The 54,787-nt window shown below is 49.7% G+C and carries 53 protein-coding genes; 9 read left to right on the top strand and 44 right to left on the bottom strand.

What is annotated here, in order from left to right; genetic code table 11:
• Positions 1–120 precede the first annotated feature (120 nt).
• Complete coding sequence (locus U8U68_RS14875) at positions 121–627, top strand: radical SAM protein (RefSeq protein ID WP_367575834.1); 507 nt, start codon at positions 121–123, stop codon at positions 625–627.
• A 505-nt stretch (positions 628–1,132) separates the two neighbouring features.
• Here the strand turns inward: U8U68_RS14875 and U8U68_RS14880 are convergent.
• The 40 genes from U8U68_RS14880 to miaB form a co-directional block, all read right to left on the bottom strand.
• The gene (locus tag U8U68_RS14880; RefSeq protein ID WP_322202144.1) at positions 1,133–1,567 is read right to left on the bottom strand and encodes a hypothetical protein; all 435 of its coding nucleotides are present in this window, start codon (positions 1,565–1,567) and stop codon (positions 1,133–1,135) included.
• A gap of 164 nt (positions 1,568–1,731) precedes the next feature.
• The gene (locus U8U68_RS14885; RefSeq protein WP_322202146.1) at positions 1,732–2,082 is read right to left on the bottom strand and encodes a hypothetical protein; all 351 of its coding nucleotides are present in this window, start codon (positions 2,080–2,082) and stop codon (positions 1,732–1,734) included.
• Positions 2,082–3,557, bottom strand: coding sequence for a stage IV sporulation protein A (spoIVA, locus tag U8U68_RS14890; RefSeq protein WP_322202148.1), 1,476 nt, complete (start codon positions 3,555–3,557; stop codon positions 2,082–2,084). The genes U8U68_RS14885 and spoIVA overlap by 1 nt, the downstream gene beginning before the upstream one ends.
• 207 nt (positions 3,558–3,764) lie before the next feature.
• The gene (locus tag U8U68_RS14895; RefSeq protein WP_322202150.1) at positions 3,765–5,300 is read right to left on the bottom strand and encodes a DUF3794 domain-containing protein; all 1,536 of its coding nucleotides are present in this window, start codon (positions 5,298–5,300) and stop codon (positions 3,765–3,767) included.
• A 156-nt stretch (positions 5,301–5,456) separates the two neighbouring features.
• The gene (locus tag U8U68_RS14900; protein ID WP_322202151.1) at positions 5,457–5,840 is read right to left on the bottom strand and encodes a helix-turn-helix transcriptional regulator; all 384 of its coding nucleotides are present in this window, start codon (positions 5,838–5,840) and stop codon (positions 5,457–5,459) included.
• A gap of 304 nt (positions 5,841–6,144) precedes the next feature.
• Entirely contained in the window at positions 6,145–6,318 is a 174-nt protein-coding gene (locus U8U68_RS14905; RefSeq protein WP_322202153.1) for a hypothetical protein, read from the bottom strand.
• 199 nt (positions 6,319–6,517) lie between these two features.
• Positions 6,518–7,159 carry a thiamine diphosphokinase gene (locus U8U68_RS14910; protein WP_322202155.1) on the bottom strand — a complete coding sequence of 214 codons (642 nt, stop codon included), beginning with the start codon at positions 7,157–7,159 and terminating at the stop codon, positions 6,518–6,520.
• Complete coding sequence (rsgA, locus tag U8U68_RS14915) at positions 7,132–8,025, bottom strand: ribosome small subunit-dependent GTPase A (RefSeq protein WP_322202157.1); 894 nt, start codon at positions 8,023–8,025, stop codon at positions 7,132–7,134. The genes U8U68_RS14910 and rsgA overlap by 28 nt, the downstream gene beginning before the upstream one ends.
• An 11-nt stretch (positions 8,026–8,036) precedes the next feature.
• The gene (pknB, locus tag U8U68_RS14920) at positions 8,037–10,091 is read right to left on the bottom strand and encodes a Stk1 family PASTA domain-containing Ser/Thr kinase (RefSeq protein WP_322202159.1); all 2,055 of its coding nucleotides are present in this window, start codon (positions 10,089–10,091) and stop codon (positions 8,037–8,039) included.
• Between the two features lie 16 nt (positions 10,092–10,107).
• A complete protein-coding gene (locus U8U68_RS14925; RefSeq protein WP_322202161.1) occupies positions 10,108–10,845 on the bottom strand; it encodes a Stp1/IreP family PP2C-type Ser/Thr phosphatase in 738 nt (245 codons plus the stop codon).
• On the bottom strand, positions 10,835–11,878 hold the full coding sequence (rlmN, locus tag U8U68_RS14930; protein ID WP_496196385.1) for a dual-specificity RNA methyltransferase RlmN: 1,044 nt from the start codon (positions 11,876–11,878) through the stop codon (positions 10,835–10,837). Before rlmN ends, U8U68_RS14925 begins: the two co-directional genes overlap by 11 nt.
• 10 nt (positions 11,879–11,888) lie before the next feature.
• Entirely contained in the window at positions 11,889–13,220 is a 1,332-nt protein-coding gene (gene rsmB, locus U8U68_RS14935; protein WP_322202165.1) for a 16S rRNA (cytosine(967)-C(5))-methyltransferase RsmB, read from the bottom strand.
• Between the two features lie 63 nt (positions 13,221–13,283).
• Complete coding sequence (gene fmt, locus U8U68_RS14940; protein WP_322202167.1) at positions 13,284–14,204, bottom strand: methionyl-tRNA formyltransferase; 921 nt, start codon at positions 14,202–14,204, stop codon at positions 13,284–13,286.
• Positions 14,205–14,340: 136 nt separating this feature from the next.
• Positions 14,341–14,820: a peptide deformylase gene (def, locus tag U8U68_RS14945; RefSeq protein WP_322202169.1), complete on the bottom strand. Its 480-nt coding sequence runs from the start codon at positions 14,818–14,820 to the stop codon at positions 14,341–14,343.
• Between the two features lie 25 nt (positions 14,821–14,845).
• On the bottom strand, positions 14,846–17,287 hold the full coding sequence (priA, locus tag U8U68_RS14950; RefSeq protein ID WP_322202172.1) for a replication restart helicase PriA: 2,442 nt from the start codon (positions 17,285–17,287) through the stop codon (positions 14,846–14,848).
• Positions 17,284–17,493, bottom strand: coding sequence for a DNA-directed RNA polymerase subunit omega (locus U8U68_RS14955; RefSeq protein ID WP_322202174.1), 210 nt, complete (start codon positions 17,491–17,493; stop codon positions 17,284–17,286). Before U8U68_RS14955 ends, priA begins: the two co-directional genes overlap by 4 nt.
• Positions 17,494–17,539: 46 nt before the next feature.
• Entirely contained in the window at positions 17,540–18,145 is a 606-nt protein-coding gene (gene gmk / locus U8U68_RS14960) for a guanylate kinase (RefSeq protein ID WP_322202176.1), read from the bottom strand.
• A complete protein-coding gene (locus tag U8U68_RS14965) occupies positions 18,138–18,392 on the bottom strand; it encodes a DUF370 domain-containing protein (RefSeq protein ID WP_322202178.1) in 255 nt (84 codons plus the stop codon). The genes gmk and U8U68_RS14965 overlap by 8 nt, the downstream gene beginning before the upstream one ends.
• A 27-nt stretch (positions 18,393–18,419) precedes the next feature.
• Positions 18,420–19,298 (bottom strand): YicC/YloC family endoribonuclease, encoded by an 879-nt coding sequence (locus U8U68_RS14970; RefSeq protein WP_322202180.1) that lies wholly within the window; start codon positions 19,296–19,298, stop codon positions 18,420–18,422.
• Between the two features lie 243 nt (positions 19,299–19,541).
• Positions 19,542–19,934 (bottom strand): hypothetical protein, encoded by a 393-nt coding sequence (locus U8U68_RS14975; RefSeq protein ID WP_322202182.1) that lies wholly within the window; start codon positions 19,932–19,934, stop codon positions 19,542–19,544.
• Positions 19,931–20,863 carry an RluA family pseudouridine synthase gene (locus U8U68_RS14980; RefSeq protein WP_322202184.1) on the bottom strand — a complete coding sequence of 311 codons (933 nt, stop codon included), beginning with the start codon at positions 20,861–20,863 and terminating at the stop codon, positions 19,931–19,933. The genes U8U68_RS14975 and U8U68_RS14980 overlap by 4 nt, the downstream gene beginning before the upstream one ends.
• A gap of 46 nt (positions 20,864–20,909) precedes the next feature.
• Positions 20,910–21,410: a signal peptidase II gene (gene lspA / locus U8U68_RS14985; RefSeq protein ID WP_322202186.1), complete on the bottom strand. Its 501-nt coding sequence runs from the start codon at positions 21,408–21,410 to the stop codon at positions 20,910–20,912.
• 23 nt (positions 21,411–21,433) lie between these two features.
• On the bottom strand, positions 21,434–22,531 hold the full coding sequence (locus U8U68_RS14990; RefSeq protein ID WP_322202188.1) for a DivIVA domain-containing protein: 1,098 nt from the start codon (positions 22,529–22,531) through the stop codon (positions 21,434–21,436).
• Positions 22,532–22,547: 16 nt separating this feature from the next.
• Positions 22,548–23,144 (bottom strand): YlmH/Sll1252 family protein, encoded by a 597-nt coding sequence (locus U8U68_RS14995; RefSeq protein ID WP_322202190.1) that lies wholly within the window; start codon positions 23,142–23,144, stop codon positions 22,548–22,550.
• 146 nt (positions 23,145–23,290) lie between these two features.
• Positions 23,291–23,818, bottom strand: coding sequence for a cell division protein SepF (locus U8U68_RS15000; protein WP_322202192.1), 528 nt, complete (start codon positions 23,816–23,818; stop codon positions 23,291–23,293).
• A gap of 23 nt (positions 23,819–23,841) precedes the next feature.
• Complete coding sequence (locus U8U68_RS15005) at positions 23,842–24,564, bottom strand: YggS family pyridoxal phosphate-dependent enzyme (protein WP_322202194.1); 723 nt, start codon at positions 24,562–24,564, stop codon at positions 23,842–23,844.
• Entirely contained in the window at positions 24,542–25,861 is a 1,320-nt protein-coding gene (locus U8U68_RS15010) for a biotin/lipoyl attachment domain-containing protein (RefSeq protein WP_322202196.1), read from the bottom strand. Before U8U68_RS15010 ends, U8U68_RS15005 begins: the two co-directional genes overlap by 23 nt.
• On the bottom strand, positions 25,851–26,834 hold the full coding sequence (gene miaA, locus U8U68_RS15015) for a tRNA (adenosine(37)-N6)-dimethylallyltransferase MiaA (RefSeq protein WP_322202198.1): 984 nt from the start codon (positions 26,832–26,834) through the stop codon (positions 25,851–25,853). Before miaA ends, U8U68_RS15010 begins: the two co-directional genes overlap by 11 nt.
• Positions 26,831–28,753, bottom strand: coding sequence for a DNA mismatch repair endonuclease MutL (gene mutL / locus U8U68_RS15020; protein WP_322202199.1), 1,923 nt, complete (start codon positions 28,751–28,753; stop codon positions 26,831–26,833). The genes miaA and mutL overlap by 4 nt, the downstream gene beginning before the upstream one ends.
• Before the next feature lie 116 nt (positions 28,754–28,869).
• Entirely contained in the window at positions 28,870–29,133 is a 264-nt protein-coding gene (locus U8U68_RS22435) for a GNAT family N-acetyltransferase (RefSeq protein WP_367575835.1), read from the bottom strand.
• The gene (locus U8U68_RS15025; RefSeq protein ID WP_322202201.1) at positions 29,134–29,274 is read right to left on the bottom strand and encodes a hypothetical protein; all 141 of its coding nucleotides are present in this window, start codon (positions 29,272–29,274) and stop codon (positions 29,134–29,136) included.
• On the bottom strand, positions 29,271–29,891 hold the full coding sequence (locus U8U68_RS15030; protein ID WP_322202203.1) for a ParB N-terminal domain-containing protein: 621 nt from the start codon (positions 29,889–29,891) through the stop codon (positions 29,271–29,273). The genes U8U68_RS15025 and U8U68_RS15030 overlap by 4 nt, the downstream gene beginning before the upstream one ends.
• A 4-nt stretch (positions 29,892–29,895) precedes the next feature.
• Positions 29,896–30,654 (bottom strand): class I SAM-dependent methyltransferase, encoded by a 759-nt coding sequence (locus U8U68_RS15035; protein ID WP_322202205.1) that lies wholly within the window; start codon positions 30,652–30,654, stop codon positions 29,896–29,898.
• Positions 30,655–30,679: 25 nt separating this feature from the next.
• Entirely contained in the window at positions 30,680–33,295 is a 2,616-nt protein-coding gene (gene mutS, locus U8U68_RS15040) for a DNA mismatch repair protein MutS (RefSeq protein ID WP_322202207.1), read from the bottom strand.
• A 44-nt stretch (positions 33,296–33,339) separates the two neighbouring features.
• Positions 33,340–33,747, bottom strand: coding sequence for a YlbF/YmcA family competence regulator (locus tag U8U68_RS15045; protein WP_322202209.1), 408 nt, complete (start codon positions 33,745–33,747; stop codon positions 33,340–33,342).
• 100 nt (positions 33,748–33,847) lie between these two features.
• Positions 33,848–33,994: a hypothetical protein gene (locus U8U68_RS15050; RefSeq protein WP_322202211.1), complete on the bottom strand. Its 147-nt coding sequence runs from the start codon at positions 33,992–33,994 to the stop codon at positions 33,848–33,850.
• A 186-nt stretch (positions 33,995–34,180) separates the two neighbouring features.
• The gene (locus U8U68_RS15055; protein ID WP_322202213.1) at positions 34,181–34,513 is read right to left on the bottom strand and encodes a hypothetical protein; all 333 of its coding nucleotides are present in this window, start codon (positions 34,511–34,513) and stop codon (positions 34,181–34,183) included.
• A gap of 53 nt (positions 34,514–34,566) precedes the next feature.
• Positions 34,567–35,019 (bottom strand): DUF5301 domain-containing protein, encoded by a 453-nt coding sequence (locus tag U8U68_RS15060; protein ID WP_322202215.1) that lies wholly within the window; start codon positions 35,017–35,019, stop codon positions 34,567–34,569.
• Positions 35,020–35,066: 47 nt separating this feature from the next.
• Positions 35,067–35,627: a flavodoxin family protein gene (locus U8U68_RS15065; protein WP_322202217.1), complete on the bottom strand. Its 561-nt coding sequence runs from the start codon at positions 35,625–35,627 to the stop codon at positions 35,067–35,069.
• Complete coding sequence (miaB, locus tag U8U68_RS15070; protein ID WP_322202219.1) at positions 35,596–37,014, bottom strand: tRNA (N6-isopentenyl adenosine(37)-C2)-methylthiotransferase MiaB; 1,419 nt, start codon at positions 37,012–37,014, stop codon at positions 35,596–35,598. Before miaB ends, U8U68_RS15065 begins: the two co-directional genes overlap by 32 nt.
• A 535-nt stretch (positions 37,015–37,549) precedes the next feature.
• Here miaB and U8U68_RS15075 point away from each other — a divergent pair.
• The gene (locus U8U68_RS15075) at positions 37,550–38,920 is read left to right on the top strand and encodes a hemerythrin domain-containing protein (protein WP_322202221.1); all 1,371 of its coding nucleotides are present in this window, start codon (positions 37,550–37,552) and stop codon (positions 38,918–38,920) included.
• Between the two features lie 259 nt (positions 38,921–39,179).
• On the opposite strand, the gene U8U68_RS15080 is transcribed toward U8U68_RS15075, so the two are convergent.
• A complete protein-coding gene (locus tag U8U68_RS15080) occupies positions 39,180–40,703 on the bottom strand; it encodes a Na+/H+ antiporter NhaC family protein (protein WP_322202223.1) in 1,524 nt (507 codons plus the stop codon).
• Between the two features lie 367 nt (positions 40,704–41,070).
• Between U8U68_RS15080 and U8U68_RS15085 the strand changes: the two genes are divergently transcribed.
• The 4 genes from U8U68_RS15085 (at position 41,071) to U8U68_RS15100 (ending at position 48,348) form a co-directional block, all read left to right on the top strand.
• Entirely contained in the window at positions 41,071–42,033 is a 963-nt protein-coding gene (locus U8U68_RS15085; protein WP_322202225.1) for a uroporphyrinogen decarboxylase family protein, read from the top strand.
• Positions 42,034–42,075: 42 nt separating this feature from the next.
• A complete protein-coding gene (locus U8U68_RS15090; RefSeq protein ID WP_322202228.1) occupies positions 42,076–42,996 on the top strand; it encodes an aldo/keto reductase in 921 nt (306 codons plus the stop codon).
• Between the two features lie 671 nt (positions 42,997–43,667).
• A complete protein-coding gene (locus U8U68_RS15095; RefSeq protein ID WP_322202230.1) occupies positions 43,668–46,250 on the top strand; it encodes an FAD-dependent oxidoreductase in 2,583 nt (860 codons plus the stop codon).
• A 244-nt stretch (positions 46,251–46,494) separates the two neighbouring features.
• Entirely contained in the window at positions 46,495–48,348 is a 1,854-nt protein-coding gene (locus tag U8U68_RS15100; protein WP_322202232.1) for an amylosucrase, read from the top strand.
• A gap of 58 nt (positions 48,349–48,406) precedes the next feature.
• Here the strand turns inward: U8U68_RS15100 and U8U68_RS15105 are convergent, their stop codons facing one another.
• Positions 48,407–49,729 carry an alpha-glucosidase/alpha-galactosidase gene (locus U8U68_RS15105; RefSeq protein WP_322202234.1) on the bottom strand — a complete coding sequence of 441 codons (1,323 nt, stop codon included), beginning with the start codon at positions 49,727–49,729 and terminating at the stop codon, positions 48,407–48,409.
• Positions 49,730–50,089: 360 nt separating this feature from the next.
• Here U8U68_RS15105 and U8U68_RS15110 point away from each other — a divergent pair, with 360 nt between their 5' ends.
• Genes U8U68_RS15110 through U8U68_RS15120 form a run of 3 tightly spaced genes read left to right on the top strand, consistent with a single transcriptional unit; the run spans position 50,090 to position 52,901 of the window.
• Entirely contained in the window at positions 50,090–51,211 is a 1,122-nt protein-coding gene (locus tag U8U68_RS15110) for a helix-turn-helix domain-containing protein (RefSeq protein ID WP_322202236.1), read from the top strand.
• The gene (locus U8U68_RS15115) at positions 51,208–52,119 is read left to right on the top strand and encodes an ABC transporter ATP-binding protein (RefSeq protein WP_322202238.1); all 912 of its coding nucleotides are present in this window, start codon (positions 51,208–51,210) and stop codon (positions 52,117–52,119) included. The genes U8U68_RS15110 and U8U68_RS15115 overlap by 4 nt, the downstream gene beginning before the upstream one ends.
• Entirely contained in the window at positions 52,116–52,901 is a 786-nt protein-coding gene (locus U8U68_RS15120; protein ID WP_322202240.1) for an ABC transporter permease subunit, read from the top strand. Before U8U68_RS15115 ends, U8U68_RS15120 begins: the two co-directional genes overlap by 4 nt.
• Before the next feature lie 88 nt (positions 52,902–52,989).
• On the opposite strand, the gene U8U68_RS15125 is transcribed toward U8U68_RS15120, so the two are convergent.
• Positions 52,990–53,898: an AEC family transporter gene (locus U8U68_RS15125; RefSeq protein WP_322202242.1), complete on the bottom strand. Its 909-nt coding sequence runs from the start codon at positions 53,896–53,898 to the stop codon at positions 52,990–52,992.
• Between the two features lie 412 nt (positions 53,899–54,310).
• Entirely contained in the window at positions 54,311–54,664 is a 354-nt protein-coding gene (locus tag U8U68_RS15130; protein WP_322202244.1) for a VOC family protein, read from the bottom strand.
• Positions 54,665–54,787: the final 123 nt, after the last annotated feature.

Below are 54,787 nucleotides of genomic sequence, written 5' to 3' on the forward strand. Positions count from 1 at the left end.
GCAGGATATCTCTCATAACATTCATTCATTTATGCGTCGGCTCCAGCATAATCCCTCTCGGGTTATTCGTTTTTTCCTCCATCCGCTTCTTTCCTATCTTTCGGCGGAGGAGTAATATATTTGATTGTGACCAAATCTCATCTAATAACAGAGCCAGAATACCTAGAAATCCTGGACAAAGACCTTGCACATATACAGATATCAGTAACGTGCTTAGATGATGATAGGGCATTCAGCTATGAAAAGGCAAGCCCACCATCCAAACGAATCCAATCTATTCTAAAACTACAAGACTTGGGTTTTGACGTATCTATCCGGCTAAGCCCTTTAATTCCGGACTTCTTTGATTTTGATAAATTGGCCAGCTTGAAAATCGAAAAAGGTATTATAGAGTTTTTGCGGATCAACGCATGGATAAAGAAATGGTTATTTAATGTGGATTTTTCAAAGTACACTCTCCGCCAAGGAGGATATTCACATCTTCCTTTAGATGAAAAAATGCGTATCCATAGTAAAATCAAAATTCCGTGTATTACTGTATGCGAAGACGTTACTGAGCATTACCTGTATTGGCGCGATCATTTCAATCCAAATCCACTTGACTGTTGTAATTTGCGAGTTTTATAACCCTTCACTCTATTTCAACTTTAATAAGTCAGTTGGTACAGGAAGAGCAGATTCAAAGTGATCTGCTCTTTTTTCTTATATTAAAAAGGAGGATTGCAAATACAATCCTCCTAGTCTATAAACGCTTCTGATTGCCAATCTCCCTGAACGTAAATTACACGAATTCCGCCACAACACCACTAACGGCCACAAAAGTAAAACCGTAATTTTGGTCCCTGTTGGTATTAATTGAACACTATATATTGTGTTTTCATCGCGCAACACACACTAAATAAGATGAAATGGTACGACTCAAACTTCCTATACATACAGATCCGGAAAACAGAAAGCAAAACGCACTTCCACATCTTTTTTTCTTTTATAACCGACTGTGCCTCATCACCCACATAACGGCCAGGCTTTTGGACCTTCAGCAGTAGCTTTTCAACCTCTTTTGGGTACATCATTCATCCCTTTTTCTCTGTTTTTGCTCATTATACCCTGTTTTCTGTTTTTTTGCAAGAGGTCAGGGCAATGAGTAATCTTTTCCCAAAACCATATATAGCATTAAATAGACACTCAGTGCCAGCAGAGAATAATTATATCTGGTATTTAGCAAAACCAAAAATCCCAATACTGATAGAGGCAGCAAAAGCGCTAAGGAAACAATCCGGCTGACTCTCTCCGCCGTTCCCTCTTCCAGCTGGCTTTGTAGAAAATACCGCAGGGCCAACCCGCCGTCCAGCGGCTCTATGGGTAGACTATGGGCGATCCCCAAGGCAAGGTTGACTCCTGTAAAGTCACCGTTCTTTCCGGCCAGGGCGGTCATCCCAAAACATAGCAAATTGATGGCTGGCCCTGCCAGAGAAATTATCATTTGTTGATAGTCCGTGGTTCCCCAGCCGCTTTGCCGCACCACCCGGCAGCCCAAAGCGGATACTTCTACTCGGTCTGGTGGCACATGAAAAGCCCACATAACTGCCAAATGCGCACATTCATGTAAAAAAACTGCCAACAAACAGACTGCGCTGCTCTCCATTCCTGTGAACAAGCAGCAGGCGGACAACAGCGCAAAGCAGGAAAAACCTATGCCTATCTGGCAGCGACCCACACAGAATTCCAACTTCACAGTATATGTGCCGCCGTACTCTCTAGTCCTGAGGGTGGTGGTGTTTCAGCGGGTGTTGGCTCTGGAGAAGGAAAAGGAGTGGCAGCAGGCCCAGATCCTTTAATCTGCGGCAGTTCTATTTCTTGGGCCATCTCTTGCCGGTACCACTGGGCAATCTGTTCATATTGCTCTTTGCCGGCAACTTTTAAATACACCATTCCTACAATTAGTAGCGCACAAAGCGCTGCCTGTAAAAGAGGTACGCCACCCCAGGCCGGTTTTTCAGGTAAGTCCTCTTCCCATTGTCCCTGAAAATCCTCCTCCTCTCCCAGGTTGTCTATTTCCCGCAGCTCATCCCGGTCCTGCATTACAGTATAATACAGATCAGGCCGCTGCATCCATCATTGATAATTCTTTCAATGGTCTCGCGCACCTTTTCTCGAGCATCGTTAGGCATACGGTATAATTTGTTGTGCATTCCCTCATTAACCAGGGAATGCAGGGACTTTCCAAAGATATTGGACTCCCATATCTTCACCGGGTTTTCCTCGAACTCCTTAAGCAGATATAGTACCAGTTCCTCCGACTGCTGCTCGGACCCCACAATAGGCGTGATTTCTGTGTTGATCTGAGTACGCAGCATATGAATAGACGGCGCAGTTGCCTTTAGTCGGATGCCGTATTTGCCGCTTTGCTTTAAAATCTGCGGCTCTTCCAGGGTAAGCTCTTCTACATCGGGCATGACAATGCCGTAGCCGGTTTCCAGGACGTCATCATAGGCTTGGCGCAGCTTTTGAAAAGTCTTTTTGATCTGGGTCATTTCGATAAGCTGGGCTAGCAGTTCTGACTCATCTTGGATTTCCAGTTCTGTTTTTTCACTGAGGATTTTATAGAACAAGGATTGGTCAAAGATTAGCTCCGCACTGGCCCGGCCGCTGCCCAGGTCAATCTTCCGGACGTTCACACTCTCCACTGGCTCACAAGTGCGCATGTTCTCTAGCATGAACTTTACTTCCCGCATACGCTGAATGCCACAGCAGTCCTTGATCGTCCCAAATACAGATGAGTACAGCCAGTGGTCTGCCCCCAGGCCTGCCACCCATCCGGGCACTGCCAGCTCGACCTCCCGTACAGGGAACTGGTACAGCAGGCTGGCAATGATTTCCTTAATCCCCTGCTCTGTAATGTCAATACAATTCACAGGAAGAACGGGCACGCTATATTTTTCCGAGAGCCTTCCGGCCAGCTCTTTGGACACCGGATCCCCTGGGTCAACACAGTTCAACAGCATTACAAAAGGACGGTTGGTCTGGTTTAGCTCGTCAATTACCCGTTCCTCTGCCTCTTCATACTCATCCCTGGGAATATCGCTAATACTGCCGTCTGTGGTAATCACCAAGCCGATGGTGGAATGCTCGGTAATCACTTTTTTGGTTCCGATCTCTGCCGCCATATTAAATGGGATTGGCTCTTCAAACCAAGGCGTGCGTACCATGCGGGGCTGGTCCTCTTCTATGTAGCCAATGGCACTGGGCACAATATATCCCACACAATCGATCATCCGCACACTGAACATTGCGTCACTGTCGATCTGCACCGAAACCGCCTGCTCTGGGATAAACTTTGGCTCTGTAGTCATAATGGTACGTCCGGCCGAGGACTGAGGCAGTTCATCCACTGCCCGCTCCCGCTGAAGCCCGTCTGGAATATTGGGAATTACCACTGTGTCCATAAACTTTTTGATAAATGTAGACTTTCCAGTACGGACCGGTCCCACCACACCAATATAGATTTCGCCATTAGTACGGTCCTGGATGTCCTTATATACGTTAAAATCTTCCATCAAATTCATTCCTTTCCGTGGGTATTGGAACTTGTACCGATAGGATACTAGGCATATCTTTCAGGCACCCGGCAGCTGTTCATCGCATTGCAAATCATTACCGGTTACAGGGTTTGCAAACATTTTTATACTTTTACGTCTTGTTACCGACTGAATATGTGCCAAAGGCCAATTCCTTTCGGTTCAAGTTCATAGCTCCCCTCTTTTTCAACGGTTACAAATAATGATTGGCCTAGACTCCGGCACGGTGTCCTCAAATAGCTCATTTTGGTTTCTTAGATCCGTGAGCAGCGCTCGGTGATTTTTAGCGATGTCCCACAGCTTTTCCCCCTGAGAGGCGTAGTACACCAGAAACCGTGGACGCACATCAAAATCTTTGGCGTTCTCTTCCATGCCCGCCGAGGTCAGATATTTCACATTATCCATACTCATCAGTAGCGAGGTCACAGAGGTTTCAGCAGAAATCTCTACTGTGTTCCGGTCTAGGATTCGATACTCCCACAGTTCCGTGTGCCATACGGTATCGCAGCGCTTGGCTAGCTGGTTCTCTAACTCCACCGTAAAATTGTGATCAAACTGCTTTTCCGCGTAGAGAATCCTTCCTTGGGCATTTACATATAGCATACAGATCGTATACTTAACCCGGTAGTTTATCTTGGTCTTTTCACAAGTGGACTGTACATTGTCCTGTTCACACCAAACATCCAATACTCGCTGGATCTCGTCATCAGAAACCGTTAGGCTACACTTTTTTTTCAACACTTCAGAAGATACCCCATGGATTTGGGTAAAAGAGCTTTGGGCGTAACGCAGTTCCAGCGGCGCTTTCACCGAGTATGCGTCATTGATGATCTCCACCTCGCAGGCCTTGTACAAAAAGGCCATCAAAAACACCTTTACCACCACGCTGACCCCTGTGTATTCCCCCACGTCGTCCTCTCGGGGCTGGATGCTGCTTTCCCCTGTTACAATCCGCAGGTCGCAAATACAGTCCTCTGAAGCTCCCGAGCATTCAATAATCTGGCTGAAATCAATTGAGGCGGAAAGCTTTTCCACATTGGTACTATCGACCGCCGAAGTATAGAGAAAAGAAATATCCGCTGTACCGTTCACAGTCAGTCGTTCCTCTGAAAGGCGGCTCTCAATCACCCGGCAAGAAACATCCCGACGCAGGATAGCCTCTATGGGCGGCTTGCCGTTCTTTACCGGCAAGGTATCTTCAATGGTAAATTGATGGCATACCGCGTTCACCGCCTGATGGGCCTGGAAGGAATCTCCCCGTTTTTCAATGGACTCGTCTTCTAAACTACAGGTGATCAGTTCTTTTCTTTGTACAACAGCCAGCACATGCAGGGACACTGCTGCGTGTAGATCGACTCTTCTGGCACTGACCGCCCGGCAGGTTAAATGTGAAATGGATGCCTGCACACAGGCTATGGCCTTTTCCTCAGAAGCTTTTAGCTTGATAGAAGCGGAGAATTCCTTTGTAAACTCACAGCAGCGGACACAGTCACCCTTACTGTCCAGATACATCACCCGAATATCGCATACCCCATCACAGGTTAGGGTATCTCCCGTAATGATGTAAGATGATACCTCTGGAACTACCCGGCATTTCAGTATCTTTTGAATGTCCGCGCAGTAATCCGGCAGATTGTATTCGGTGTCAACCGGCGTTTCGTAACGGCCGTCAAATACGGGGTCAAAGTATTCATAGGGCGCGGTCTTTATTTGGGCCTGCATACAGCATCCTCTCCTTTGGCTTTCTTTTGCTTAATATGTATGCGTCCCAAAGAAAATTATGCGGACAAAAGCGCCCCCTGCTGATTTTAAGCGGCAGCGCTCCTGCTCTTTACGCAAAAAAGAACAGCGCCGCTGGCTCACGCTGTCCTTTTCTTCTTATGACTCCCCGGTTTTTTCCATATTGCCAGGGCCGCATACTCCTTTTAGCAGTTCTTCCGCCGAAACGCCAAAGAGCTTGGCCAGGGCGAACAAGTTTGAGGTGCTGGGGTCCGAGGCCCCGCTTTCCCACTTAGAGACCGCCTGACGGCTGACACCCAGGCTCTCGGCCACAAACTCCTGGGTCATTTTGCAGCGGCTGCGGTACTCTCGAATGGTCTCGCCCAAGGACCTTTGCGCCTGGGACACCTCTTTTTTTACCTGGGCAGACCGCAGGTATTTGCGCAACGCCCGGATAATCAGCACCAGCACATAGATTGCCAGGCCAAAAAACAGCAGGCCGATCAGTATGGCGGGGATTGCCACGAAAAAATTCAAACCCATCCTTTTGCCTCCTTTCTTTATTTTGTCCTCATAGTAGCATAAACCCGCTGGTTTCCTCCACCAACTATCGCGCAACCTGGGAAAAATCGGGCATTTTTGCGGCTTACAAGGGACCAAAAAACGCGAAAAAGCGGCGTTTGGGACCAGGCCCGCACACCGCCTCTTCCGCTCGGATCAAAACAACCCTCTTAAGTACTTTTTAGGCCTCTTCTACCTTTCTGATCCCATACAGCTTCCGCAGAAAAAAGCCCCAAAAACCTTTTCTCTTCTCTAAAATGACCACTTTCATCGCGTTATCTCTCCTTTACTGCCGTAATAGCGAGAACCCCAGGGCCACCAATATAACAGCGGAAAGAAAGAGCGTGAACCCTACGGGGCAAAAGCAGGAAATGGTCATTCCCAAGCCAAAACAGACCGTACACATATTCCGGCAATGGCAGTCTTTCAAGCAGGTACAGTTGAGCTTTCGTTTTGACATGGTATCCGGCCTCCCCCGGGCAATTTACTCGCTAGGCGGTTGTCTACATGCGTCAGACAAGCAGTTTTATCTGTTCTAAAAGAGCAGCAGACCGAGGGGAATTTCATTAACCCAAAACAAACTAAACCGGTCAAAACACCTGCTTGCAGCTCCCATGTAAGTGCCGCCTAGTTCAGTATATACACTCAAGAAAAAAGTGTTACTGTACCACGACCACGAGAGCGGTGCCGTTATGCACCCGCACCTCTGCTGGGTCTCCCGCCACCTGATTACTTACTCCCATGGGGAAACCACCGCAGCTCAATTGTTCCCGGTTCAGCGGATATTTCAGCCCTGAATAGCTTACCGTACAGGCAGAACCATTATAGGGGAACACAGACACTGTCGCACCGCTCATACCAGTCATCTTCAGCCGTTCGTCATGAAGCAGGAATATTTTTGTACTGGCATCGGCAATAATCCCGTGTCCGCCGTGTTCCCGAATATATTGCAACACCTCTAGGTTGGCCAGGCTATGGTCTACCCGCCGGCCCCCCAAGCATCCCAGCAGCAAAAAACTGCGAAACCCATAGCTAAATCCCTTCAGCACTGCGAACATGGTATCTGTCACATCCTTCTCCACCGGTAAAGCCATACATTTAATGCTCTCCGGAGGAGGCTGTTTAGCTGAGTCAAAGTCGCCTACAATTAGGTCCGGCTTGATTCCAGCCCGAATGGCCGTCTCATACCCAGCATCCGCGCAGATCACATAATAATGCCTAGGATCAAATTCTTTAAAGATCCGGCCGCTGTCCAAAGGCGCAGCGCCGATGATCATACACGCTTGCTTTTCAGCTCCCATTGTTTAACACCCTTTATTTCTTGATACATTTCCACATAGCTTTCAAATCTCGACCGGGCGATCTTCCCTTGCTGTAGAGCCTGTAGGACCGCGCATCCTTTTTCACAGGTATGGGAACAGGAAGTAAACTGGCAATCTTGGGCAAAGGCGGCGATCTCTCGAAAACCAAGGACCAGCCGCTCCTTATCTGTCAGCTGATACCGCTCCAAATCGAAAGTGGAAAAACCCGGCGTGTCTGCCACATAGCCGCTTTCCAACTTATAGAACTCTACCTGCCGGGTGGTATGCCGACCCCGCCCCAACTTTTGGCTGATCTCTCCCGTAGTTAACTTTAACCCAGGAAAAACCGCGTTAAGCAGGGTGGATTTTCCCACACCGGAATTTCCGATAAAGGCGGAGACCTTCCCCTGTAGCAGGACTCGGACCCGTTCTACCCCAACGCCAGTCTTGGAAGAAGCAACACAGCAGTCGATGCCCGCCATGTGATAAGCCTCTTCTAACGGCTCCGCACCGCCCAAGTCGGCCTTGGTAAGAACTACTACAGGACAGATACCTTTCAGCTCGGCGGCGGCAATCGTCTTATCAATAAGAAAGGTATTAGCCCCAGGTTCTTGTACTGATGCCACAATAAACAGCTGGTCCAAATTAGCTACCGGAGGACGAATCAAGTGGTTTCTTCGAGGTAGAATCTTCGCCAGCGCACCCGCGCCATTCTCTTCTACCAAAACCACTACCCGGTCACCAGCGCAGGGAGAAATCTTCTCTTTGCGAAATCTCCCCCGGGCCGTGCAGGTATACAGCCCTAAATCCGTCTCCACTGTATAAAAGCCGCCCACACATTTGCGCACAAATCCTTCTATTTCCATTTGCCCCACGATTATTCCTCAGAGGTGGAGTTATCAGAGCTGCCTCCATCCTCGCTGCTGGAAGGGTCAGGGTTATTGTCAGGGGGCGCAAATTCATTGGTCCGTTCTATAATGACCTCTTGGGTATCGAAATTAAAGGTAAGGTACATATAGTCCTCGCCGTTCAAATTTACTACCACCGTATCCTGGCCCGAGGTTCCACTGAAGCTTAAGGTATAAGTCCCCGCATAGGTGGGATTAATCGGCTCGTTGATAACTACAACGCCGTTGCGGTACACCTTGAGGTCAAGATCCTGGTCCACATTGGGCAGGGTAATGTCTTTAGTAAGGCTCTTGGTTGCACCTTTACCAGAACTGATTACAATATCCACCGTAGCCCCCTCAGAAACCTCGGAACCCGGGGTTGGGTTGGTACTGATCACTGTATCTGCCGGCTCAATACTCGTATCGTCTGTCTTGACACTGCCTATCTCCAACTTCTTTTCCCGCAATAAGGCTTCCACCTCGTGGCGGCTCTTACCCACTAGGTCCTCTGGTACATGAACCTTCTTTGTAGCAGGCCCTTTGCTGACCTTTACAGTGATAGTAGAGCCCACATCTACCATCGTATCTTTTTGAGGGTCGGTAGCCACCACATTGCCAATCTTCACCTCGTCGTCCGCCACATTCTCTGTCTTGAACTTCAAGTCCATCTCTTTTAACAGCGCAATGGCGTCCGCCTGGGAATAGTTGATGATATCCGGTACTCGCACCTGTTCGATTTTTCCGTTAACCAACAGCTCGATCTCGTATCCCTTTTTCACCGAAATACCCGCCTCGGGGGTCTGTTTCATCACTTCTCCCGGCTGTAAGTCGGGGTCATTGCCCTCTGTGCGCTTAAACTTAAAGTTCTCAGAATACTGGGGATTGTTTAAAATGCTGTCATAAAGCTCCCCCTTAAAGTTTGGCACCTCCACCTGTTCATCCTCCGGAGGGGACAGCAGAGTATCCCAGTTGTTCATCAGCACTACCGCGCCCACCGCCAGCAGGATGATAATGGCCGCAGCAACGATCCCCTTTACCACCATGGCCCCCCGGGCGCCCCGTTGGGACCGCACATATTCTTCCTCATACTCATAGCTGTCATTATATGCGGGGGTGAAGCGCGCAGAGTCATAGGACTCTAAATTGCGGGCCGCATTGGAATTTGAACTGTAGCTAGCCCGGCCTGACTGTAAATCATAGTGGAACACCATGCCAGGGTTGCGCCGGAAGCGCTCCAGATCGTCCAGCATTTCACCGGCAGACTGGAAGCGGTCTACAGGATTTTTTTCCATGGCCTTTATAGTGATCTGCTCCAGACCTCTGGGGAGGTTGGGGTTCAGCTCTCGGGGCATCACTGGCTTGGCTTGAAGCTGCATCAACGCCACAGATACCGCATTGTCCGCTACAAAAGGCAGCTGGCCGGTAATCATCTCGTAAAGCATTACACCTACGGAGTAAATGTCAGCCTTGTCAGTGATATAATCCCCCCTGGCCTGCTCTGGGGCAATATAGTGTACAGAACCAATAGCCTTGTCGGTCATGGTTTGGGTCTCGCTCTGAGAGAACCGGGCGATGCCAAAATCCGTCACCTTAATCGTGCCGTCCTGTAACAGCATGACATTCTGGGGTTTAATGTCCCGATGGATGATCCCTTTTTCGTGGGCGTGTTCTAGGGCCATCAAAATCTGCACCGTAAAGTGTAGAGCCTCATCCAGCCTGAGTACCTGTTCCTGCTCGATATACTGCTTTAGGGTAATGCCGTCAATGTACTCCATCACGATATATTGTAGCCGGTCTCCAAAGCTGACGTCAAACACGTCCACAATGTTGGGATGAGACAGCACGGTTATGGCTTTTGCCTCATTGCGAAACCGCCGAAGAAAATCACTATTATCGGAAAATTCTTCTTTTAGAATTTTGATGGCAACCCAGCGGTCCTCGACCCGGTCATAGGCCCGGTATACATAGGCCATGCCCCCCACGCCTACCAAATCATGTATTTCATATTTGCCGTCTAGTCGTTTGCCAATAAACCTATCCATATTTTACCTCTCTGTTTCAGGAATTGTTAACCACAGCAATGGTAATATTATCCGAGCCGCCACATTTTACGGCATATTCAATCAACCTGGAAGCCAACTCGCTTCCGTCGTGGCCGTGGTTCTTAATGTACTCCTCCATCAGGCTGTCCTCCATATAATTGGTCAAACCATCTGTGCATGCCAAGGCAATATCGCCGGGGTGAAAGTCCCACACGGCATAATCTGCCGATACCTGGTCATGTACACCCAAGACCCGGGTAATTATGTTCCGGCGTGGGTGGGTTCTGGCCTCTGCCTTGGTAATCTGTCCAAAGTTTACTAGGTCCTGCACATAGGAGTGGTCCATAGTCAGCTGGCTCAAACCGTTCTGGTTCATCAGGTAGGCACGGCTGTCACCCACATGAGCCACATGCAGTCTATTCTCCGCAGCCAAAATCACCACCGCCGTAGTGCCCATGCCCCGCAGCTCTGACTGCTGAAGAGACTTTTGGTAAATGGCTAAGTTGGCCTGGCCAATGGCATTAAGAATTAAACTTTTCAGATTCCCCTGGCCAGCACCTTGGGTATACTTGCTCTTCAACTGTTCTTCTATACATTCAGTCGCTATGGCGCTGGCTATATTTCCTCCATTAGCGCCTCCCATACCATCACACACCACCGCCCAGGCGCCACTGTTTGAAAATGTTCCGCACCGGCAGGCGTCCTGGTTCGAACTGCGTACCGCGCCGGTATCCGTGGCAAAATCAACCCTCATATCCATCCCCTCCTTCATGTTTTCTTCGAAGTTGTCCGCAGGAAGCTTCTATATCAGAGCCTAAGGTCCTGCGCACCGTGGCCGTGCACCCAGCCCTTTCCAAAATAGCCACAAACCTTTTTTGCTGCTGAGGTTTGCTTTTCTGATACCCCGCACCAGTCACGTCATTGACTGGAATCAGATTCACATGAGCAGGCATCCCCCGCAGTTTTGCCGCCAGCTCCCGGGCGCACCAGTCCATATCGTTCACGCCGCTGATCATTGCATATTCAAAGGAAATTCTACGCCCTGTTTCCCGGGCATAGTGCCGGCAGGCCCTTAATAATTCTTCCATATTCCAGCGCCGGTTTACCGGCATGGTCCGCCCCCGAATCTCATCATTGGGCGCGTGTAGAGATACTGACAGAGTTAACTGTAATTTCTTTTCCGCTAAATCATATATTTTATCTACCAAACCGCAGGTGGATAGCGAAATATGCCGCATTCCAATATTCATCCCTTTTGGATCCGTAACCAGACGCAAAAACCGCAGGACATTTTCGTAATTATCCAAAGGTTCTCCCATTCCCATAAGCACAATATTAGCAACCCGCTCGTTTGCCTCTATCTGAACCGCCTGCACTTGGCTCAGTATCTCTGAAGGCAATAGATTACGGGAAAAACCACTACGGCCAGTGGCGCAGAAAGAACAGTTCATCTTACAACCCACCTGGGTGGAGATGCAAACCGAAATACCATGATGGTAACGCATGAGCACTGATTCCACCAGTTCGCCATCATTCATGCGAAACAGGAACTTCATGGTACCGTCCTTAGAGGTCTGTTTCCGGACAGTCTCCGCCCAAGTGATCTCATATCGTTCTGCCAGTTGGAGCCGCAAATCCTTAGAAAGATCTGTCATATCTTCAAAACTCTTTGCTCCCCGGTGCAACCAGCGATATACCTGCTTTGCCCGAAATTTTGGCAGTCCGGCGCTAAGAAATTCCTCTTGCAATTCCAGAAGCGTCCTAGATTTAACGTCCGCCTTCTTCACAGCCGCGCCCCTATCCTTGTTTCTTTTGAAAAGCCGCCGCAAAAAACCCATCCGAGGCCCCAGTGAAGGGCGTCATGGTCAGCATATAAGGCGGCTCGACGACGCAACGCGTCACTTCCAAATCGATATTCATCGCTTCAAAGTCGCTATTTTCCTGTAAAAAACGTTCCGCTACCTCCCTATTTTCCGCTGGGTTTAGCGTACAGGTAGAGTAAACCAACACACCACCAGATTTCAATGCACGGGATGCTTGGAGCAGGATATTATACTGTAGCTTAGGCAGATCACGGATCTCTGCCAATGGCCGGTAGCGGATCTCCGGCTTGCGCCGGATCACCCCAAAGCCAGAGCAAGGTACATCACATAGTATTCGATCAAACCGGGGAAAATTCTGAAACCCCTTGAATGCGTCGTTTACACTAGCCTCAACATGGTCAAGTCCCAGACGTCTTGCACCATCTCGTATAAGGCGGACCCGACTTTCGTATAAATCAAAGGCATATATCCTTCCGCCAGGTGCTTCCTGAGCTAATGTAAAGCTCTTTCCTCCAGGCGCCGCGCAGCAGTCACAGATTATATCGCTGGGGTTAGGCGCAAGAATTTGACATATCATCTGAGCGGACAAGTCCTGCACATGAAACAGCCCTTCTTGAAAAGCCGCCAGATGGGCAGGGGCGCCACAGCCACGCAAAATTGCGGCGTAATCCATATTATCTATTAGATCAAGCTCCATCCCACCTGCTTCGAGCTGAGCTTTCAGCTGTTGGGGCGTTGCTTTCATTTTGTTAATCCGCACATACAGCGCCGGTTTTTCCATAAGGCTTCCCAACAAGCTTCTGGTAAACTCATCCCCATAGCTCTGCTGCCATAGTCCAATAAGTTCCTGAGGAACCCCATACCGTAGACTCCTTGCCCTTAGACTATCCCCATCTGGCGGTTTGATCTGTTCCTTCCTGCGTATCAGTCCCCGCAGCACACCATTTACAAATCCGGAAAACTGCGCTTTCTCCATATTTTTAAGGGCATTTACTGTCTCATTAACCGCCGCGGCGTCTGGTACACGGTCTAAAAACAGAATTTGATAAGCACCACAGCGTAAAGCCGCTTGTACGGTAGGGTCTAGTTTCTTCCTCGGATCCTTTAGGCACTGGGAGAGATAATAGTCCAAAGTGATCCGGCGCTCCAGGACCCCATAGACAATGGCTGAAGCAAGCGCTCCATCTCGACTGTCTAGGCCGGAAGTGTTTAAAGCCTGGTCCAACACAATATTAGAATATCCATTTTGTCTGTGGATCTGCAAAAGCGCTCGTAACGCCACATCTCTGGCTGTCTGTTTCTTCATTCAAATATTCCTTACGCCCAGCGCTGTGAAGTTATACCACTTTGCAGCGCTGCGTATTCTTCTCTATTGAAATTCCGCTTCTTCCAAGGAATGTCCCACCAGGTATTCCCGGCCACCCATCCGCTTACCATTTTCTGTTTGTAGCTCCACAATACGCAAGGCCTGCTGACCACAAGATACCATCATTTCCCCATTTTGAACATATACGCGGCCTGGCGGCAGGTCATTTCCCTCAATTACTCGCGAACTTAATAGTTTTAAGCGCTTTCCATTTAACATAGCTATTGCGCAGGGCCAGGGGTTTAAGCCACGAATCTGGTCATGGAGTATTTGCGCAGGCAGGGTCCAGTCTAGAACAGACATCTCTTTTTTCAACATAGGTGCTAACGTTGCCTGCGCTTCGTCCTGGGGTATTGGGGCTAAACATCCTAAATTTAAATAATCCAATGTTTCCACCAGCAGTTTTGCGCCCAATATTTTCAGCCGATCAAACAGCTCTCCAGCGGTTTCCTCCTGCCCCACTGTCACTTCAGCTTTTAGCAGTATATCGCCGGTATCCATACCTTCAGCCATATACATAGTGGTCACGCCTGTGGTGGATTCTCCATTGAGTACAGCCCACTGTATGGGTGCAGCGCCCCGGTATTTGGGAAGCAGCGAACCATGAACATTGATACACCCCAGCTTGGGCATAGCTAGTACCTCCCGAGGGAGCATCTTCCCATAGGCTACCACCACGATCACATCTGCGGAAAGACGGGCTATTTCCTCTTGAACTGCTCTATCCCGCAATGTATCTGGCTGATAAACAGGCAGCCCCTGCCGCAAGGCAAGTTCCTTTACAGGAGGAGCTTGCAGCTTGTGCCCCCGTCCCTTGGGACGATCTGGCTGTGTAAACACGCCACATATGGTATAACCATGAACAATCAGACTTTCCAGCGTTGGAACAGCAAAGTCCGGGGTGCCCATAAAGATAATCCGCATGGAGGTAAAACCGTTCCTTTCCACATTAAAATATTTAGAGTCTGCCCTGAAAAGCAACGCATCTTGGAAGTTATCTTTTTTATCGTCCCAACTTGATTTGTTGCTAGGGTACGCGCCGCAGGAAACTCCAGGCTTTCTAACTTTCTTTTAATGCCTCAATTTCCTCTGGGGTTAGCATACGACTGGCTCGTTTGGTAAAGACCACGCCATGCAAATGGTCGATTTCATGACAAAAAGCTCTGGCGCACAGTTCATCGCCGGTTATTTCAAACCATTTTCCCTTTCGATTCTGGGCCTTAACAGTAACCTTCATAGGCCGGGTAACCATCCCCCATTCCTCTGGAAAGGACAAGCAGCCCTCAGGACCATCCTGTTCACCCTCTGTGGCGACAATTTCCGGATTAATTAGTTCAATGGGACCATCTCCCACATCCACAATGCAAATTTGCCGCAGCACCCCTACCTGGGGACCTGCCAGCCCGGCGCCATTTGCCTGGCTCAGGGTCTCCTGCATATCGTCCAGCAGCTGGTGGAGCTTATCGTCAAACCTTTCTACCAGTCGACACTCCTTATTTAGAATATCGTCTCCAACCTGCACTATGTTTCTAATTGCCATTGTGACCATTCCTTTCTTGCATGGCTTATAATATTCGATTGGGATTGGGGTCCGCGTAAACGCTTACCTGTTGAAATTCCCTTTGCCCCGCAAAACGGGTAAGCAGCTGGGCCGTCATCTTTCGAAGCTCCGGGCTGTTTCTACATTTTATAATTAGTTTATAGCGGTACTTTCCAGAAACCCTTGCCACCGCTGCCGGCGAGGGCTGGAGCACACGCAGAGGCAAATTTGCAAATTCTCTCTCCGCTAAACCGCTGAACTGTTCCAAAAAATTTTGCGCTGCCTGACGGGTCAGCGCCTCTTCTGCACCCACAAAACCGATCACTAGCAGATCCACATAGGGCGGATACAGCAGGGCCTTTCGATAAGCCAATTCCTCTTGGACAAAGCTAAAATAGTCCTGCTTTGCGGCTAAATGCAGCACAGAGTTCTCTGGTGTAAAGGTTTGAATAATGGCCCGCCCCGGATACTTTCCCCTTCCTGCCCGACCCACCACCTGAGTGAGCAGGTCGAAGGTACGTTCATTGCTGCGAAAATCATCATTATATAAAGACTGGTCTGCTGATAGAACTCCCACCAGCGTTACATTTTCAAAATTAAGCCCTTTGGCCACCATCTGCGTACCCACCATAACCTGATACTCTCCCCGGGCGAAATCCTCTAAGCGCCGCTCTAAAGAGTACTTCGCTGAAACCGAATCGGTGTCCAGGCGCAGCACCTGTGCCTCGGGCAGCAGCTCCCGCAGTTGCTCCTCTGCTTTTTGGGTACCTAGCCCACGGAAGGTCAGGGTTTCTTGTCCACAGGAAGGACACTTTTTACTAACAGAGACAGAGTATCCGCAATAGTGGCACATCAAACGCCGGTTAGCGCTGTGGTAGGTCATAGAAATGCTGCAATGGGGACAGTTTACTACCTGACGGCAGGACCGGCAAGTAATAAAAGTATGGTACCCTCGTCGATTCAAAAGCAAAATAGACTGCTTTCCCTGAGCAAAATTATCTTGTAGGGCCTGGGCCAGGGTTTCTCCAATAGGCTTACCAGGAATGTCCTCCCAATTCATGTCTACCAGCTCGACTTCCGGTATCTTTGCAGTACCAAAACGGTTTGCTAGCTTATGGAAGAAAAACCGTCCTTCCTTGGCCAGGCGAAACGTCTCTATCGAAGGGGTTGCTGAAGAAAGCAAGCAAAAGGCTTTTGCAGATGCGCACCGGTACCGGGCTACTTCTCGGGCATCATAGCGGGGGCTGGCCTCTGATTTATACGTATGCTCCTGTTCTTCATCAATGACAATGAGGCCTAAATTCCGCACTGGAGCGAACACCGCAGAGCGGGTTCCCACTGCGATCTTCGCCTCGCCCCTGCGCACACGCTTCCACTCATCCATACGCTCTCCCAAAGAGAGACCACTATGAAATACTGCCACTTGGTCGCCAAAAATTTTTCCAAACTGCCGCAGGGTCTGACTGGTTAAGGAGATCTCCGGCACCATAACGATGGCCCCCTGGCCCTGGGCCAGCACATATTCCATAAGCTTTAAAAAGACCGAGGTCTTTCCGCTGCCGGTCACGCCGTATAGCAGCGCACACCGGCTACCAGAACCCGACATTTCATACTCCTGTTTCAGTTCCTCCAAGATCTGCTGCTGAGCCAGAGAAAGCGTTAGTTCTTTCCCGTCTCCTTCCTGTACATAAGCCGTTTCCGGTCTGCGGTATACCTCATACTCAAAAATTTCTGCCGCGCCCTTATCTGCCAAAGCCTTTACCACGGAAGAAGAGGCTCCGGTAAAATAGCACAGCTCCTTTTCCGAAGCTTCTCCCACATCGGTTAATACTTGGTAGACTTCTTTTTGCCGAGAGCTCAGCTTGCCAGAAAAGCCATCTATAGGACGTACCATTTTGGTAAAGGCGTCCCGCATTTTGCTGGCAGCCATATTTACTTTACAAACGATTCCTTTTTCCAGGAGCGCCAGAAACTCCGGGCACTCCCGGTTAATTCCCAGCGTACCAGAAAGCTTTTCAAAAGGCACCGCTCGACCTGCGGCCCGCAAAGCCATAATAATCTGCCAGGATAGACTGTCATAGCTTTCCCGGTCAAAATCGGTAAAGCCACTGCTTAGCACATAACTGTCTCTCACCCGGAATTGCAGCCCTGCGGGAATCATCAGCTTTACCGCCTCAAACAGCGTACAGTAACAGCGGTCTTTAAGCCACTGGGCCAGACCCAGCATTTCCTGGTCCAGCACAGGCTCCTTGTCCAGCAGAGAGTCCACCTGTTTCGGCTTTGTCATTAAATCGCCCTCTAGAGCAAATACCATACCAATGCGCTTTCGGTTTCCAGCGCCGAATGGCACCATTACCCGCATGCCTGGTACGATGTGCGCCCGAAAGGGTTCCGGCACCTGATAGGTGAACAGCTTGTCAAAATGATAGACTGTATTCTCTACCGCCACCTGGACTAGTTCTGTCATATGCCCTCTTTGGTTTCCGGCTCAATGATGGTAACTTTGTCCTTCACAAAATCCTGCACCGCAAGATCTACCGGTTTTTCCACTAGCTTGATTCCCTCATTTTCAGCCCTTTCTGTAATCTGCCTGGCACGTTTTGCCACAGCAATTACAAGCGAATACTGGTTCAAATGAGGTGTTTTAATGATGTTTGCAGACGGTTTTAACATTTTATATCACATTCCTTTCTCAAAATATCCTGTTTTTCCTATTAATTCAGCCATTTAACACAGCTTCTATCATTTCTTGATTTCTGGAATACCGTCTTTTTTCTCCCCGCAGGATAGCTTGCAAATCGTCTACCGCATCTTCCAGACGGTCATTGATTACAATATAATCATAATCCTTCGCTTGAGTCAGCTCTTGCCGGGCAGTCTCAAGGCGACGGCGGACTGTCTCATCGTTTTCTGTACCCCGGTCCCGCAAGCGTTTCTCTAAGATGCTCATAGAAGGCGGCACGATAAACACCGAGACACAATCCGGCATCAACCGCTTGATCTGTGCGCCGCCCTGCACCTCTATCTCCAAAACCACATCTTTCCCCTGACTAAGCCAGTTTTCTACAGGAAGTTTTGGCGTACCATAGTAGTTACCCACATACTCGGCATACTCTAAAACCTTCCCCCCCCGGATCATCTCTTCAAACTCTTCCCTGCCAACAAAATAGTACTGTTTTCCATGTTCCTCTCCAGGGCGGGGATTCCGAGTGGTGGCTGATACCGACAGCACCAGGTTGCTGTTCCTTTTAAAAAGTTCGCCTAAAATGGTACCCTTTCCTCCGCCAGACGGCGCGGAGACAACTAATAGCAGTCCTTTATTCATTTTCTTCCCCCTCTAGGCCATTAAAGCGCCCGGCCACGGTTTCCGGCAGGATGGCTGACAACACTATGCTGCCGCTGTCCATAATTATAACCGTTTTTGTTTTGCGGCCAAAAGTAGCGTCTATCACAGCCCCGCGCTCTTTGGCTTCCTGGACCATACGCTTGATAGGCGCGGACTCATTACTGACCACTGCCACCACTTTTTCCGCAGAAACCATATTGCCAAATCCAATATTTACTAGTTTCATGGGCAGCGCCCCCTTAAATATTTTGCGCTATTCCACGTTCTGCACTTGTTCGCGTATTTTCTCTATCGCAGACTTTATGTCTACTACTAAATAAGCAATTTCCGTATTTTGAGACTTTGAGCCAATGGTATTGGCCTCCCGGTTCATCTCTTGTACCAGAAAGTCAATTTTTCTGCCCACCGGCTGGTTGGACTCCACCAGTTTTTCCAGCTGGGCAAAATGGCTGCGTAGCCGTACGGTTTCCTCGTCTACCGCTACCTTATCGGCAAACACCGCTACCTCGGTAAGAACCCGCTGTTCATCAAAGCGGTTGTCCTCTAACAACTCCTGGATCTTGCCGCGCAGACGCTCTCGGTACTGCGCCACCGTTTGAGGTGTTAGGGCCTCTACCTGTTTCACCATACCCAAAACGCTACTGGCTTTTTCCATAAGGTCCGCCTTTAGGCGCTGTCCCTCTGCTTCTCGCATACGCAGGAATGATTCTAGTGCGGGTTCCATGGCCACCTGGACAATCTGCCATACGTTCTCTTCATCTTCTACTGATTTTCGGACAGTAAACAGGTCCTGGTACCGGCTAAGCAGTGTCAGCGAGGGACCATCCGGCAGCTGATAACGCTCCTGAAGCTCCGCCAACGCCTTATAATACCCTGCAGCCAGGGCGTGGTTTACTTCAACTTCCACACTGGTCTCGTTCAAGTTCTCAATTTGAAGAAAAACGTCCACCTTTCCCCTGGCCACCCGGCTCTGTAAATACGTCTTTAGCTTGTCCTCTAAAAACAGATAGCCCCGGCTGATTCGGGAATTGAACTCAAAAAATTTATGATTGACTGATCTTACCTCAAAAACAATGTGCCAGCCCTCCACAGTACTCTCGCTGCGTCCATAACCAGTCATACTTTTCAGCATATCGCTTCATTCCAATCTGCTTGTTGATATATCGTGGATCTTTTTAGTCATGTCTCTAAAGAAAAACTGCGCTCTCTATAAATAAACGCGAATGTTTGCCTCTTCAAGTTTTTTCTTGACTACAACATCCCTAACCAAAAGATTTTACCATTTCCTGGCTCTTCATGCAACTGATTTCACAAATATTTCATATTTTTTTAAGAAAGCCCACGGCTAAAAAAGAGGCCGTAGGCAGTAAGCTGCTCAATGAAATTCATACTTGACAATGGTGCTCATCGGCGTAAAAGCATGGCTTTCGTCAAAATCAAAGCCCCTGGCAGCAAAAAAGCCGAAAAAGTCGGGAAAACAGGTTGCAATTTTTGTAGCGCCAAAAGTTTCTCCGTACGACGCAGCCGAACGCATCAAAGAATCCAGAACGAAAACCTCCTCTCCCTGGGGCTTTCGAGAAACGTCATAACCCTCTGCCGCCATGTGCAGAATATACAAGACCTCCTTACTTAATTCTAGGGCCACCCAGCCAAGGGTTTGCCCCCGCTCGCACATAGCAAGGATCCGAGCCTCTGGGCCGGCCTTCTCAATCTGCGCCAGAAGCACCTCTTCTGCTTTTCGGTCCTGCATGGGCAGAATCTCAATCATTCGGTATTACCTCCTTTTTTTCCAATCTTTGTCAAAAATTTGTCAAAATATTCTGGGACAGCCGCGGAAAACTCCAAATATTCTCTGGTACGAGGATGAATAAAACCAATTCGTCCCGCATGGAGGCATTGTCCTCTTAGCTCGGTCAAAACTTTTTTGGGGCCATACACAGGGTCGCCCGCTACTGGGTGTCCCAAATAGGCCATATGAACTCGAATCTGGTGGGTCCTGCCGGTCTCAAGCCTCAGCCGTAAAAGAGTAAAACCAGAAAATTGATCCACCACAAAAAAATGGGTCACTGCCTCACGGGCACTGGGCGATTGGGGCAATACCGCCATCTTTTTGCGCTCCACTGGATGACGTCCTATGGGCGCGTTCACTACGCCATTCTCCCGTACATTGCCATATACTACGGCCTGATATTCACGGGTCAAACTGTGGGACTGAATCTGCGCCGCCAGACCCTGATGGGAAAGATCATTTTTTGCTACTAGCAAAAGCCCACTGGTATCTTTGTCAATACGGTGGATAATACCCGGGCGCATGACTCCGTTGATTCCAGAAAGGCTCTTCCCACAATAAAACAACAGTGCGTTTACCAGAGTTCCTGTATAATTTCCGGGAGCCGGGTGCACCACCATGCCTTTAGGTTTATTGACTACCAATAAATCTTTATCTTCATAGACAATGTCTAGAGGAATGTTTTCTGCCACTATTTCCATAGGCGTCGGCTCTGGAATCTCCACAGTAAGCTCTTGCCCAGCTCGAAGCTTCACACTTTTGGCAAGGGACATCCCCTTAGAGCAAACTTTTCCCTGGGCAATAAGGTTTTGCACCGCAGAACGGCTCATTCCCCCCAGGCGCCGCGTCAACAGTTGGTCCAGCCGCTGGCCCTCTTCCTCTATTACTAGTGAAATTAACCGGCCCATAGGGCTGCTCCTTTCTGCACCATCCGCCAGCCGGCTGCACAAATTCTTACTCTTTCAGCTGCGAGGAGGCTTTATTTTCTTTTGAAAGATATAAAATATAATGTATCAGCAGGCACACCACACCAACGGTCACACAACAGTCTGCCACATTAAATACATAATCAAAAAACATTACGTGGATAAAATCCACCACATAGCCTCTACTCATTCTGTCTATCAAATTTCCCAACCCGCCGGCCAGCAGCAGCGCAGCCGCTGTGTAGCTAAAAAAGTCATGTTGCTTGTATCGAAACAAAAGCACAACAATCCCTATAGCAACCACTACTGTTAGAACCGCTATTAACCAAATGATATTTCCAAAAAGTCCAAAAGCTGCCGCCGGGTTTTCCAGATACTGAAGCTCCAAAAGTCCCGGTAGTACTGGCTGAAAAATCTGGCCGCTATCCTTTAGTCTTTCTACCACCAAAATCTTTGTTGCTTGGTCCAAAAATATTAAAGCTACTGCAACAGCCAACACAACTATTTTCTTAATAATGCTTTGTTTCAATGACGCTTCTCCTTCTCTGCCAGTCACCTTTTTCGCTTCCGCCCATTTACGTCTACTCCCTCTCCAAATTCCAGATGACTGTAGTTTGTACTCTTCTCCTTGCGCAGCGTTTCCGGGATATTACTGTATGCGTTCAGGTCAATGCCCACTGAGGATAAGTCGTTATCTTCCAAATAGTCCTCTGGAGGTTGCGAGGGCTGCAATTGCTCCTGTACATAGTTGACCCGGTCATTTAGGGTCGGTGTGGGTACAGGTTGAGAAGATCCTGTAGAGCGAACTGCCGGCCGGGTCGCAGCCGGCTCTTCGACAGGCGGCTGATGGTAAACCGGCTGCCGCTCTCTAGGCTGCTGAACCGGCTGAGGTGCCGCTGGCACAGAAACGGGCTGAGGCTCTGGCTGGGGCTCCGGCGTCGTATTGGCAGGAATGGGCTCTGGCCTTTTCTCCTGTATCATCGTCTTTTCCGGCTCTTCACGGGCCGGAACTTCGGCCACAGGTTCTGGTTCTGGAGTGTGGGTACTTTTTTCTGCTCGGTCCTCCTTCTGGCGGAACACGGGAATATGATCAATACATTCCAAATGCTTTTTATACATCTCCAACAAAGAAGCCCGAAAGGCGGTGACCTGCCGCTTTACTTCTTCCAGCTCCGACTTTTTTGCGTCTACCTGCTGGGCATATTCCCGGGCCGCCTTGGCGGCGTCATTGGCCGCGTTAGAAGTGATACGTCGGGCTTCCTCATCGGCGTCCCGCAGCTTCACATCCGCTTGTTCTCGGGCGTCCCGTAAAATAGAATCTGCCCGGCTTTGGGCCTCTTGGACCAAATTTTTTGACATTCTTTGGGCATTGAGAATCGCTTCTTTAATTCCTTCTTCCTCCTGGCGGTACTTTTCTACCTTCTGAGCCAAAATCGCCAACTTTTTTTGAGAATCACCATTTCTGGCCGACAAATCATTGTTCATTGCAGCTAAGTCATTAGCCTGCTTTACGGCAGCATCCCGCTGTGTCAGCAATTCTTGAAAGGACGCAGCCACCTGATCGATAAAATTATCCACATCCTCTGGCTTATAGCCGGAAAAGCCTGCTTTCCCAAAACTCACCTCATTTATTTCCTTCACAGTCAGCATTTGGAAGTTCCTCCCCCTATTGATATTTCCTACATTTTACCGTCAGCCGCCCTTTACTGGTAGGAGGGCCGAAACTATCTATTACAAACTTCCCATGTCCACGCACGGAAATAATATCGCCTTCATGAATCCGGGCAGATCCCTCCAGGATTTCCCGGTGATTAACCATAACCAGCCCAGCAGAAACAAACCTTCCGGCTTTTTCCCGGCTAGTATGGCATAGCAAAGCAGACATGCAGTCCAAGCGGTTAGAGGCAATTACACCCGTGATGTCCTTGTATTCCCGGATAACAGGCAGAGGACCCTCGATCCCTTCACTGATCTTTACACCGGTACGGCCGATCTTTCGCAGATTATCCTGGACATACCGGCTTATCTCCTCTTTCAGAAATACAACCGCTTTTCCCTCTCCAATCAATATATCCCCCAGTACGCTGCGCTCAATGCCCAGCCCCATTAAACTTCCCAAAAAATCTCTGTGCCCCAACGCATCTTCTTTTCGAAAGCGAACGGTCAGCGCCCTTAGAGGAAACTCCTCCGGGACGGGGCGTATATAGTCAGGGAAAAAACCCGCCATTACCCGTTCTGCTTCCTCATAACCGCCCCAAAGCATCCAGGCGGTCTCCTCCCGTTTTAAGAATTCTCGACAAAAAGCAGCTTCACTTTCATCCAAAAATCCCAAAAAGCAAGGCCGGCGCAAAGACCTTTTCAGGCAGTCCCCCAATTTAGAAACGAACAGTTCTCTCTCTCGTTCCACGCTCAAAAATATAGACCGTTACTTTCCAGTTCGTCCAAAACATCATCGCCAGTCAGGTCCACTGTATAGGGGGTTATAATAAAAGTGCCTGTGGCGATTCGTTTGATCTTCCCATTATTGGCATAGGCCACACCGCTGAGAAAGTCCACAATCCGCCTGGAAACGTCCTTCTCGGTCTTTTCCAGGTTCAGTACCACGGTGTGACGGCGCAACAGTTCGTCGGCAATGGAGCGTACCTCATCTCCAAAAGACACAGGTTTGCACACCACCACTTGCAGCTGGGTTTTTGCGTTAATATTTACCACCTTACCCTCAGAGGCAGTTCGCTCTCTGGGGGTATAGTTAGAGGTAGCATAGGATGTATAGGAGGAAAAAGAACTAGTCCGGCGTGGCTCGCTAAAAGACGTCACCACACTGGGCTGCGGTGTTTCCTCTGGTTCTTTTACTTCTTCCTCGGGATAATCCTCGTACTCATACTCGTCCTCCGGCGGATTCCACATTTTTTGCAGCTTATTCATAAATCCTGCCATAATTGAATTCGACCTCCCTTAAGTTAACGGGCCCTGGCCCCAAACAGAGAAGAGCCTACGCGCACCATGGTAGCGCCGCATTCGATCGCCTGGACAAAATCGGACGACATGCCCATCGAAAGCGTTTCCATGCTAACATTATCCATTGTTTTTCCCTTTATGTCAACATAATATTGCTCCATTAAAAAAAAATAGCGGAAAAGATCCTTTTTATCACTACATATAGGGGGAATAGCCATGAGTCCCTGTACGTGCAGTCCAGGCAAAGCGCGGATCTCGTCCACAAATTCCAGTAGAGCATCTGGGGCCACGCCGCCTTTATTCTCCTCTCCCCCTATATTGACCTCCACCAGCACTTTCATAATTTTACCATTCTTTTGGGATAAACGGTCAATCTCTTTCGCCAGCTTTACGCTGTCCACAGATTGGATACAGCTGACCTTATCCACCAAGTACTTTACCTTGTTGGTCTGTAGCTGTCCGATAAATTGTAGGTCACAGCGGGTCTTGTCCAAAACGCCGTATTTGTCCAAAAGTTCCTGCACCCGGTTTTCCCCTAGACAGCGAAGTCCCTTAGAAATGCCGTAGTTGATCACCTCCACTGGCACAGTCTTAGTAGCTGCCAGCAGCGTAATCTCATCTAAGCTTCTTCCAGAACGTTCCGCCGCCCAGGCGATCTGTTCCAGAATCCTTTGATAGTTCTCATCAAACGTAGCCAAACGACTATCGAATAACTTTTCCGTCATACAAATCCACCCCTCCTATTACCACATCGTCGTATAATTGCACAGTTCGCTCCGTAACCAGCATACTCTGCTCTTCTTCACTTAGCTCGGTTTTACATACTGCGTAACCATTCACGTTTTTCTCTGTAAATACCTGGACAAATTCCAGTCGCTCACCATACACTACGTAAACACCCTTTACATTCTCATGTACTTTTGTAACAGTGTTTCCATTTTCGTCTTTCTCTGTTACCTCAATATCCTGAAAGCGCAGAGCTTTTTCGCTAACCAGCACGCCGCTATAATCCTTCACATTGATCTGTACCATCTCATTGCGTACTGTGGCAATGTCTGCGTCCATGTAGGAACATTTTAGTACCACTGCGGTTTTTGCCTTGCTGGAGTCTCTATTTTTGGCAACCACCTTTGCTGGTATCGTCTCTGTGCTGGCAAAGGGAATATCCAAGCTGACGTCCTCTACCCCCTCAAATTTGATCATATCATTGTCATCAAATTCACAGACCAGGTACCATTTAAAGTCGCCGCAGATCTTTCCCACCGGCGAATAGGCTCCTGAACCATGTTCCAAGGACAGCAGTTCCTCTACCTTAGCAGGAGTAATCTTCTCCACATCCTGAATGTCAAACACACTCTCAAAGCTATCAGTGAACCCAATAAAATACCCGGCATTGGGCGCCTCAATCACGTCCACGGCCTCCCCCGCCGAGGCACTTAGACTGTCCCGCTCCGCCTTTAATTCTTCAATACGTTGGGCATAGTCTTCCGCACTCTCCTGCCCGGAAATAACCATCTTCCGGCTTAATGAGGTGAGCAGCCCTTCCTTACGCCGTGAGATGTCCGCAAAATCATTTCTTTGTATATCGGTTAATATGCTTCCCAACGCGTCTAAAATTTGGCTGCCCACAGCATTAGGCGTAGAGGCAAAATAGTTTAACGGCTGAGAAAGCGCCTGCAAACTGGCGATCTCACTATCGATTCGGTCAATCCTATTTTGAGCCGCGGCATCCCCTTCGCTGTTGTAGATGTCTGCAATCACGCCTCCCTCGGAAACCCGGGAACCATTGGAGACCCGGTAATTGACTACGCCGCTGTAACTTTGGTCAATAATGGACTCCTCCCGTATGGCAAACCCCCGGGTCTGCAAAGAATCGAATACCTCACCATACATGGCAGTTTCGGTGGTAATCCCTTTGACCGAATTACCGGACTGCAAGTTGATGAAATAGAAGGCCACATACATCAAAATCAGCAGAGCGATACTAATTCCTGCCGCTGTTCGTATTTTTTTAGACTCCACCGCTACCACCTCTCATTCTAAGTCCCCGCTCTTCCAGCACCCGCAGGCACTCCGCCAAAGCGTTTTCAACGGTACCAAGATCATCCATGTAGAGAAATACCGCCTGGGGTTCCCGAAAAAACCAGGTAAGCTGCCGTTTTGCGTACCGGCGGCTTTCCCGTTTGATGTCCTCTACTGCCTCCTCCAAGCTAATCTCTCCCCGAAAATAGGGGAACAACTCTTTATACCCAATGGACTGCGCTGCCGTGGGGGGCCTCTGGGCCTCTGTACAATAGTCAAACAGCCGCTTTGCCTCTTCTAAAAGCCCCCGCTCCATCATCCAATCCACCCGAACGTTAATGCGGCTATAAAGCCGCTTCCTGTCCCGGTAAACGGGGCAAAACATTACATGGTTGTAGGGAGGCTCCATCTGCTGGGAACGCTGGGCCTGGCAAGAGAAGGGTTCGCCTAAAAGCTCCCAATATTCCAGGGCACGCAGGACTCGTTTTACATTATTGGGGTGAATCTCTTCTGCCGAACGAGGATCCACTTTTGCCAGCCGCCGGTGCATTTCTACCGGCCCCAGCGCCTGTGCCTCTCGGATCAGCCGTTCCCGCACAGTGTCGTCCCGGCAGGCCTGAGAAAAGGCAAATCCTCGCAGCAGTGACCGGGCGTATAACCCTGTTCCCCCCACCAGCACCGGCAGGCTTCCTCTGCCATATATTTCTTCAATAGCTCGTCCGGCCAGCCCCACATAGTCAGAAACACTGAAGTCCTGGTCCCAGGGCAAAAAACCCACCAGATGATGCCTGGCCCGGGCCAGTTCGTCCTGGTCTGGCTGAGCGGTACCCACCTCTAAATTTTTGTACACCTGCATAGAATCACAGGAGACGATTTCACCTCCCAGTTCCTCCGCCAACCGGACTCCCAAAGCGGTCTTTCCTACGGCTGTAGGACCTGTCACAGCCACCACTGGTATCTTTTCTGTCATCATATTCTCCCAAACTGTTTTTCTATCTCTTTCTTCTTTAAAAGAATATACACTGGCCTGCCATGAGGACAATACCGCACCTGAGGATTTTGCTCTAGCTGTTCTGCCAGGGCCGCCAGCTCTTCCCGGCTGCTGTGGTCCCCGGCTTTCATCGCAGCCCGGCAGGCTACGTTGTGGTACAACCAATCCATATGCTCTGTGGTGATCTCTGTTTTGAAACCTGCCAAATATCCGGCAATCTCCATTACCGCAGCGGCGGCGTCTCCTCCGTCCAGCAGCATGGGCGCAGAGCGCACCAGCACGGTCCCTGAACCAAAATCTGATATTTCAAATCCCGCCCGCAGCATTTCCTCCTCATGGGCCAATAAAGCGGAATACTCGTCCATATCCAGGTTCACCGCTATTGGTTCTAAAAGCTTCTGGGCTTCACTGCCGCGTTCACTGGCTTTCAGTCGCTCATAAATTAGCCTCTCATGAGCAGCGTGTTTATCTATCAGCATCAGCTGGTCAGAGCTATACTCTACAATAATATAGGTTCCAAATGCCTCCCCCAATATACGCCGGTGAAAATTCACTGGAAAGACAGAGGAATTTGGCTGGGGCGGGAAATCTTGCGGTGATGGAGACTGGAAAGGTGGCTGGGGCTTCGGCCGGGGCCGCTCTACCAACTGAGGACGGGGTATGGACTCCGTATACAACGATTCCTGTGACTTGCTATTCTGGGGCAGCGGTACAGGCTGTGGTACTTGTTCCAAAATTTCCAGTATTGGATCGGAGCGCTCTGGCTCCCGGAGGACAACCGCGCCGCTGTCTCGTAAAATCAACGGCCCGTCTGTGGGATTCAGCGTGTTTATCTTCATCTGATCCGGCTTTTGTAGTTCCGGTGTATAAGGTGAAAGCACTGGACGTTTTATTTCCATCACCTTAGGCCGGTCCCCCTGATTGAGTGCAGAGCGCACGCCATGATACACTGCGTCGAAAATAGGCCGTTCATTAACAAAGCGCACTTCCAGCTTAGCCGGATGCACATTGACATCTACCGCCCCACAGGCCACCAGCATGTGCAACACACAGGCTGGAAATTTTCCCACCATGATGGATCCCTTATAGGCCTCTTCCAAAGCGGCCATAGCAGTACGGCTGCGGATAAATCTTCCGTTAATAAAAATATTCTGCATACTCCGGTTAGGCCTGGTAGCAGCAGGAGTACAGACAAAGCCGCTGATATGGACGTGATCTAATTGGTAGTCAACAGGAATTAATCCCGAGGAAAATTCTTTTCCGTAGACAGCATATACTGCCGAAGCCAGCTTACTGTCCCCAGGAGTACGCAGCTGCTCCCTACCATCCCGAATGAGCCGAAAGGATATTTCCGGGTGAGACAGGGCCAGTTTATCCAGTATACCCGCCACCGCGTTGCCTTCGGTAGAATCCTTTTTTAAAAACTTCATTCTAGCTGGAGTATTAAAGAATAGGTCCCGAACCACAATCGTGGTTCCCTGCGGGCACCCTGCCTCTGCCAAAGTAGGCAACTCCTCGCCTCCGCAGGTGTAACGCGTCCCCGTGGCATATTCTGCCGCTCGAGTCAACAATTCAACATGGGACACCGCCGAGATGGAAGCCAACGCCTCCCCCCGAAAGCCCAGGGTGCCAATGGCGTTCAGGTCCTCCTGACTTACTACTTTACTGGTCGCGTGACGCAGAAAGGCCGTACTTACATCCTCTGGAGCTATTCCACAGCCGTTATCTGTGACCCGCATATAAGTCACACCGCCCCGGCGGATCTCTACCGTAATTACAGTGGCTCCGGCGTCTACCGAATTCTCCACCAGCTCCTTGATCACCGCTGAAGGACGTTCCACCACCTCGCCAGCGGCAATCAACTCTGCCACCTGCTTATCCAGCACTTGAATTTTAGGCATAAGACGCCGCCTTTCTTTTTAAGAATAATCTATTCATAACTAACCGACCTGTTTTGACATTTAAAAATTTTAGAAAGCCCTGCCAAACGTAAGGGTGGTTTACTTTACAGTGTTGACTATATATCTTTATAAAAGAAAATTTCTAATGGTTCTCCTGGTAAAAGCCATGCCCCACAGTCCACATAACCATGTTTGCGGTAAAAGAACTGTCCCCGCTCGTCCGACCGCGAAGACGTCATGACCCGCTTATAGCCCTGGGCTTTCATCTCGCTTTCCCAAAATGCCGTCAGTTTTCCTCCAAGCCCCCTGCCTCGGTACTCCTCTAGAAAAAACAGCATATCCATAAAGGGAATATGCGACCAAAACAGGTGGTACCGCAGTCAGCCGGCAAAGGTTTCTTCCTCAAACAGCATCAGCACTTGGTTCCTTCCGATACTGTAAAGCAATTCTCCTTGTGTAACATGGCGATCATGGGAAAGAAGAAGCGAGGTATCCGCCCTATTCGCATAGCGTATCGTCATGTTTCAGCTCTCCTCTCAAAAAAATCGTCGCAAAACTGATTCCACTTTATCTCATACTCAGAATGAGATAGTATTTTTAGGTCATTGGGTGAAAAAATTTCTCTTTCTTGGGCCTCTCGTACAAAGTCTTTCATATATTCCCCAGCTCGAGTCCGAAAGGCCATTACCTTGTCAAAGCCCAGTTCTAGAGCCAGGGCCAGCCTGGTGTGACCGTCCAAAGAAATATAACCCGTTTCCCCACGTATCACTGGTACCACAATATCCTCCGGCTGCGTCACAAAGGTCTTAACCGCCGCCAGCTTCTCCTCATCCACATAAAACTGCGAGGGCTGTATTTCTGAAAGATCCACCCAAAACAGCTTTACCGGTGGGTATTCCCTTACCAGCTGGCCTATCTCATTATAAAAGTAACAAATATGCTCTGCAAAGAACCGGAATAATTCGATCACTTCTGGGAAAATCGAGGGATTCAGCCCCCGTACCACCGCTGTATGAGGTCCGGTGATCTCTACCTCATAGGGCTGCCCGTCCGCCAAAAAGGCCCCGTGCTGCCACAGCACCCGCTGGGAAAACCGAGGGTCACTGTATGTGTTAATACGCTGAACATCCGCCTGCATCGATCTATTCCTCCTTTACAGCTCTGGTGGCCAGAAAGCAAGGGATGTTATGCTCATGAAGCACCCCGTAGCCATTGGTGTCCTCATAGAGATGCGTTAGCCGAAAACCCGCCTCCAGCTGACCTCCAATCTGTTCATCCATGGTATGGGAAAACTGCATTCCGTCATCCTCCGCCTCCAGCTGCGCCCGCTGGTCCGGGTTCGCCACCGGGTCAAAGGGAAATGTGCACAGCTGCGAGCGATCGTCTTCATCCACGAATAAAAAATTAATACCATTGTCCAGACCGGAAAGCAGCGCACCCCCTGGGGCCAACACCCGGTAGCACTCCTTGAAGATAGGTTTGACCTCCCGGACATAGCAGTTGGAGACTGGGTGGAAGATCAGGTCAAAAGAGTTATCTTCAAAGGGCAATGGCTTAGTCATGTCCCCCCGGATGATGCGGATAGGATAGCCCTCCCGCTCCGCCAACAGGTGTTCACTTTCTAACTGGCGAGGCGAGTAGTCCAACACTGTACACTGGGCCCCCAGTGCCGCAAAGACGGGCATCTGCTGGCCGCCGCCGCTGGCAAGCCCCAGCACCCGCTTGCCTTTTAGGTTGCCAAACCATTCCTTAGGCACCGGCTTTGTGGGGGTCAACAGCACCTTCCACTCACCCTTTAGAGCATTCACGTACTCCTCATGAGAGATGGGCTTCCCCCACTCCCAGCCATTTTCCACCCACTGGTCAATGGTACGGGCGTTAATATCTTGATAGCTTTCCATTTATATCTCTCCTAAACATTCCATATTATTTTAACATACTACTCAGTTCAAACAGCGCGTTCATACATTGGATGGGTGTCAGGGCATTCACGTCCAGGCCCCGCAGCTTTTGCAATACTTCGCCCTCGGTACTCTCCATTGTTAGCTGCACCGGCTCTTCTACGGAGTGTGCTGCCGCTTGCTGGGCTGTGTATTCCCCGCTGGAGCCCTCCAGCTCGGCCAGCACCTGCTTGGCCCGGCGAATCACCTTATCCGGCACCCCAGCCAGCTTGGCCACCTCAATACCAAAACTGTCATCTGCCCCGCCCCGCAGGATGCGCCGCAAAAAGGTAATATCGTCCCCCCGCTTTTTTACCGCAATGTTAAAGTTCTTCACCCCAGGCAGCAGGCTTTCCATCTCGGTAAGCTCGTGGTAATGGGTGGCAAACAGGGTCTTGGCTCCAATTTGCTTGGGGTCCTGTACATATTCCAGCACCGCCCGGGCAATGCTCATGCCATCAAAAGTGGAGGTGCCCCGGCCGATCTCATCAAAAATAATCAAACTTTTTCCAGTGGCGTTTTTCATGATCTCCGCCACCTCGCTCATTTCAATCATAAAGGTAGACTGCCCCGCCGAAAGATCATCGGAAGCCCCTACCCGGGTGTATATGCCATCCACAATGCCGATCTCTGCCACAGCCGCAGGCACAAAACAGCCGGTTTGTGCCATAATGGTGATCAGGGCTGTCTGCCGCATATAGGTGGATTTCCCCGCCATATTGGGCCCAGTGATAATGGCCACCCGGGTGTCGTTCATGTCCATATCCACGTCATTAGGTACAAAGGGCGTGTCGTGAAGCAGGGCCTCCACCACCGGGTGGCGTCCGTCTTTTATGTACAGCTTACCGCTAACATTTACCACAGGCCTGGTATAATCGTTCTTCACTGCCACAGTGGCAAAGGAGCCCAGAACATCCAAAGCAGCCACTGCCTTGGCACTGGACTGGACCCGAGTAAGCTCTTGGGCCACTTTGCGGCGAATTTCCTCAAAAATTTTACCCTCCATCTCAATGGAGCGGTCATGGGCCCCTAACACCCGATTTTCCAGGTCCTTCAGCTCTTGGGTAATATACCGCTCACTGCCGGTGAGAGTCTGCTTGCGGATATAGTCCTCGGGTACCTGGCTCTTGTAGGAGTTGGTTACTTCAATATAATAGCCGAACACCCGGTTAAAGCCCACCTTTAGTTTGGGAATACCGGTACGTTCCCTCTCTCGGGCCTCTACCGAAGCGATAAGGGCCTGCCCGCCGGTCATGTCGCTACGTATGGCGTCCAGCTCCGGGCTAAAGCCCTTGCGGATCAGCTTACCCTCGCGGATGGTAAACGGCGGGTTCTCGTCAATGGCTTCGTCAATAAGCTGGGCCACGTCCTCCAGACCGTCAATTTCGCAGTTCAAGTCCCCCAGCAAGGTAGCCTGACAGCTGTCCAAAATAGCTTTCAGTCCCGGTAGCTTTTGCAGGGCTGCACACAAAGACCGCAGCTCCCGGCCATTGGCGGAGCCGTAAACAATACGGGTCATAATGCGTTCCAGATCGTGGATGCCGGTAAGCTGGGCGTCCAGGTCATCCAGCAACCGCTGAGACTGGGTCAGTTCCTCTACAGCGTTCAGCCGCAGAGTAATCTTAGCAGGACTTAACAGCGGCCGTTCCAGCCATGCCCGAATCAGCCGCTTGCCCATGGGGGTCCGGGTGCGGTCCAGCACCCACAGCAGGGAGCCCTTGCGCTCCTTGTTGCGCATGGTCTCCACCAGCTCCAGATTTCGCACAGTATTCAGATCTAAGGACATATAGGCGGCATCTGCCTCCAGCTCAATCTCCGTCATGCGCTCAAGCCCAGTGATTTGGGTCCGGCTTAAATAGTCCAGCAGTGCGGCAATGGCCAACACTGTCAAGGGCTTGTCTCCCAGGGAGAGCTGCTCCAGGTCCTTGCCGCCAAACTGCTTCACTACCACCGTTTGGGCCATCTCTGACTGGTAAATCTCCTGATCCATACATTCCACTGAAGCGTGCAGCCGGTCTCGGATAAATACGGCTAGCTCCGTCAGGTCCGTAGCCTGAGGGTTGATCAAAATTTCTCTGGGGCCGTACCGGCTCAGTCTGTTTTCCAGCTCCCGGGTCATATCTTGGGGAGAAGCTGCGTCCAGCCGCCCCGCATAGAGTTCTCCGGTGGAAACATCCGCAAAACAAATCCCCGCCTCACTGCCGTGGTAACAGATAGAGCAGATATAATTATTTCTGGATTCATCCAGCATACTGCCTTCCAGCACTGTTCCTGGGGTGATCACCCGGACCACCTCTCGTTTCACCAGTCCCTTAGCCAGTTTGGGGTCCTCCACCTGGTCGCAGATGGTCACCCGGTAACCTTTGACCAGCAGCCGGCTAATGTACCCCTCGGCGCTATGAAAAGGAATGCCGCACATGGGAGCTTTCTCATCCTGGCCGCATTCCTTGCTGGTTAGGGTCAGATCCAGCTCCTGTGAGACGGTTTTTGCGTCATTAAAGAACATCTCATAAAAATCGCCCAGACGGAAAAACAAAATGGAATTCGGGTGTTCCTTCTTCACCTGGAAATACTGCTTCATCATGGGGGAATATTCTGCCATGCCCCTTTAACCCACCTTATCTTTAATAATCTAGCTTTAGCCTTTTAGTGGCACCCCGCGCAGCTGGAACAGTCCCCGCCACAGCTGGCCGCGTCATAATCGCAAGTCGCCGGATCCCCACCGTCGGCACACAAACTTAAAATGCCTGTCACCCGCTGGAATATAGCATCAAATTCCGTCTTTGCCGCATTGTAGCGGATCATATGCTCATTGGCCATAATCTTGGCGTATACGTCTCGGAATTCCTGGTTCAGCCGCTGCATCGTTTCGTCGTTACGGTCGGGTTTCGCTGCCTCGTTGCTGATGGCCATGCGCTTAAGGTTAAACTCTCCAATGGCATCCTGTAGCTCCTGGTCCTCGTCACTTTGCTGGCGGGCCAGCTGCATCTCTATATAGCGGGGGTCCGCCTGAATCGCCTTGCCCAGTTCTCGTGTCAGTTCGATGATGTCCATTTTTGTTTCCTCCTAAGAATTATAATCCATACTTTTTATGGAACTCGTCCATATCTATTTTAAAAACCTACGCCGCCACCCGCTTTTCGTTCTCCCAGGTTCAGCGCTTTTCCCTATCCACCATGCGGACGCCCTCCTTGAAGCCGGGCTCTGCCGGAACGATGGCGTAGGGATAGTCTTGACAGTAACCACAATGCTCATACCCTCTTTTCCTGCACACATTTACGCGTCGCGCAGTTTTTGTCAAAAAACACGGCTTCCTCTGCCCGACTGGGGCAGCTGTCGCAGAGCAGTATGGCCAAATTGTCGGTAAAGGCGGTTTTTTCCCTCCTACACAGATCTCCTGGCGCCGGTCACGCACCTCCACATTGGGACGGTACAATCGGCACAGGCCGAAGCGCTCCCTATTTTCTAAAAATTCCCATTGGCCTTCCTATTTGACCCGGTATTTTTTCTCGATAACTCTCTTATAAATAAGTACCAGCGCTACCGAGCCCGCTCCACATATAACGCACATCAGCACTGTTGCCTCTATAGGCCGCCACAGCGCCACCAGACCCGAAATAAAGTAGGGCGCACTGTAGCTGCCCCATAGCCACCCCATGGCCCGGTTGTAGCCAGGAAGGTCGCTGATACTTTCTTTGGGCACCTCCTGGCCAGACCAGAAATTCATAGGCCGGCCCCGCAGCCTGTGGGCATAGACGCCTATACCCAGAAAGATGACCCCCGAAATCCAACACACTACAAAGAGAATCCATTTCTCCATGCTATTCGCCCCCGGATTATACAAAAGATTTATTATATTCAATCTGCCTTTGCTTACGATTCACTTGCGTACCGCAGGATGGAGTTGTACTCATCCCCAGAAATCTCATAGATGCCATTATACGGCTGCTCAATAAAGAATTCGCCGTCTCTCCTGGGCTGATGGTAAACAAACACCGTGGATACACCGCCGCCTGTGTGGAGAAAATCCACCTTTATCAACGCCTCTTCCTCCACATTTACCGGCGCATCCTGAACGCTCTCGAATTTTGTACTTCTGTTGTTCCCTTTGAGAATAAAGAGCACGTCCTCCGCGAACGCCCCCTTCTGTTCCACCTCTTTCCCTTTATAGGTCAAGGCCACCCCTTTAAGATCGTTATAGTCCGGCAAAATCAGCTCATAGCTCCGAAAACTGACAAAATGGAAAAACACCCAGGCGGCAACTAGGAGCAATCCGGTCCCGACGCAGCACAGAACGATGACTAGACTTCTCTTTTTGGCATTCATACACAATGCACCTCTCTTTGACAAAACAAATAATTTAGAACGATTCCTTAATGGTCTATCCCCGCCGGGCCCAGCCACTGCTGGGCCTTTTGCCAGAGCATTTCCTTATGCGGCTCTATGTCCTCCTTCCCCCCTATACCGCAAAAGTAGAGGCTGTCCGCCATCTCGATGCCCATATGTCCGCACCAATGGGCAATGGTCTCGATGATATGCTCACACTCGGCGGGCCTTTGCCCCGTACGCAGGGCTAGAGCGTAGCAGAGCTTTCCCGACCGCAGCCGAGGATGTTCAGAGTCGGGATTGGTGTCGCTGTAGGGCGTGCAACGGTCGATGAAGGACTTGAAGATTCCTGGCACATCCGCCCAGTAGGAGGGCGCGGCAATCACCAGCCGGTCCGCCTGGTCCATTTTTTCCAGCAGTCCCTGCATATCGTCTTTGCGCACACAGGCGCGGGTTGTATAGCAGGCCTTGCAGCCTAAACAATCATTAATTTGGTAATCCCCTAGGCAGACCAGTCCGGCCTCTGGAACCACTTCCTGCATGGTTTGAAGAATTTCCTGGGTGGCCCCATTGTTTTTAGGGCTGGCATTGACAAGCAGCGTGATCATATTTCTCCTCCTTCAAACATCCTCTCAGGCTCCAGCCTCTGGCCTCGGTGATCTGTACCTGGGCAAATTGGTCCAGCCAATCATCCCCTCCTGGGAACAAGACTACCAGACTGCCCGCCGTCCGGCCCGAGAGCAACCCGGTCTTTTGGTCCCGGCCCTCTACCAGCACTTGCTGGTTGCTGCCTACCAGAGCGGCACAGTGCTGGGCGGCGATCTTTTCCTGCACTTTTAAGAGTTCCGCGAACCACCGGGTCTTTTCCTCATGAGACACCGGGTCCGGCATACTGGCAGCTTTGGTGCCTGGACGAGACGAGTAGATGAAAGTGAACAAGTTGACAAATTCCACCTCTTTAATCAAGGTAAGAGTGTCCTGAAATTCCTCATAGGTTTCACCAGGAAAGCCCACAATTACATCTGATGTAAAGGTGATGTCCGGCATAACCTTTCGGGCGTAGGCAACCAGCGATAGATACTTTTCCCGGTCATACCGGCGATTCATCTCCCTTAGCACCCGGTCGTTACCAGACTGGAAGGGCAGGTGGATATGGTGGGGAATATGACGGCTCTGAGCCATTGTGTCAAACAGCTCTTTAGAGGCGTCTTTGGGGTGAGACGTCATAAAGCGCAGCCGCCAGTCTCCATCAATAGCATCCAGTTGCCTTAGCAGTTTGGAAAAATTAGTGGGTTCCGGCAGGCCCTTTCCATAGGAGTTCACATTCTGCCCCAATAGGGTGATCTCCTTATACCCCGCCTCCACTAGAGAACGGCATTCGTCAATGATATGCTCCGGGCGGCGGCTCTTCTCCCGGCCCCGTACGTAGGGTACGATACAGTAAGAGCAGAAATTGTCACAGCCGTACATCGCCGTGACCCAGGCCCGAGTCTCGCCATCCCGGCGCACCGGCAGGCCTTCCCGAAGAACGGTTTCCTCCTCCCCCAGCACCAGAACTTGCTCCTGGCGGTCCAGCACCTGGTAAAGCATTTCTGGCAGCCGGTGGATTACATGGGTACCAAACACCAGATCCACAAAGGGAAAGGTCTTTTGCAGTCGCTGGGCTACCGGCTGCTGCTGGGTCATGCAGCCACAAACCGCGATAATCAGCCCAGGTTTTTTTCGCTTTAGATGCTTCAGCGCTCCCACATTTCCAAACACCCGGTCCTCAGCGTGCTCCCGCACGGCGCAGGTATTAAAAAGAATAAGGTCTGCGTCTTTATCACACTCTGTAAAGCCAAAACCCATTTCAGCCAGCAGCCCTTTAATTTTCTCCCCATCTGCCACATTTTGCTGGCACCCATAGGTACGTACATAAGCCAGCGGCACGCCCTCTATTCTCTCCTGCATCATCCTACGGACCTCCGCCTTGTAGGCGGTCCATTCTCTATCCAAAAAAGGCCACGCTCCTTTTCTACCATCTGCCTATAAAAACCCATTTTATATATTTTAGCACAAGACCGCTAAAACTGCAAGATTGTTCCTTATGTCTAATGCAGATAAAGCGCACATTATGGTTTATTGAAGAATAGTATAGAACATCCCGCCTGTCCTCGTCTGCGTTCAAAATTTCTCTTTTCAACTTTGCTCTTTCAAAGATTCACTCCTTCACTTCCGAAGCACCATTGCGTACCATACTGGTCCTAATCACCCTCATGGTAGGAAGCAGGCTATGTTTATCTAAATTCTTAATTCAATTTTAACTAAATAAATTTTATTTTCCATGTAGAATGCTGCACTTTATAATGGACATTCCTTTTGGAACGTGCTATAATGTATGCAAACGGTACATTCGGCGCTTCCACAGATGGCCAAGCAGTCCTTTTTACTTGGTCAAAATATGGTAAGCTCCAAATGGGTTTCATTCTCAATCATTTTTTAACTTAATCTTTTAATCACAAAAGGGCTAACGCAGAGGAGGATCATTTCGATGGACAATCATTTGGTGTGGTCGAATGAGTATAATCTCGGTGTAGAGATTATCGACAAAGAACACCAGCGACTATTCAAGATCATCAACAAGCTTTTCGCCTTTGGAGAAGAGGAAAAGAAAAATCAGAGGACATGCCAGGAGGGAATCAAGTATTTTAAAGGCCACACCGTGAAACACTTTGCCGACGAAGAAAGCTACATGGCGTCTATCAACTATGAGGGACTGGAGCGGCACATCCACATCCATCGTGGGTTTCGGGAAAACACCCTGCCCGCGCTGGAGCAGGAGCTGGAGCAAAGCGGTTATTCCCCAGAGGCTGTAGACCATTTTCTGGGTGTTTGTACCGGCTGGCTGATTGGACACACTTTGACCGAGGACCAGGCGATTGTTGGCCGGCACCAAAGCAAGTGGGACGACCTGTTGCCAGAGAACGAACTGAAGTCCATAAAAAAGCTGATTATACAGCTGATATTCGATTTGTTCCACCTGGAGTCACAGGTGATCAGCGACACGTACAGCGGGGAAAAGTTTGGTAAAGGGGTATACTACCGGCTGGTTTGCCGTTCTAAGGACGATGAGGAAAAGCGGCAGGAAATTATTTTAGTTTTCGAAGAAAAGCTTTTAATTAATACAGTGGGAAAAATCATGGGCGTCCAGACCAACCGTATGGACAGCATGCTCATACACGCGGCCAGGTATACAGCCCGGCAGTTTGTGGGGCGGGTGTTGGAGCATCTGCCAGGCGGCAAGTTCTGTGAACCGGAAGAAGAAAACCTGATGACCTATGAGCAGTTTCAAGAGGTGTTCACCCAGGAAAAACCACAGGTCAGCCTATTATTCAATACCGGCGCGGGCTATTTTGCGTATTGCGCCATTGCCCCTAACATGCTTCAGGGCGGCCATCTGACACCTATTGAAAATCAGAATGCCATTAAGGAAGTAGAGAAGTATTTATCAGAACGGAAGCATCAGGCCGAACAGGAAGAAGCCGCGCACAAGAAAAAGATATTATTAGTGGACGATTCTTTAACCATCCGCCAAGGAATGAAGCAGTTGCTAGAAAACGATTATGATGTTTCTCTGGCAGATTCCGGGGCTTCTGCCTTTCGGGCCATCACTCTGGAGCAGCCCGATTTGGTGCTTCTAGACTATGAAATGCCGGTCTGCGATGGCCGCCAGACTCTGGAGATGCTCCGGACTGTCAAAGAGTTTGACCATATTCCTGTAATCTTTCTTACCGGAAAAAGAGATCCGGAAAGCATGATCAAAGTCATGCCATTAAATCCGGCAGGTTACTTTTTAAAGCACCTAAAGCCCCAAGAAATCAAGAAAAAAATCGATGACTTTTTTGAGGGAAACAAATCCTAAGCATTTTCAGTAAGCCCATAGATTCAAAAATAGACCGCATAAAAAGCAGAGCCAGGTGGCTCTGCTTTTTCATTTGTATTATAGCTTCCCCTATGACTAGCTACACTTTGGAATCACTTACCCCATAGGTGCTGCCCCAATTAACCGTATCTGTAAATCTCTTCAAAGGGCCCTTTATCATCCTATCGCTTATTTCGGCTATTTTCCCCTGTCGGGTGGAAAGCTCCACCATTTGGGGAATTCCATAGACCAGGAAGTATTAAGCGCCTTCCTCGCTGGCCGTTTTTTCCTTGCCGCTATACTTCTGCAAAACAGCCGCGCCCCCAAGGACCAGCCCCAGTATTAATATGGAAACTGCAATGGTAATGATTGGGTTTCGGACAAAGCCCGCCACCAGATATCCAAAGAAGCACACCACAGCTACCAATGTAGCATAGGGCAGCTGGGTCTCTACATGGCGGATATGGCCACACTGCGCGCCGGTTGAGGCCAAAATGGTCGTATCAGAAATCGGCGAACAGTGGTCGCCGTATACAGACCCCGCCAAGGTGGCCCCTAAAGATGGGATAAGCACCTCTGCGGCCTCAGGAGAGGCGCAAATCATGGACACAATGGGCAGCAAAATACCAAAAGTGCCCCAAGCCGTCCCCATAGAGAAGGATAAAAATGCCGCCACCGCGAACACAACGGCTGGAACTAGGCCAAAGGACAGCCCTCCGCCGGCTACTACCTGGCTAACAAAAGTACCAGTACCAATCATTTCCCGACATACGCCGCCCAAGGCCCAAGCCAAAATGAGAATGGTTAAAGCAGGAATCATCGTCTTGATTCCATCAATAATGCCGGTCATAAACTCCTGCATAGACATAATCTTTCTGGGCAGATATAGGAGCAGCGCCACCAGCAGGCCCGCAAAAGTGCCTAACGTCAGCCCAGCCGTGGGGTTGGCCCCAATTGCCTCTGAAAAGCTGACTCCCTCAAAAAAGCCTCCCACATAGGCCATACCCAAAATAGCTGTGACAATCAGCGTAACAATGGGCAGCACCAAGTCTAGTACGCTGCCTCTTACAGGGACCTCCTCCGTCTCATCTGTGGTTTCAGAGACATTCTCCAGTTCCACCTCGGCCCGCTTCATGGGGCCAAAGTCAAAGTTTGTGGCACTGAGGAACAGTACCATGGCAATGGTCAGAAGGGCATATAAATTATATGGAATGGTCTGCACAAAGGCATTGAGCCCGCCGGCTTCCTCCACCTCCGAAGCCACCGCCACCGCCCAGCTGGAAATGGGCGCAATAATACAAATGGGCGCCGCGGTAGCATCCAAAAGATAGGCCAGCTTCTCCCGGGAGATCTTACATTTGTCGGTGATTGGGCGCATTACAGTGCCTACCGTCAGACAGTTGAAGCCATCATCCAAAAAAATCAGCAGCCCCAGTAGAGCCGTGGTCAGTTTTGCACTGCGCTTGGTTTTAATACGGCGAATGGCCCAACGCCCGTAAGCCGCCGTGCCCCCAGAGCGGTTAACCACCACTACCAAAGAACCCAACAGCACCAGAAAGATAATCATATAACCGTTTTGGCCAATCTTCCCGGCCATCATATCAAAAATATATGTAACCGCCTGTAACAGACTCCCACCGGTGGAAAAACTGTATATGCACATACCGGTAAAAATCCCCAAAAACAAGGATGAATATACCTCCTTGGTCAGCAGAGCCAGGGTGATAGCCACTACCGGCGGCAATATGGACAGCCAACCGGCGTCGATCATTTCCAATCCCATAGTCCGAACCCTCCTTACATAAATCGGAAAGTAACTTTAAACCTCTTAATAAAGCAAACCAGGCAGGCGCCGTTATCTGCTTGGCGTACATTATATCACATTCTATTTTGAAATGCTACTGAAAAATGTGCCTCTTACCCGTTTGTTTCCGCATCTTTGTCGTCCATATTATGAAATGGCCTATTTAATAGGCATATGTTTAGCTTCTCTTCTAAATCCTTGCAATTCACATTTAGATGTGTTATGATATTTTCCAATATATGCCAATGATTTTGTGCGATTTTACAGCCATTTTGCCGCCAGCCTGGTTTTTTGGGGGACGGTAGAACAAAAAATCATCCGCTGTATTCGCAGAAAGGAAGCTATCATGAATAAAGTAGCAAGAATGCAAGCTGTATTCCACAACCAAACTCCCGACCGGGTGCCGGTTGGGTTTTGGCGGCACTACCCCAAAGAGCTTACTGTGGAGGAGCGTGCCCAGGCCCATGTGGACTTTTTCCGGGAAACCGGCATGGACGTGGTCAAAATTATGGACGATAACTTTGGCCGCTTTTTGACCGACGGTATCAAGATCACCAAGCCCTCCGATTGGCGCAGCATCCGTCTGCCCGGCAAGGACTGCCGGCATTATCAGGAAATGATCCAGCTCATCCAGCGCATTTTGGAGATGCTGCAAGGTGACGCTATGACGTTCCCAACCATGTGGAGCCCCTTTAAGATCGGTTCCTTCACCTATGTGCTGGCAGGCAGCACGGATCAGCAATTCATGGCCGACTGCGCCGAAGACCCTGATTCTGTGATGGAAGGCATGAAGCGGATTGCAGAGAGTTTCCAGGAATGGGCAGCGGACTACCTGCGGCTGGGCAGCAGCGGTATCTACTATTCTGGCCAGTTCAGCGAACCCCAGCGTTTTGCGGAAGAAACTTGGCAGAAACTGGTAAAGCCTTGGGACCTGGCCGTGCTGCATGTAACCCGGGAGTTTGAGGGAAAATATAATATCGTACACATCTGCGGCGAGGAGGAATTTGGATTTAACTCCTCTCCCCGGCGCTATGCCGGCTACCCTGGCGACCTATTCAACTGGGACGTGCACCGGGGTGGCATGAGCCTGCAAGAGGGACGTGATTGGTTCAAAACTCCTATTTTGGGCGGCATGGACAACCATGGGGTCCTAATAAACGGCAGTATGGAGGAAATTCAGGCCCAAGCCAAAGAGGTCATTGCCAGTTTTGGTAAACAGGGCTTTATGCTGGGCGCGGACTGCACAGTACCTGCCGACATTGATCTGGCGCGGCTGCGGGCGGCTGTAGAAGCCGCGGCTCAGGCTTAACAAATATCATTCCAGTAATTCATAATCAAGGAGATATTTCTCATGAAACAACTTTCTACCGGCGGCGGAACGCTGAAGGTCCCCGCCATTGCCCTGGGTTGTATGCGCATTAATTCCCTTAATGAGGCCGACGCCCAGCGGTTAATTCACACCGCGCTAGAAAATGGGATCAACTTTTTTGACCATGCCGACATCTACGGCGGCGGCGAGGCGGAGCGCTTTTTTGCTAAGGCGGCCCAAATGACTCCCGCTTTGCGCGAAAAAATGATTTTGCAAAGCAAGTGCTCCATCCACCCCGGCGTCTCCTATGATTGCTCTAAAGAGTATATTCTCTCCTCTGTAGAAGGTATTCTGGAACGGCTGAATACCGAGTATTTGGATGTACTGCTGCTCCACCGTCCGGATGCTCTGATGGATCCAGCAGAGGTGGCGGAGGCCTTTGATGCCTTGGAAGCCAGCGGTAAGGTGCGCCATTTCGGTGTTAGCAACCAAAATCCGGGACAAATTGCCCTGCTGCAAAAGTACTGCAAGCAGCCCCTGTTATTTAATCAGCTCCAGCTAAGCGTTACTAACTGCGGCATGATTGACGCGGGCCTTAATGTGAACACCGAGAGTCCCCTGGCTACAGACCGTGACGGTGGCGTACTGGATTTCTGCCGCTTGCACGACATTACCATTCAAGCCTGGTCTCCCTTCCAGTATGGCATGTTCCAGGGCACTTTCCTGGGCTGCGACAAGTTCCCGGAGCTGAACCAGAAGATTGACGAAATCGCCGAAAAATATGGTATTACCAATAACGCGGTAGCCGTAGCTTGGATTCTGCGTCATCCGGCTGGGATACAGACCATTGTGGGTACCACCAACGCTCAGCGGCTGGCGGATGTTTGCAAGGCGTCAGAGATTACCCTGTCCCGCACCGAATGGTATGAGCTTTACTGCGCGGCGGGGAAATCCTTGCCGTAATAGGTGCGTTTACCCGCTTTGACCGTCAAGGCCAAGGGACCACCGTTTTATCAATGATTAGAGCAAAAGCCTTTCTTTAGCTATAAGTGCAGGCGACGGGCCCCTTAACCGGGCTTGTCGCCCACAGTTTTCTACGAAAAAAATATCCTTCCAGCTAAGTACAGTTACCGTAATTCAGCGTCGTCTCCCCAAAAATGCTGGGGCTTATTTAAAATAGAGGAAATGACGGATTTTTGACTAGGACTTGTTTGAAAAATCGAAAACGTCGTCTTTTTTGCCATAAGAGGCCACTTTCTACGTCGAAAATCCTCGTCAATCGCCAGAGTGACGTAGTTAGCGCAGCTAACTACAGCGGTTCTTCTCCTTGAAATTGTCCCCTTCTGGCCAAAAATTCGTCATTTCCTCTATTTTCAAACAAGCCCTAGAAGTGGTCAGCTTCAAGGAAAAAGCCGCAAGTAATACTTGCGTATTACGAGGATTTCCGACGCGGAAGATGGCCGCTTCTGGGCAATCAGACAGTGTTTTCGTTTTTTCAAACAAATCCTAGTCCAGGAATATTTCGCTTTAAATGGACTTGTGTATGTTTGAATTGACATCTGCGCAGAATGCATTTATAATATTTTATAATAATGTCTTGGAGCTACTTTACACATCTGAAAGGAATGACTTTTATGAAACTACTGGTCATCGGTGGTGTAGCCGCCGGTACAAAAACCGCCGCCAAATTCAAACGCGAAAACCGTTCGGCCCAGGTAACACTGCTTTCAAAAAGTGCCGACATCTCCTATGCTGGCTGCGGCCTCCCCTACTATGTAGGCGGTGCTATTCAGGACCAAAGCGAATTGATCGTCAATACCCCCCAAAAGTTCCAGGGACTTACTGGTGTTGAGGTACTTACCCACCGGGAAGCTGTGAAGGTGGATCCTGCCAAGAAGCAAGTGGAGGCGAAAAATCTTTCCACCGGTGAAACAGAGATCTACTGTTATGACTCTCTAGTGATTGCTGTAGGCGCCTCCCCTGTAGTGCCTCCTGTAGAAGGCGTAGATTTGCCTGGGGTCTTTCAGATTCGTACCCCAGAGGACGCTGTTTCTGTGCGGAGCTATCTGGAACAAAACAGCGTAAAAAAAGCCGTGGTGGTGGGGGGCGGTTTTATCGGCCTGGAAATGGCTGATAATCTTCTCTCAAAGGGCGTTTCTCCCACTGTTGTGGAGTTCACCTCCCAGCTGCTTCCTGGGGTGCTGGACCCAGAAATGGCTGGCTATGTAAAAAAACATCTACAGGCCGCCGGGGTACGCGTACTCACTGGTGTAAAGGCCGAGGCCGTTACAGGCCAGAGCAAAGTGGAGGCAGTGCGAACCTCTGCGGGGAACCTTCCCTGTGGGGCAGTAGTATTCTCTGTGGGTATACGGCCCAACACACAATTTTTGGCTGATTCTGGCCTAGTTATGGACCGGGGAGCCATTGTGGTAAACGAGAAATTGTGTACCAACCTGCCGGACATTTATGCCGCTGGTGACTGTGCTCTGGTAAAAAACCGCCTTACTGGACAGCCCCAATGGTCCCCTATGGGCTCTTCTGCCAACCTGGAAGGCCGCACTTTGGCTCAGGCTCTAGCGGGTAAAAACAAATCTTTTGCCGGAGTACTGGGCACCGCTGTGTGCAAACTGCCTGGTCTAAACTGCGGCAAGACCGGTTTGACCGAGAAGTCCGCCCGGGAGGCAGGCTTCGACGTGGAAACCGCCCTAATTGTTACAGATGACAAAGCGCACTACTATCCAGACTCCGCTTACTTTATTATCAAACTAGTGGCCGACCGGACCAGCCGGAAGCTGCTGGGTGTACAGGTATTGGGTCCCGGCGCGGTGGATAAGATCGTTGATCTAGGCGTTCTCGGCCTTTCTATGGGCGCGAAACTTTCTGACTACGAAAATCTGGACCTGGCCTATGCCCCTCCCTTCTCCACTGCCATCCATCCCTTTGTACAGGCAGTATATGTGCTGGAAAATAAGCTGGACGGTATATTAAACAGTATGACCCCTGCCCAGTACGCTGCCGGAGCTGCCGAGGGCTACACCATACTGGATGTAAATCCTCAGCCTTCCATCCGAGGGGCTAAGTTTGTGGATTTAGCCGCTGTCAATGGATCTATAGAGGGAATTGCCCCAGATGAAAAACTGCTGCTGGTCTGCGCCAAGGGCAAGCGGGCCTATTTCCTGCAAAACCGTTTGAAGAGCCTGGGCTATACCAGCACCTTGGTGCTGGAGGGTGCCACCTTCTTCAATGACGTGCGCATTAAATCTGCGGGGGCCACAGTACCGCCAGAAGAAGTCACCCGTGTAAAAGGTCTGGGCTTCCTATGGGATAAACGTACCCCCGACTGTTTTAACGGCCGGGTCATTACCCGCAATGGCAAAATTACAGCTGAAGAAATGCGGGCCATTACCGAAGCTGCCGAGAAATATGGCAGCGGAGAAGTGGCCATGACTTCTCGGCTGACACTAGAAATTCAGCATGTGCCCTTTGACAACATTGATGCTCTGCGGGAAGACCTGCAAGCCGCCGGCCTGGAAACAGGCGGCACTGGCAGTAAGGTGCGGCCTGTGGTCTCCTGTAAAGGTACCACCTGTCAGTATGGCCTTATTGATACCTTTGCTCTGTCCGAGGAGATTCATGAACGCTTTTTTCACGGCTATGCAGGGGTAAAGCTGCCCCATAAGTTCAAAATTGCTGTGGGCGGCTGCCCCAACAACTGCGTAAAGCCCGACTTGAACGACTTGGGCATTATCGGCCAGAAAGTACCTCAGATTGACCTGGAAAAGTGCCGGGGCTGCAAGGTCTGCCAGGTGGAAAAAGCTTGCCCCATCAATGTGCCGGTGCTCAAGGATGGTAAAGTGATTATAGATGACAGTACTTGCAACCATTGTGGACGCTGTGTGGGGAAATGTCCTTTTAAGGCGGTAGAGAACTTCGTGCCCGGCTACCGGGTTTATATCGGCGGGCGCTGGGGCAAAAAGGTGGCCCACGGCCAGTATCTGGAAAAAGTGTTTACTGACAAGGACGAGGTTATGGACGTTATAGAAAAGGCAATCCTTTTGTTCCGGGAGCAGGGTATCACAGGTGAGCGCTTTGCCGATACTATTGCCCGTTTAGGTTTTGAGAATGTCCAGGAGCAGTTGCTTTCAGACGGATTGCTGAACCGTAAGCAGGAAAACTTGTCTACTCAGAAGCATATGCAGGGTGGCGCTACTTGTTAACGAGCAGTTTGTAAACGCCAGTTAAATAATTCTATGTTTTCCATTTTGATCCCCGCTATACCCGTTCATTTGTTGGGTACGGCGGGGACTTTTTCATACATATTGCTAGTATCATAAAAATCCATGCTAGTTTTTGTGGAGAATGTCCTCTATTTTTCTCTTGCACAGCGTTTTAGTTTCTGGTATCATTTATAATATACAATTTATTTTATGCGACGCATTTTTTACAGAGGAGGTTCACTTAATGACAAAAAAAGAAGAAGCGCTTTTTCAATCTCGCCTAAGCCGCCATCTGGACGAGCTTAAATGGCTATATATGGAGCTGTATGATAACTCCTCCATGTTTGCCGAACTCTGCCAACAGCTGCATGACTTTGCCGACAAACGGGCCGCTGCCCTAAAAAAGCGGGACATAGACCGAGAGGCCCAGTCTGAATGGTACCGGTCTCAAAATCTGATTGGCATGATGATGTACATTGATAACTTTGCTGGAAATCTTCGCGGTGTGCGGGAAAAGCTGCCCTATTTAAACTCTACCGGCGTAAACTGCCTGCACCTGATGCCCTTTTTAGATACGGTTCCCGGCCGCAGCGATGGCGGATATGCTGTAGCAAACTTCCGCAAAGTCCGCCCGGACTTAGGTACTATGGAAGATCTGGAAAAGCTTACCGCCGCCTGCCATGACAGAGGTATCAATGTATGTATGGATTTTGTTATGAACCACACCAGTGAAGACCATGAGTGGGCCAAAAAGGCCCGGGCCGGTGACGGAGAGTATATGAGCCGCTATTTCTTCTTCGCGGATTCCTCTATTCCTACCGAATATGAAAAGACTGTTCCCCAGGTGTTCCCCACCACAGCCCCGGGCAACTTTACTTGGCTGCCTGAGTGTAGCCACCATGTAATGACTACCTTCTATCCCTATCAATGGGACCTAAACTATCGCAACCCCCGAGTATTTAATGAGATGATGTACAATTTTCTCTACTTGGCCAACAAAGGTATGGACATTATCCGTATTGACGCGGTTCCCTATATTTGGAAAGAGCTGGGCACCAGCTGCCGCAACCTACCCCAGGTGCACACGATTGTCCGCATGATGCGGATGATCGGCGAAATGGTTTGTCCTTCAGTGATACTTCTAGGTGAGGTGGTTATGGAGCCCGTAAAGGTAGTTCCCTACTTCGGCACAGTGGAAAAACCGGAATGCCATCTCCTTTACAATGTGACAACCATGTGCACCACCTGGCACACTGTGGCCACCCGGGATACACGGCTGCTGAGAATGCAGCTGGATGCCGTGAATAGTCTGCCAAAAGAATACGTATTTCTCAACTACCTGCGCTGCCACGATGACATTGGCTGGGGTTTGGATTTCGAGACTTTGAAAACCTGGGACATGGAAGAGGTCCCCCACAAAAAATTCTTAAACGACTTTTTCCGGGGCTATATAGAGGGCAGTAACAGCCGGGGCGAACTATATAACGATGACCCGGTAACCGGTGACGCCCGATTCTGTGCCACCACGGCCAGTCTATGCGGAGTGGAAAAGGCGGGCTTTGAAAAAGATAAGGACGCCATGGAACGGGCCTTGCGCTTTGACCTGACCTTACATGCTATGGTCTACTTGCAAAGTGGCATACCCATGCTCTACAGCGGTGACGAGCTGGCCCAGGTAAACGACTATACCTATAAAGATGACCCGGAAAAGGCCGCAGACAGCCGGTACCTGCACCGTGGCAAGCTAAACTGGGATCTGGCCGCTAACGTGAAAGACAAATCCTCTCCGGAAGGCATTATCTTTAACGGTTTGAACACGCTGGGCCAGCTGCGGCGAAATAATCCGGCCTTTGCCACTGCCGCCGAAGTATGCACCCTGGATACCGGTGACAACGGCCTGCTGGCTATGCGGCGTGTACACAAGGGCCAGAAAGTGATTGGCGTGTTTAACTTTACCGAGTTGGACAAAACGGTGTCCTTCCCCAGCGAGTCAGGCCTCTTTACCGAGATGCTTTCTGGCAAGAAACAAAGTCTAGTAGAACTAACCATACCGGCCTACGGTTTCTACTATTTGGAGCAGGCTGGCGGCAAATCCTAAATTCCTATCCACGAAATGAAAAAGAGTCCGCAGCCAAAAAGCTGCGGACTCTTTTTTCTTAGTGGTACTTGGGCAGCCAGTCACCATGCGTAGCAATCAGGTCATCCACCATTTTTATAATAGTATCAATATCCAGTTCGCTGCCTGTGTGGGGATCCAGCATAGCGGCCTGGTAAATGTGCTCCTTCTTCCGGGTAACGGCGGCCTCAATGGTCAATAGCTGTACATTGATGTTGGTCATATTCATAGCCGCGCACTGCACCGGCAGCCTGCCCACCCGGCAGGGATTCACCCCCATGTTATCGACCAAGCAGGGTACTTCAACGCAGGCATCCTGAGGTAGATTATCAATAAGCCCTCCGGTATTCAGCACGTTGCCGCCGATTTTGTAAGGATCTCCGGTGACAATGGACTCCATAATATACGATGCATACTCCCGGCTGCGCTCATGGTTCAGCTGGTGGCTTTCTTGCAGCTGGTCCCGCTCTTTGGCCCAGCCGGCAATCTGGTTTACACAGCGGCGGGGATACTCGTCCAAAGGAATATTGAATCGCTCAATGAGCTCAGGATACTTTTCTTTGATGTAGAACATGTTGTACTCTGAGTTATGTTCGCTGGACTCGGTACAGTAGTAGCCCAATTTATCAATATAATCGTAGCGCACCATGTCATTATGCTTTTCAGCGGCATTCTTTTCTTTCGCCCGACGGCGGATCTCTGGGTACAGGTCGTTGCCATCTTTGTCCTGAATCTTCAGCAGCCATCCCATATGGTTGATGCCCGCAATCAGCTCTTTGCGGCCCTCCAGCTTATCCTCCATACCCAGAGCTTTCAACAGTTCCTGCGAGCATACCTGTACGCTATGGCACAAACCCACGGTTTTAATCCCGGTATAACGCTGCATAAAGCCAGAAAGCATGGCCATGGGGTTGGTATAGTTCAGGAACCAGGCGTCTGGACAGACCGCCTGCATATCCTTGGCAAAATCGTCCATAACTGGAATAGTGCGCAGAGCCCGCATAATACCACCAATCCCCAGGGTATCTCCAATGGTCTGGCGCAGGCCGTACTTTTTTGGCACCTCAAAGTCAATAATAGTGCAGGGGTCGTATAGACCTACCTGAATAGCATTTACCACAAAGCTTGCCCCCCGCAGAGCCTCCTTGCGGTTTTCCACGCCCAGATAGGTGGTAATCTTTCCATGGCCACCCAGAGTGTCGTTCATGGCGCCCAAAATTTCCGCACTTTCTGAAAGACGCTTGCCGTCAATGTCATACAGGGCAAACTCTGCTTCGCGAAGCACCGGACTGCACATGCAGTCGCCTATGACATTCCGGGCAAATACTGTGCTACCCGCCCCCATAAATGTAACTTTCAGCATATTGTTCCTTGTCCTTTCCCGCAAAAATAATTTTTTGCTGCAACGCCAGGGGTTACACTTTCCTACCTTCCGGCAGAGCCAGCTTGCTAAAAGGATAGCACAGCGCCCGAAAAATGGCAAGAGAAAACATGAAAATCACAACATTTCTAATAGATTTTCCACCCAAAACTAAAGAAAGTAATAGGGCTTCGTGTCAAATGTTCTACCATCTAACAGCATATTCTATTTCTTTTGTGCTTGTGTCTGATTCGCCTTAGTACATCTTGTTTCCTATCAGGCAACTTTCCCCCTTAAACTTTCCTAGCGCTCCCTTGTATTCCTGTTGGACAGGGCTTATAATCATATGGAGGTGAATGCTTCGTGCAAGAAATTAATATAGGCCAGGTGATTATTGAAAACCGCCACAAGCGCGGCATTACCCAAGAAGAACTGGCAGAACACATAGGCGTTTCAAAAACAGCGGTATCCAAGTGGGAAACGTCCGCCACCTACCCGGACATCCTCCTTTTGCCCCGGCTGGCCGCTTATTTTAACATTACTCTAGATGAACTCATGGATTATAGGCCTCAAATGAGTCAAAAAGAGATTCGAAAACTCTGCGAGAAATTGGCGCGGGAGTTTTCGGAAGAACCTTTTGACCAGGTTATGGGCCGCTGCCGGGAGATTGTGCAGGAATACTTTTCTTGCACAGACCTGTTACTTCAGCTGGCTTGTCTTTGGGTAAACCACTGTTTTTTAGCCGGCACAACCGAAAAGGCCCTGCAAATCCTGGAAGAAGCCCGTAAGTTGTTTGTCCGAGTTAAGCAGGAAAGCAACAACGCCTCACTGGTGGACCAGGCCGCCAAGTTGGAGGGGTATTGCCTATTAAATCTAGGCCGGACCCAAGAAGCCATCGACTTGTTAGAAGCCAACCTGTCCCTACGCCTAACCCCAGAGCCTCTGCTGGCCGAAGGTTATCAGCGAACCGAAAGGCCAGAAAAGGCAAAACAAGTCTTACAGGCCGGGATATACCAGTCTCTGCTGGAACTAGTAAACCTCCTTCTGTCCTATATATCCCTCTGTCGAGGAGAAAGCCTTGCCTTTGAAGAGACCATTCGGCGTACTCTTTCACTGACAAAGAGCTTCCAGCTGGATGCTCTGCACCCAACCCTGGCAATCTCTATATACCTGTCCATTGCCCAGGAATATGCCCTATGCGGCCAGCAGGAACGGGCTCTGGAATTTTTAGAGCGCTACCAGGTGTTGGCACTGTCTGACATCTATCCCGTTCAGCTTCACGGCGACGCTTTTTTCGATCTATTAGAGGATTGGTTGGAGGAGACCCTGCCTCTGGGCAGTAATCTTCCTAAAGAGGAAACTGTGCTGCGAAAAAGCCTATATGAAGCACTGTCTGCTAACCCAGCCTTTGCCCGTTTGGCAGAAGATCCGAGGTTTCAAAAGATCGTCTCAGAACTCAATATGGAAGGGAGAAATCACAGATGAACGCTGTGGAACTGAACGCCTTGACAAAAATCTATCCCGGCGGCAAAAAAGCAGTGGATTCTATTGATATTGTTTTACCCGCTGGAATGGTATTCGGTTTTCTGGGCCCCAACGGCGCGGGAAAAACTACCACCGTAAAATTGCTGAACGGAACCCTTTCCCCTACCCAGGGCCGCTGCACCATATTTGGCGTTGACCCTGCTCAAGAGCCTGAAAGGCTTCATGCCCTTTGTGGAGTGGTGACTGAGCACGCGCAAATGTACGACAATCTCAGTGGGCTGGAAAATTTAACTTTCTACGGCAGTCTGTATGGGCTTAGTACAGCCCAGTGTAAAGACAGGAGTGAAGCGCTTTTAAAGCAGCTGGAACTTTTTGATGCAAAGGACCAAAAACTTTCCGCCTATTCCACCGGCATGCGCCAGCGTCTCTCGTTGGCCCGGGCTTTGATTCACCAACCAAAAATTCTTTTTCTGGACGAGCCCACTTCTGGTCTGGACCCGGAGAGCGCCCAGAATGTTCACACCATGATTCGTCAGCTGGCCAACCAGCAGGGCATCACGGTTTTTCTCTGCACCCATCAGCTACGCTATGCTCAGGAGGTTTGCACATGTTATGGCCTAATGGACCAAGGCCGGCTGTTGGCAAGGGGCGATTTGGATTCTCTACAGTCTCTGGCCGGCGGAAGAATAACTGTAAAGGTTAACGCACAGGGCGTTCCAGAGCGATGGCGTAGACTTCAACAGAAAGACGGCAGCTGGGAAATCCCTATTCAATCTCAAGAAGAAATTCCCCAGATCGCCCAGGAGATTGTGGAAAACGGTGGGAGACTCTATCATATCTCCGCTCATCGACCCTCTCTGGAGGAAATCTATTTTCAGCTGACCAGTAAAAAGGAGGAGAACCTATGAACCGGCCCATGGTCGCCATTATCCAAAAAGATATTCGGAGTATTACCGCCAACAAACGTATGTTCTCCACACTTCTAATTGTCCCTCTGGTACTCGCCGTCTTTCTGCCCAGTGTGTTCATCCTGACGCTTCACTTTATGCCGGAAGAAGGCGGCGACTTGCTAAAGCTGATGAAAATGTTGCCGTTGACCGTGCAAGAAAGCAGTTCCCTATCTACCCTCATCCAACTTATGCTAAATTTTATTCTGCCTGTTTTTTTTCTGATCATTCCCATTATGGCATCCTCTGTCATGGCGGCCAGTTCCTTTGTAGGAGAGAAGGAAAGGCGCACCCTAGAGACTCTTTTGTATTGTCCTCTGTCACTCCAGCAAATTTTCCGTGCAAAAGTATTAGCTTCCTTTTTATTGAGTATGGCGGTATCCGCTGCCTCTTTTGTCGCCATGCTAGCCGTCGTTGAAGTAGAGACCTTTTGTGTCACTCTCAGTTTAGTGCTGCCGGACGCTAAGTGGTTTTTAATCTTACTACTCATATCCCCCGCCATTTCTCTTATCTCCATTACACTTACCGTGCGGGTATCCGCCAAAGCCCAAAGCGTAGAGGACGCTCAGCAAGCTGCGGTATTTCTATTAATGCCCCTTCTACTAATGATTATTGGACAGTTTACCGGTATCTTGCTTATCAGCGGCTGGTTCCTTCTGGTGATTGGCGTCGTTTGTGCAGTATTAGCGGCTATACTGCTAAAAAGCTCTATACGCGGCTTTACCTATGAAAAATTATTGTAGAAAGAGCCCCCACTGGGGGCTCTTTTTCTGTTAATAGGACTCTCTCATTCCATCATAACTCTTTGCATGTTTTGCAAAAATATAGCGGTTACAGAAATACCACCATGCTCCATAGGGCAATGCTTGGAAGAGAAAGCAGCGTGGAAAAGATCACCAGCTTAGTGCTAAACTCTGGTTCCATCTGATATTTTTCTGCTAAGATGCTGGTAGTGGCTCCTGCAGGCATAGCCGCCAGGATTACACAGACCCCCAGCGTGGTCTTGTCTATGGGAAGGCACCGGCATACCAGAAACACAATGGCAGGTATTACAACCAGTCGGTGGATGGAATACTTCAACACGGTCTTGTCCCATAGGCGGCGCAGATCAATCTGCGCCAGAATCATCCCAATAACCAACATGGAAAGTGCGGTGTTGCAACTACCCAAAGCGCTCACCACACCGCTAAACCCTGCCGGCAGCCGCCAGCCAGCTATCATAAACACAATGCCTAAAACACAGGCCACGATACACGGGTGGAAAGCCACCTTCTTTACCAGCTGCCTGCGGTCTTTTATGCCAGAGAAGATGGGCAGACCATTGCTCCACATCATAATCCGCAGAGGAATCAGATAAATACTAGCCAACACAAGCCCCTGAGAGCCGTACAGCCCCTCGGCCACCGGATTACCCAAAAAACCAGAATTAGAACAGATTGTGGCATATTGTAAGCACTTACGCCGACTCTCGGGTTCTTTATGATAAGCCAGCTTACCATAGACCACACATAATGCTTGTATACCAATAGAAATCAACAGTACGCTACCATATGTGCCAAAAAGTTCTGCACCAGATCCATCTAGAAAAGCCTTGAAAATATTGCAGGGCAAGATTACGTTGAGAACCAGGTCGTTCAGATTCTTTTGGCCTTGGTCCTGAATCAGACGGATTCTCTTAAGCAAAAAGCCTATGGCAATAAGCAAAAAGATCGTTATTTGCAGAGAAATTAATGTTTCCACAGAGTACTCCTTTGGGACAAAATTAGAAATCTTCGTAATACATATAATAAAATCCACTCCGTAATCAGGTTTCGTTTTGGGAGCCTGACCACATCAGCTCCACATGCTGCTCACACCTCTTACCAAGAATAGGAGGCAGAGTCACATAAGCGCTTTTTTCCAATTTATTGTCAGCCTGCTCACGGTCGTTTAGAGAGTCCTCCATTCCCAACTAATCTACCTTTGTATATGTTTTCTTCCCATCGTCTAACGCAACCAGTAATTAAGACATACTGGCTTGCTTACTTGCTTGATTTTCGCACTTTTAGAAAAGGCACTATAAGCTCTGTTAATTGGATACATAACTTTCCTTAACTTTCTAAAAAGCGATCTACAAATATTTCCTTTTCCCGCTGCCGGAAAACCTTATGAGTTATCCTTGAATGAGTTGGACCTGAACGCCACTGGGATCTTTCACAAAGAAAAACTTCACGTCAGGAGCGGGACAGATCATATCCGTAGGGTGCAGACCCAATTTAGACAAACGGCCATGTTCTGCCTCTACATCATCTGTATGAAAACCAATGGCCAGTCCACCGCCAGTATAAGCCTGTTCAACGGGTGTCTCAATTAGCTCAATGGCTGTCTCCCCTTTCTGGTTTGCTAAAAACACTATGGCCGCATCTGGGCGACGGTCTGACACGATTTGCAATTGAACAATGTCCTGATAAAAGGCAACGGAAGCATTTAGCTGAGTTGTGTAGATGGTTACGTGCTGCATGAACATGTAAATATTACTCCTCCGCCGAAAGATAGGAAAGAAGCGGATGGAGGAAAAAACGAATAACCCGAGAGGGATTATGCTGGAGCCGACGCATAAATGAATGAATGTTATGAGAGATATCCTGCG

Origin of the sequence: Acutalibacter intestini (assembly GCF_034334985.1) — a bacterium.
Classification (GTDB): domain Bacteria; phylum Bacillota; class Clostridia; order Oscillospirales; family Acutalibacteraceae; genus Acutalibacter; species Acutalibacter intestini.

Coding starts and splice junctions, on each gene's coding strand:
- U8U68_RS14885 (WP_322202146.1), bottom strand. CDS start 2,082: ATGCAGGACCGGGATGAGCTGCGGGAAATAGACAACCTGGGAGAGGAG.
- spoIVA (WP_322202148.1), bottom strand. CDS start 3,557: ATGGAAGATTTTAACGTATATAAGGACATCCAGGACCGTACTAATGGC.
- U8U68_RS14895 (WP_322202150.1), bottom strand. CDS start 5,300: ATGCAGGCCCAAATAAAGACCGCGCCCTATGAATACTTTGACCCCGTA.
- U8U68_RS14900 (WP_322202151.1), bottom strand. CDS start 5,840: ATGGGTTTGAATTTTTTCGTGGCAATCCCCGCCATACTGATCGGCCTG.
- U8U68_RS14905 (WP_322202153.1), bottom strand. CDS start 6,318: ATGTCAAAACGAAAGCTCAACTGTACCTGCTTGAAAGACTGCCATTGC.
- U8U68_RS14910 (WP_322202155.1), bottom strand. CDS start 7,159: ATGGGAGCTGAAAAGCAAGCGTGTATGATCATCGGCGCTGCGCCTTTG.
- rsgA (WP_322202157.1), bottom strand. CDS start 8,025: ATGGAAATAGAAGGATTTGTGCGCAAATGTGTGGGCGGCTTTTATACA.
- pknB (WP_322202159.1), bottom strand. CDS start 10,091: ATGGATAGGTTTATTGGCAAACGACTAGACGGCAAATATGAAATACAT.
- U8U68_RS14925 (WP_322202161.1), bottom strand. CDS start 10,845: ATGAGGGTTGATTTTGCCACGGATACCGGCGCGGTACGCAGTTCGAAC.
- rsmB (WP_322202165.1), bottom strand. CDS start 13,220: ATGAAGAAACAGACAGCCAGAGATGTGGCGTTACGAGCGCTTTTGCAG.
- fmt (WP_322202167.1), bottom strand. CDS start 14,204: ATGCGGATTATCTTTATGGGCACCCCGGACTTTGCTGTTCCAACGCTG.
- def (WP_322202169.1), bottom strand. CDS start 14,820: ATGGCAATTAGAAACATAGTGCAGGTTGGAGACGATATTCTAAATAAG.
- priA (WP_322202172.1), bottom strand. CDS start 17,287: ATGACAGAACTAGTCCAGGTGGCGGTAGAGAATACAGTCTATCATTTT.
- U8U68_RS14955 (WP_322202174.1), bottom strand. CDS start 17,493: ATGTTAAAACCGTCTGCAAACATCATTAAAACACCTCATTTGAACCAG.
- gmk (WP_322202176.1), bottom strand. CDS start 18,145: ATGAATAAAGGACTGCTATTAGTTGTCTCCGCGCCGTCTGGCGGAGGA.
- U8U68_RS14965 (WP_322202178.1), bottom strand. CDS start 18,392: ATGAAACTAGTAAATATTGGATTTGGCAATATGGTTTCTGCGGAAAAA.
- U8U68_RS14970 (WP_322202180.1), bottom strand. CDS start 19,298: ATGCTGAAAAGTATGACTGGTTATGGACGCAGCGAGAGTACTGTGGAG.
- U8U68_RS14975 (WP_322202182.1), bottom strand. CDS start 19,934: ATGATTGAGATTCTGCCCATGCAGGACCGAAAAGCAGAAGAGGTGCTT.
- U8U68_RS14980 (WP_322202184.1), bottom strand. CDS start 20,863: ATGGGCCGGTTAATTTCACTAGTAATAGAGGAAGAGGGCCAGCGGCTG.
- U8U68_RS14990 (WP_322202188.1), bottom strand. CDS start 22,531: ATGCTGACTGTGAAGGAAATAAATGAGGTGAGTTTTGGGAAAGCAGGC.
- U8U68_RS14995 (WP_322202190.1), bottom strand. CDS start 23,144: ATGCTTTGGGGCGGTTATGAGGAAGCAGAACGGGTAATGGCGGGTTTT.
- U8U68_RS15000 (WP_322202192.1), bottom strand. CDS start 23,818: ATGGCAGGATTTATGAATAAGCTGCAAAAAATGTGGAATCCGCCGGAG.
- U8U68_RS15005 (WP_322202194.1), bottom strand. CDS start 24,564: ATGACGGAAAAGTTATTCGATAGTCGTTTGGCTACGTTTGATGAGAAC.
- miaA (WP_322202198.1), bottom strand. CDS start 26,834: ATGATGACAGAAAAGATACCAGTGGTGGCTGTGACAGGTCCTACAGCC.
- mutL (WP_322202199.1), bottom strand. CDS start 28,753: ATGCCTAAAATTCAAGTGCTGGATAAGCAGGTGGCAGAGTTGATTGCC.
- U8U68_RS15025 (WP_322202201.1), bottom strand. CDS start 29,274: ATGACGATACGCTATGCGAATAGGGCGGATACCTCGCTTCTTCTTTCC.
- U8U68_RS15030 (WP_322202203.1), bottom strand. CDS start 29,891: ATGCAGGCGGATGTTCAGCGTATTAACACATACAGTGACCCTCGGTTT.
- U8U68_RS15035 (WP_322202205.1), bottom strand. CDS start 30,654: ATGGAAAGCTATCAAGATATTAACGCCCGTACCATTGACCAGTGGGTG.
- mutS (WP_322202207.1), bottom strand. CDS start 33,295: ATGGCAGAATATTCCCCCATGATGAAGCAGTATTTCCAGGTGAAGAAG.
- U8U68_RS15045 (WP_322202209.1), bottom strand. CDS start 33,747: ATGGACATCATCGAACTGACACGAGAACTGGGCAAGGCGATTCAGGCG.
- U8U68_RS15055 (WP_322202213.1), bottom strand. CDS start 34,513: ATGGAGAAATGGATTCTCTTTGTAGTGTGTTGGATTTCGGGGGTCATC.
- U8U68_RS15060 (WP_322202215.1), bottom strand. CDS start 35,019: ATGAATGCCAAAAAGAGAAGTCTAGTCATCGTTCTGTGCTGCGTCGGG.
- U8U68_RS15065 (WP_322202217.1), bottom strand. CDS start 35,627: ATGATCACGCTGCTTGTCAATGCCAGCCCTAAAAACAATGGGGCCACC.
- U8U68_RS15075 (WP_322202221.1), top strand. CDS start 37,550: ATGGACAATCATTTGGTGTGGTCGAATGAGTATAATCTCGGTGTAGAG.
- U8U68_RS15080 (WP_322202223.1), bottom strand. CDS start 40,703: ATGGGATTGGAAATGATCGACGCCGGTTGGCTGTCCATATTGCCGCCG.
- U8U68_RS15085 (WP_322202225.1), top strand. CDS start 41,071: ATGAATAAAGTAGCAAGAATGCAAGCTGTATTCCACAACCAAACTCCC.
- U8U68_RS15090 (WP_322202228.1), top strand. CDS start 42,076: ATGAAACAACTTTCTACCGGCGGCGGAACGCTGAAGGTCCCCGCCATT.
- U8U68_RS15095 (WP_322202230.1), top strand. CDS start 43,668: ATGAAACTACTGGTCATCGGTGGTGTAGCCGCCGGTACAAAAACCGCC.
- U8U68_RS15100 (WP_322202232.1), top strand. CDS start 46,495: ATGACAAAAAAAGAAGAAGCGCTTTTTCAATCTCGCCTAAGCCGCCAT.
- U8U68_RS15105 (WP_322202234.1), bottom strand. CDS start 49,729: ATGCTGAAAGTTACATTTATGGGGGCGGGTAGCACAGTATTTGCCCGG.
- U8U68_RS15115 (WP_322202238.1), top strand. CDS start 51,208: ATGAACGCTGTGGAACTGAACGCCTTGACAAAAATCTATCCCGGCGGC.
- U8U68_RS15120 (WP_322202240.1), top strand. CDS start 52,116: ATGAACCGGCCCATGGTCGCCATTATCCAAAAAGATATTCGGAGTATT.
- U8U68_RS15130 (WP_322202244.1), bottom strand. CDS start 54,664: ATGTTCATGCAGCACGTAACCATCTACACAACTCAGCTAAATGCTTCC.